We start from the raw sequence: 57,671 nt of genomic DNA, 5'->3' as shown, positions 1-57,671 counted from the left end.
AGAACGTAAAACGGAATACAGGTGGAGAATGCAGAACTTTAAGATCATTATTTTTATATTGGCTATTTTAATCAGTTTATCGACTGTTATTGATAAACTAAAACTACCTAATCCTGTATTTCTGGTACTGGTGGGGCTGATCATTGGCTTCGTACCTGTGTTACCCGGTCTGGTAATGGATCCGAATGTTGTTTTTCTTGTTTTTTTACCACCCTTGCTGTATGATGCAGCTTTCCGCACCTCGTGGCATGATTTTAAATCCAATATAAGACCCATATCGGCATTGGGCATTAGCCTGGTTTTTTTTACTACAGTCGCTATAGCTGTTACAGCCCATTATTTTATTCCAATGTTTACCTGGCCCCTGGCTTTTTTGATGGGCGCCATCATTTCACCGCCTGATGCAGCGGCAGCCTCCGGCATCATCAAGGGGCTTGGTTTGAACAAACATGTTATCAGCATCCTGGAAGGCGAAAGCCTTGTTAACGATTCCTCAGCCTTAATTGCCTACCGGTTTGCGCTGGCAGCGGCTATTACAGGGAGTTTTCTGTTCTGGCAAGCCGGTTTGCAGTTTTTATTAGTAACCGGCGGTGGAATACTTATTGGCTTGCTGGTTGGGTATGTGTTAATAGTCATACATAAAAAAATTAACAACTACTCCATTGTTGAATCCAGTCTTACCCTGTTAACACCTTTTATATCGTATTTGGCTGCAGAACAGGTGCATACGTCTGGCATACTGGCTGTTGTAAGCACAGGCCTACTTCTCTCATGGCGTTCACAGGAAATATTTTCTTATCAAACAAGGATGCGTACAAAGGTAATTTGGGAAACCTTGCTGTTTTTGTTGAACGGGTTTATTTTTATTCTCATTGGCCTGCAATTGCCTGTCATTCTAAAGCAATTAACAAATTACAAACTGTCTTCGCTGATAGGATACGGATTAATTATTAGTTTGATTACAATTTTGGTACGTATGATATGGGTTTTCGCAGGAGCTTATTCATTCAGATTTTTTAACCGGCGTAAAAAGAGACACCAAGATGCGTTGCTAGATGACGACCAGTATGGCGATTGGAAAAATGTTTTAATTGTTGCCTGGACAGGAACAAGAGGGGTGATCTCTATGGCTTCGGCTCTTGCCTTGCCGCTTACGCTTTATAACGGGAATGCTTTTCCGCAAAGACACCTGATCATATTTGTTTGCTTTGTTGTGATCTTTGTAACGCTGGTGGTGCAGGGATTTTCCCTTCCCCTGTTGATCAGGCTTCTTAACGTAAAACCTTCGATCAATGAGGATAAAGAAGAAAAAGAACTTCAATTGTATGTAGTGAACAGCACACTACATTTTATTGACTATGAATTTTACCCACTGCCGGAAGAACGAATCAGAATCGAATTAATAAAGAAATACGAACTGATAGCCGTAAAATTAGTCAAAGAAATAAGTACTCATACCCGAAATGAAAAAGAGGAAGAACAGCTTCCTGTAAGAATGCTTACTGCTATGCAAAAAGCCCAGATAGAGATTAGCCGGTTTCAACGGAAATTGCTGCTGCAACTCCATAAAGACGGGCGGTTCAGCGATAATGCAATCAAACAGGTAGAAAGGGATATGGATATAGATGAGCTGAAATTAAATCAATTGCTTCCCAAAGAAGACCAATAGGAAGTTTTTACGTATATTTAAGTAAGGACAGTAATATCCTGCTACCATATTCCTTCTCATACAGGCATTTGTATGCTCATGTTAATTTAATATATAAACTTGTTTGAAACTATACATTAAAAATATGGTTTGTATCCGCTGCAAGATGGTAGTGAAAGAGGAGTTGACAAAATTGGGATTGCATTATATTACAGTGGAATTAGGGGAAGCAGAAATTTTGGAGAATATTTCAGCCAGGCAGCATGATCAGATCAGGACAGCGCTGTTAAAATGGGGCCTTGAATTAATGGACGACAAAAAGAGTGTATTAATACATAAGATAAAGAATGTTATTATTGAATTGGTGCATTATTCAGAGGAACCATTGGCTATAAATTTTTCCGAATTTCTAAGCCAGAAATTAAGCTACGATTACACCTATCTTGCCAATCTTTTTTCAGAAGTACAGGGCACTACAATTGAGCAATTCTTGATCGCTCACAAAATTGAACGGGTAAAGGAATTACTCGTATATGATGAATTGAATCTTACGGAAATCGCTTATAGGATGCATTACAGCAGTGTAGCGCATCTTTCGGCTCAGTTTAAGAAAGTAACAGGCCTTACTCCTTCGCATTTCAAACAGCTCAAGCACAAACGACGCTCCATGTTGGACGATCTATAATATGTTTAGGGGAGAAAATATTGTTTGCTTTTGCATTGCTTTCTGTTTTGCATTGATTCCTTATTGTTGTGCATATACTGGAATATATTGTTTGGCACAATAGAACTACGGTTCATGTATTTCCCCCGAAAATGACTGCAGCACAATGCTTTCAAACTGACCATTAATACAAACCTGCGTTTCAGGTAAATTGAGCTCTATCAAGGAAGGATATTCCGCGAATTAAGCCACCCTACTGATGTCAGCGTTCCTGATTTACTCATGGCTACACTGTACCTGAAAACATCCTAATCATGCAGGAATTGGTGTTGAATATGATGAAGCAATTTGTAATAGCCACGTCCATTCCTGAAGCTATAGTTGTTTGTCCTGGTCTGCCAGGGGGCCATGAAATAATCTTGGAATAGTCGTGTCTGCCTGGAAAATATTTATTTTGTTGCCATCAATATCTGTTATCATTGTCGAAAGCATGCTGTCGCCAGCCAGGTATAGGTTTTTCCATATGAACTGTACGCCTTTATCTTCTAACGTTTTCGTTGCCAAAGCTAAATCATCTACCTGAAATACAATAGCTTTGTTACCAATTGGAATCAGGTGCTCCGGCGCTGGTGCAAAAAGCGCGTCAATTCTTTGTTGTACAGGAAACTGTAGAAGCTCTAAAAACACACCGGCTCCTTCAATTATAGCAACTTTTGCCGAGCCAATGTCAATCGAAAACTCGGTCTTAGAGACAAGTTTAAAGTTCAGGATATTACTATACCAGTCAATAGATGCTTCAAGGTCAGTCACAGTGAAAGCGACGTCGTAAAGGGTAAGGCTGGCCAACCCCTTAGCTGCATTTGGAAGATTATTTGTTGTTTTCATTTTTTATTATGTTATAAGTTTATAAATTAAGTCAATTGGCCAAAAAAAGATTCCCGCCAGGAGTGATATGTTAACAGCCCTGCTATCAATACATCCCTGCATTGTTTCCATATATATTACGCATCCCGACAATTACGGTATGGCTGGCATTGGCTAATGAAATGGTAGTAAGCTTACCCAAACCGGTACTGGTGATAAAAATTGTCTTTGACAATGCTTGCAATTTTTTGTTATTGTGATGACACAAAATTGTTACAATCATGAAACGTGGTGAATGAGGTAACGCAAGAAATAAATTGATCTATGTCAAGCGGGGGAATACAGAATTGACTTATGTATGCTGCTAAAGGAGCTATTGTAGCGTTTCCTTAAAGACACCAGTGATGAACTGGAAATAATCATTTTTTTGTTATACCTTTTCTGATGCGGCTAAGTGTTTCAGGTTTAATGCCCAGGTAGGAAGCTATCATAGCCTGCGGAATACGCCTGGCGAAGTCAGCATACTTTTGGATAAAATCCTGGTATTTTTCTTCAGCGGATTTGCTAATGCTGGATAAAATACGGTTTTGCTTAACGTTAAAACTCTTCGAGATAATCGCATGGACCATATCCCTGAAAGCCGGAATTTTAGAACAGATCATTTCAAAGTTCGGGCCGGTAAATAATACCACTTCACAGTCTTCGATCGCATCTATATTCAACCGTGACGGCGTCTGGTTTAGCAGGCTTTCCCGGTCGCCGATCCACCAGTTTTCTATGCCGAAATAAATAATATGTTCGATGCCTTTATCATCTACCGCATACATACGCATGCAACCTTGGGTAATGAAGGCTTCATATTTCCACACATCCCCCTCTTGCAGTAAGTATTGTTTTTTGCGTAATTTTTTCAGAATTGAAACGGAGCGTATCAATTCTTTTTCGTCATCGGTCAATACGATTCTGCTGTCAAGGTATTGCTGGAAAATATCGTACACGTTTTTTTTATAAAAGTAAGTAAAGATTAAAGAACCAGGTATATACTGTTGCCGCTTAAAGATTATGTATGTAAGAAAACAGTAGCCATTTATTACAGGCAGGGTGGAAAGCTCGAAGACACAAAATTGGAAGATTTCGCTGGAAAAGCTATTGTATTATTTAAGAATTACTCCTATCCCGGATTAAAAATAGACTCCGGCACAATGGTCAGCAGTTCGAAGGCTTTTATCAATTATCGTAGGGAATATGCCGCTACTAATGATCTTGACGGGCTTTTAGTAGCGCAGCAGGCATTCTTTAAAGGGCTTCAAGGCGATGTAAAAGATAATGACCTTATCCGGCTGGACTGGCAACTGACCGAAACCGGTAGTGAAGCGGCCATGATCTGTAATGAAGTTCAGTCTGAAGAAGCAAATCCATTAGCAGATGGGGCTTTATTGCTGACCAATGTGATAAAGCACCACAAAAGCATTATCGATCTTTCCCTGATTGGCAATAGATATCTCGTTCCTAAAGTAATGGAATGGATAGCGGATGGTACTATCGATAAAGAGAATAAACCTAACATACTGTATGTGGATGTAGCAGGTAATTGGATCACCGATTTTTGTATTGACCTGAACAATATGCCACTGTATAATAAGTAACACTGGCTTGTTCCGGTTTAATCTTTTGAATAAATTTGCCAAAAGCCGTCCGACATGTTTGATTTTTTTGCTAAATACCTTGTTGAAAAGGGGGCACTCACGGAAAGTGAACTGGAACTTATCAGGCAAGTCTCGGTTTCAAAAAAAGTTCGAAAAAATAACTACCTGCTTGAAGAAGGTAAGGTGAGTAACTTTATTGGCTTTGTTACAAAAGGAAGTTTCCGTTTGCTTCGCAAAGGCGAGGATGGGCAGGAATACACCATGAAATTTGCTATAGAGAACTGGTGGATATCTGATTTTACCAGTTTCATGTCTGGGGAGCCTAGTAATTGTTACATCGAAGCCCTTGAGAATAGTGAGTTGATCTGGTTTTCCAGGGAAACATGGGATCAACTTATTGCGACTATTCCCAACTTTCATCGAATGATCGATAAACTGACTGCAAGAAACTTTGAAGCACATCAGAACAGGATTTTCAGCAACATCAGCGAACCAGCGGAAACCCGATATGATAACTTTGTGAACAAATACCCTACACTCTATAATCGTATACCCTTGTACATGATTGCCTCGTTTTTGGGCATCACAAGGGAAACACTCAGCCGTATTAGAAAACAGGCAGCCCAAAGAAACACTACAAGCTGATAACCGTTATCAGAGAAAGCTAACTGATGTATGTAATCGTGTTTATACATGCCCATCTAATTGGATGTTCCTACCGTAGATCTCAATACTAACTATATTGACAATTATCACATTTTGTTTTTATCAAATGTCATTTCTGCTTACAGATGGGCGATCTAATTTTGACATAAACATAAACGTTAAAAATGAAAAGAATAGTTTTGATGTCAGGATTAGCTTTAATGGCAATAGCTTCTTTAAGTAACCATGTAAAAGCTGCTAACCTAACCGGTAAAGCAGGAAATCACCACTCAAACAATACACTTTCCGACGCGGCTGCACAAATTGTTGTTCAGGACTCAACAGCCTTAAAGATTGTGACTGCATTTTTTGAAAAATTCAAATCAGGTGCATCCCCTGAAGAACTTGCCAAGAGTTTCGATGAAAAAGCGGAACTGTTCATTCCCGGCGATACAAGGAACGTACCCTGGATCGGTAAAAGGGTAGGACGTGCAGCGATCACAGAGCATTTCAAACTCCTGAGGGAAAACATCAAGCCGGAAAAGCTGGAGTTCACAGATATATTAAGCAAAGATAATAGAGTAGTCATCCTGGGTTATCTTGAATCCCGCATGAAAAAAAATAACAAAGTAATGAAGTCGGAGTTCAGTATCGATATCGTTGTCGAAAACGGCCTGCTTACCCGCTATCATTTGCTGGAAGACTCTTTTGAGGTTTCTGGAAAAGCCAGACTTTGATGAATGTCATTCCATAGTCGGCAATTTATGAGCCCCTTTAAGTCCCTGGATTTGAAGGGGCTTTTTCTCCGTTATCATTCCTTGGTCATACTATAGTGCAAGTAAATGGCAGGACGCGGATGGAGAAGAACGGCCGCATCGCAATCCTGAACCGAAATGGCTTTAATAATTCGGAAACCCCAGACACTAAAATGATAAGCCCCCTGGTATGGTTACGTCCTTTGTTCGGTATTGATATACTACTTATGGCTTGTTGTAAACTTACTAAAAGGACACAAAAAGGGTATTAAAAGGATACAAAAAGGGCATTTATATATCAATTCGATATTGAAGTGACCTTTAAATACTATTTTAGTGTCTATTTAGTAAGTTATCTGTATATTAGATGTAACGAAACAGTAAACTTGTAACTTATAACCTCAAAAAACCTTTTTTATGGCCATTGTTAAAGACAATATCCTCCTGAAACTTGTACGAGGTACCCTCGGCAAACAACTCACGATCTACGAACGGAATGGGCAGATTATTATGGCGACGAAACGCGGCCCTTCAAAGAAAAAGCCTACACAAAAGCAGTTAGAAGCAAGGCTCAAGATGAGCATCGCTTCGGCACGTGCACAGCGGGCGCTGGCCGATCCGGAGGTAAAAGCCTACTATGCATCGCTGGCAGGGCCAGGACAAAATGCCTATAATATAGCCGTGAAAGATGCCTACCGCAGTCCTGAAATCCAAAGTATCAGATTAGAAGAAGAGGAAGTTGTGGTGACTGCCAAAAATGAGTTCCGTGTAGCAGAAGTGGAGGTAACGGTAGTAGACGCTGACGGTGTTGTTAAGGAGCGCGGACGGGCTATTCTGGGCTGGAATGGAGTAGATTGGCATTATAAAGCAACTGCGCTGCCCGCAGGCGGTAAAGTCATCGTGGATGTGGTAAGTCTGCCAGAGAGGCAAACGGTGAAGGAATTACTGCTTACGTAAAAACATCTTCACGTTTACGAATGGCTTGTTTCTGGCGGGTTTTTCCTGCATAGCTGAAATATTCTCCCATTTGTGCGCCTGCGCGAATTATTTTGATAGGTTTTGTTTCTCCATTAAAAGTGGGTAGGCGTAGCCTTGCCCCAAGGTTTTCAATTGATCCAGGAAAATTATAAATTGGCGGTCTTATTCATCTTGGCTGTTCAAGATTGTGTTATCGCCAGCATCATTTACATTTTTTACATGGATCGTTCATTAATTACACAGTATAGCTTCAGGAAGAATCTTCCTTTGGAATTCGAATTGATAGACCTAAGTTTATTGTACGAACAGCATGGTGATAAACTTACCTCACCTCACAGAACGTCTTTTTATCATATCATTTGGTATCAGGACAAGAGCACCAATCTGATGATTGACTTTGAACCTATTCGTGTCCATTCCAACTCCCTGCTATTTTTGAAGAAAGGAATTGTACAGCAATTTAGTAGCGTAAAAGCAAAAGGGAAAGTGCTTTTGTTCACGGAGGAGTTTGTCGCACGGCATTCAGAAGCCTTCACTTTTCTTAAAAGCACCATTCTTTTTAATGACCTGCTGGAAACGGCCCAACTTCAACTTACAGCGGGCGATCTTACAATTCCACGGATATTTGAGTCCATTAAAGGTGAATTCGCACCTGATCCGGATCGTTTTCAACCAGGCATCCTGCTTAATTACCTGCATATTCTATTGCAGGTTTCCGAACGGATGTACAGACAAGGAGGTTTTCGGGAGATAAAGAAGAGTGCAGACCTTGATTATACCTTACTCTTCCGGGACGAACTGGAGTCTCATTACAAATCTGTCCGACAGGTTAGTCATTATGCGGGATTGCTCAATGTTACAGAAAAGAGGTTAAGCGCCGCAACTAATAAGGTACTTGGCAAGACCCCAAAGGAAATTATTGATGAGCGGGTCATGTTGGAAGGGAAACGCCTGTTGGCCCACACATGGCTTAGTGTGAAGGAAATTGGCTATAGCCTTGGCTTTGACGAGCCTACCAATTTTATAAAGTATTTTCGTAAGCATAGTAGCAAAACCCCCATAGAATTCCGGGAACAGTTTACAAAATAGAAGGGCGCAAAAGTATCATCTTTTGGAGGATTCTAACCTTTTAGATGGGGTATTTGCGAAGGATCTTTGCATTGTTAAACAGAACAATCACAAACAATGAAAAAGATCTTTACTGCGGTGGCTGTCATGGCCTCTGTTACGCTCTTATCCGCTCAGTCTAAAATTGAATCTAAAAGACAACTTATGCAGAAGAAAGAAGTAGTGGCACTACTCAAAGCCATAGAAACAGGCGCGGCTGAACCCGTAGCTTCAATTAATGCAAAACAGTATAAACAACATAATCTGGCCGTTGCTGATGGTCTCGCCGGTTTCGGTGCATTACTGCAGCAATTGCCCAAAGGTTCAGCTAAGGTCAATACCGTTCGCGTATTCCAGGATGGCAATTACGTTTTTGCGCATACTGACTACAATTTCTTTGGACCCAAGATTGGTTTCGACATCTTCCGTTTTGAAGACGGCAAAATTGTTGAGCATTGGGACAATCTCCAGGAGACTGCTCAACCTAATCCAAGCGGTCATACCATGACTGATGGTCCAACGGAAACAAAAGATATTGACAAGACGGAAACCAATAAGAAACTCGTTCGTCAGTTTGTAGAAGACATCCTGGTAAATGGCAGGATGGAGAAGCTCGCAGCTTACTTCGACGGCGATAATTACATTCAGCACAACCCAATGATCCCCGATCAGCTATCCGGTCTTGGAAAGGCCCTGGAAGCCATGGCAAAACAAGGCATTACCATGAAGTATGATAAAATCCATATGGTACTCGGTGAAGGCAACTTCGTGCTCGTTGTAAGCGAAGGCCATCTCGGTGGAAAGCATAGTTCTTTCTATGACCTTTTCCGGGTGGAAAATGGAAAGATCGCAGAACATTGGGATACTATTGAAGAAATTCCGGCCAGAGAAACCTGGAAGAACGAAAATGGTAAATTCTAATGGGATCACAGCGGTAAGCGTTCAATAGGAGATCCTATTCAGGAAGAATGGACACGCAAATAGAAAATTGATAACAATAATGAGGGCTGCTTCAAAAATGAAGCGGCCCTTTTTAACTAACACAGACAAAAACTATTTAATACCCAGCTTCTGTTTGGCTGCTGATAGCAGGTCTTCACAGGTAGCTGTTACAACAATATCTTTGGAGCTATCCAATACGCAAACAATCCCTTTCTCTGCTGCCAGATCGGATACCACCTTTTTCGCTTTGGCAAGAATAGGTGCACTGAGTTCCTGTTCACGGGCTGACAACTTCTGTTCCATGCGTCCTCTGTATTCATCAATATTTGCTTTGGCCGTTTCCAGCTGTTTCAGCCTGATTTCTTTCATGTCGGCTTTTAAGGTCGGTTCATCCGCCTGATACTTTGCCGCCATTTGCTGAAATTCATTGACGAGCGCCTGACCGTCTTTACCCAGTTCCTCCTGGTATACCTGCAGTGTATCATATGCGCGTTTAGCTTCCGGCATGCTGGTAACCAGTTGCTGCATATTGATATAGGCAATCTTTGCCTGGGCTTGACTGCGTGTAGTGGAGAAGGTGGCGAAAGCGGACAGGAACAATGCGATAGTACAGTTCTTTAGCATAGATAGTTGATTTAATTGATGCCGTAAATTGTACAATCATATTCTAATAAAAAGTTAAGGGAACCATAAAGGAAAGTTAAGCAGGCTCCGGTATAAATAGGGCAAGAGTATTCAGGCACGATCTGCCGGTCGGGAGAAGGGGATAAACGCTGTCGGCAGTATTGGGATCATCATGAAGAAAGGCGTAAAATGACGCCTTTCTTCATGATGCATAAAACACTATTTCTTCTGGTCCGCATCAATCTTCTGCAGTATTGCATTCAGCGGTTTTATCTTGCCGAAAACATGGCTTAGGGCTGCAGGTTGTAATGAATTGTTGCTGTGACAGGTAAAGCAGGTGAAGGTGGTAGACTGGAAATAAGTTTCCATTGTACTATTAGCTAACACGCTCGTACCGATAGCGCCACCGGAAGTGGAATCTGCCGGATAGATACTGCCTGTTGGCGCTGAGCCGCCAAATGTCCATACCGCACCGACAAACACGTAATTTTTCCTGATATCCTTACCCGGTATCATGCTCATGATCGCGTTGTTGATAGAGATAAGCTCAGTATTGGAAGCAGAGGCGCTGGTGTCCTGCTGATTAGGAACAGTACCAAAAGCTGTCCCAAACGGGAACAGTCGCTGCGTATTGCTGGGGGCTATGATGTTGCCGGGGCTTGCCACCAGGTTGCTGGCTGAGTCGACATTGATATAAGCGATATTGTTGGAATCACCAGGAGCTTTGTTGTTAAAGAGCCAGGAACCCTTATCTGCGGGAACAGTTTGTACATGACCTTTGGTGTTGATGTACTGATATGCTGCATTAGGTGTATTGCTCTGATGTTCGAATGTTGCCCAGATCATTTCAGGATGGCCGGCTACACTGCCGACAATATGTATACCGACTAAGGCCAGTTTCGCTTTTTGTTGTCCTGCAGGTTTCCAGAGTGTAGTCGAAGAAGCTGCATATTTTGGGATCATGGCGTCCATCAGGAAATAGTCCTGCGGATTAGCCAGGCTGTCGGCTATTACCCAGGAGGTTTTCAGCTCCATGGTCAGGGCATTTGAATCTGTAGGAATAAGATAGCCATGTGCCTTTGCGTAGTTAACGATACAGGTCCTTTCTGCTGCGGTTGTTGGGAAATGCTGGCTCGTAATGCTATCGTTCTTGAATTTCGGATCATTGATCGCCGTGAGGTAATAGGCATACATATCATTCACCATGGTGATATAGTATACCAGTGAGTTATTTTGTGCGATCAGCGCATTTGATGTAGCCTGATCTATTCCTGCATCTACTTCGTTGCCGTTGATGTCCAGGATGACTGTGCCTGTGCTGCTGGGAAATGAATGGAGTACGTTTTCAGCATGAACCAGCTTGGTGGCGATCAAGGGCTGTTCGATTTTATTACCGCCTTTATCTTTTAACAGCGCGGGACCATTGGCGGTCTTTTCTACGTTGCCCAATTCTATCAGTTTGCCTGCCTTATTTTTTATCAACACTTTTTCTCCTGCTTTATGGACCATTAATTCAAACAGGCGCCCTTTTTTGTCTCTGAAGACCGGCAATCTGTTAGGACCGTTTTTCTCTACACTGGCAGTGGCTGGTGGAATGATGCCCGATGTATGTTTCTCCAGCATTAATCCACCCTTCGGGTCTGCTACCACATTGTAGAATACCGGAGAGGCCATTACAGAGCCACCATACTGCTCTGAAGAAGAAGTGATCCAGAGGAACATACGTTCTGACCACTGATAGAAATCACAGTTGTTCTGATGACCAAAGGTGACACTGTTCGCAGCAGTTACAGCGCCGTTTTCAGTAGCTGTGCCACCTTTAAACCAGGTGTTAAATGTGTCTTTTGACACCGTGCAGGTAGCCATTGCATCCTGAGGTAACTGAATGCGGGAATAGGGGCTGACCCCAACTGCGCTTTCTGAGGTTTTGTTGTTACTGTTGTTGTTGCAGGCGCCCAGCCATATAAGGGTGACTGCTGCCATGAGGGAAATGCCGACAATTACGTTTTTTTTCATGTTGCTTGTGCGTTTTTTTAACGTGAGTGTATACAGGGAATCAGATGAAGCAACAGCCACTGCTAATGATACTAGAGGTTTAGTATTTGGAAAAATAGGGGTGGTGATGTTACTGGTACTTTTGGGTTTTGTGTTTTCAGGAAGTAGAAAAGAAGTCTTCTTTAGTTGAGTTGTCGTAATAGAGGTAAATATAGTATATATTAAATTAAAGGACCAATAATTTTTTTTATTGGTCCTTTACGCTTTTATAGACAAACTGTTATAAGCATTTTACATGAAAAAAGGCGTACCACATTGTGATACGCCCTGAGTATAAGACAGTTATTGCTTACGCGCTGATCTTGAATGCTGCACTGTATTTCAGGCCGCTTTTCTCCTGCATGTTCTTCGGGATCTTAATAGTCAGCTGACCATCTTTCAATGTCCATTGCAGTTTCGCCTTTGTACCTAACAGTGAAATGTGATTGATCTTTTTGAGATCCTGTACGGCAAAGCTAACTTCTGCAGGCAGCTTCACATCATCACTGTCAGAAAGGAAATACGCATAGATGGAATGCTGGTCTTTCGACTGTGTGAAGTAGACATTCTTATCGGAATAAGGCGCCACTGGTCTTGATCCATGAATACCTTCTCCGTTGATGTCCATCCATTTGCCCATATCTTCCAGGCGCTTATACGCTTCAGGCGCCCAGTCTCCTTTGTCGCTGGGACCGATATTTAAAAGGAAGTTACCGCCTCTTGACACGATCTTCACCAGCAGGGAAATCAGCTGACGGGAAGGCTTGTATTCATCCCGCGGACTATAACTCCAGGAGTACCCCATTGTCATACAGGTTTCCCATGGATAAGGCAATGGCTTATCAGGGATGGATTGTTCTGGTGTGGTATAGTTCTCAAATTCACCGGGAACGGTCCTGTCTACAATGATCAGTCCTGGTTGATGACTGCGGGCCATGTTGGCAATGCGTGGCATATCGATGCTTTGTTTGCCATCAGGTCTTACCCAACCGCCATCCAACCAAAGGATGTCGATAGGGCCATAACCCGTCATCAGTTCCTGGATCTGGTTATAGGTAAAGTCGTTGAATTGCTGCCAGCGTTCAGGGAACTTCTTGATATCGTAGTTTGCATGTTCGTCTTTAGGCGGATAATATTTCCACCAGAAATACTGGCTATGCCAGTCTGGTTTAGAGAAGTAAGCACCGATCATGAAACTGTCCTTCCGGAATGCATCAAAGATCTCTTTGGCCACATTGGCACGCGGATTCTTTGAGAAAGGCGTATTGGGACTGGTGATCTTATAATCGGTTTCTTTCGTGTCGAACATGCAAAATCCGTCATGGTGTTTGGTCGTGAAAACCACATAACGCATACCCGCAGCTTTGGCTGCTTTCTCCCATTTCTCCGGGTTGAAATCTACAGGGTTGAAATCATACTGCAGATGTTCATACGCGTTCCTGTAGGTGTTATAATCATCGCTGTACGGACCTTTCCTTACCACCCAGTCAACAGGGCAGATACTCCAGCTTTCCACCTCTCCCCAGAGGGTATAGGTCCCCCAGTGCATGAACAGCCCGAAGCGCTGGTCCTGCCATTTGGAGAGTTTCCTGATCACTAAAGGATCCTTGGGAGCCTGGTAGTCTTTCGACATTTCATGTACCCCTTCTTTTTCCTGTGCGGATGCGTATTTTCCCGGCATGATGCCTGCTAATAACAGCGGGAAAATGACCAATAATTTCCTCATGTATAGACCTGTTTAAAATAAAATTGTGATGCAGCTGTAAGATCCCGGAAATGGCTTGTACAGGATGTGCGTATTTTACCGGATGCTGATGACCTTTTATCCTTTTAAGACAGGTATACAGGGAAAGGGTCGTTTTAATGCCTGAAGGTCAGGTTAAAGGTAATGGTAACATTTTCGCCGGTGGTGAACTGGCCGAAGAGGAAAGTGGGCGGATCGATCTCGAAGTCGCGCATGTCGATCTGCTTGGTTCCTTTGATGGTGATGCTTTTGTCTGCATTGACCTGTGCGGCGCCAACGATGCTGATACTTTGTGTAACACCGGCTACGGTCAGGTTGCCCGTACAGGAGATAACAGTTCCTTGTTTGGATACAGCGGCGGATATAAGATTGAAGGTAATAGTGGGATACTGTTTTGTTTTCAGCGCCCTATAGGCAACAGCATCAAGTCCCGTTCGTTCACTCTTTAAACTTTCTGCCGGCATGGTGAAATTAAGTAAGGTCAATCCTCCGAGTTCTCCATCTTCATAGAAGGTAAAGGTGGCGTTGCACGCGATCTTGGAGGTCTTCATCTCCCAGTCGTGCATAGTGGATGTACCGTTGATAGTGAGTGTAAAATCGTTCTTCTGCTGATACTGTACCTGAGCGATTGTGGTTGTTGTCAACTGATTAGCAAGAAACAACAGTGTCATTGCTTTCATGAGTGCTTTCATAGTGCGAATTCCTGATTTGATACCGCAAGTTACTGGGGCGGGCAGGAGTGGGGCATGACGGTCATCAGGCTGAAAGCTGATTGATGCTTCCTGTAAAGCTGATCAACCGCAGGATGAGACCCATTGACAGATTTCCCGCGGGAGTGGACGAAAATTGTTATAATTTGTCATATTAATCAACCAAAATCTGTTATTGCTTATGAAACCCGGAATTATCGCATTCCTGACATTTGTACCCATGCTGGGAATGGCTCAGCTAAAAGAACTGGATAAGAACGTTGCCAGTGTTAAAGATTCTGTGGTATCCTGGAGAAGGTATCTCCATCAGCACCCGGAGCTGTCCAACCGTGAGTATAAGACCAGTGCTTACATCGCGGCCCGTTTAAGGGCTTTAGGCCTGGATGTGCAGACCGGTATAGGCAAGACGGGGGTAGTGGGATTACTGAAAGGTGGTAAGCCCGGACCGGTGGTTGCACTACGTGCTGATATGGACGCATTGCCGGTATATGAAAGGGCTAATCTCCCTTTTAAATCCGTAGACAGCGCCGAATACCTTGGACAACAGGTGCCTGTGATGCATGCCTGTGGTCATGATAGCCATGTGGCCATGTTACTTGGTACCGCCGCTGTTTTGGCTGGCATGAAAAAGGACGTACCGGGAACAGTAAAGTTCATCTTCCAACCGGCAGAGGAAGGCGCGCCTGGTGACGAGGAAGGCGGTGCGCCACTGATGATCAAAGAAGGAGTGATGGATAATCCGAAGGTAGACGCCATCTTTGGTCTGCATATTAATTCACAGACGCCTATTGGTACGGTGAAGTATAAGTCAGGTGCTGAAATGGCTTCCAGCGACTGGTTTGTTGTAAAGGTAAAGGGTAAACAGTCGCATGGTTCCCAACCCTGGAATGGTATTGATCCTATAGTGGTAGCAGCGCAGATTATACAAGGCTTTCAGACGATTGTAAGCCGTCAGGCAGAACTTACTAAAGCGCCCGTAGTGATCACCGTCGGTAAGATACACAGTGGTGTACGCAGTAATATCATGCCGGAAGAACTGGTCATGGAAGGAACTATCCGCACATTAGACAGCAAAATGCAGGAACAGGTACATGAGAAGATGAAACTGACTGCTACGAAGATTGCTGAAGCTTCTGGTGCTACAGCAGAAGTGACCATCGATACCAAGACGAAAGTAACGTATAATGATCCGGCACTGGTCAAACAAATGGCGCCTTCAATAGCAGCTGCAATAGGAGCGGAGAATGTAAAAGAAGGTGAATGGACAACAGGTGCGGAAGACTTTTCTTTTTATGGGGAGAAAGCGCCTGCCTTCTTCTTTTTCCTGGGGGGCCTGCCTGCCGGAAAAGATCCTGCTACAGCAGCAGCGCATCATACACCCGATTTTTATATTGATGACTCGCGACTGGATGCAGGTGTAAAGATATTCTGCCAGCTTGTATTTGATTATGGGAAGAGGAAATAAAAGTAAGAGGCTGTTCGTCCCGCGGTGGACGTACAGCCTCTCTGCTGATATGAATAATGACCTTAGTAACTAACCGCTTTTCCTGCATTCACCTGTCCGTTACCGAAGAAGGCATCTTTACCCTTGTGCCCATAGTCGTCGGATGATTTACGCAGTATAAGATCGACAAGTATAGGATTCATCTTTGGATGTTTACCATACAGTAATGCAATCACTGCACTGGCATGAGGAGCTGCCATACTGGTGCCGGCAGACCAGCCATAGGAAAACTGACCTGATGCCTCATCCCAGAAGCCGATATTGAAGACGAAATCAAATACATATTCATAGTATACAACACCGCCTACATTGACGATCGTTGTGTTCAATGGAATTGCCCAGTTACCGCCTGGTGCGCCATATGAAATGAACTGTTTACCATAGTTCGTATAGATAGCTGGTACATACAAAGTAGTATCCTGGTTAATACCCCAGCCCAGCGGACCATTGGCAGCGATAGACAATACGCCTAGTGCAGCGGCAGGATAAGTAATGAATCTCTTTTCCACATCATAGTTATACGCATCATTACCAGCAGCAGCCACCAAGGTTGTACCATTTAAGGTAGCGTACAGGGTAGCCCTGTTGATCGCTTTGACCAGGTCTTTGATGTCCCTGTTATATTCCACTACATAGTCATCTGATGGATCGTCGGGAGTGCCGTTATCATCTGTGTAAGTCTTGCGGGGAAGTTCGCCGCCAAGGCTCATGTTGATCACATCTGCGCCATGGTTGGATGCATAGAAAATACCGTCAATGAGGGCACTGAATGGGCCATTACCGGCGTCAGACAATACCTTCACAAGGATCAGTTTTACTTCGGGGGCAACGCCTACTACGCCAACGGCATCGTCCAGTGCAGCAATAGTACCGGCAACATGGGAGCCATGGCTGAAGCCTTCTGCGCCATGATACTGTACTTCTTCACCATCAATAAAGTTATGAGTGAGGATGATGTTCGGCGCTATCTCAGGGTTGTTCAACAGGAAACCGCCATCAAGTACGGCTACTTTAGCGCCCCTGCCTTTGTAGCCTTTAGCCCAGGCCTCTGGCGCTTTTACAGATTGCAGGCCCCACTGGAGGAAACTGTAAGGATTGCTGGCAAGTGATTTGGATTTTGCACTGGCTGCAGGTGATGAGATGGGTTTGTCTGAACGGAATACTTTACCTGGGAGTCTCCAGTTCAATACAACATCTACTACTACTGATTCTACATCAGCAATTTGCCTTGCTTTTTCGGGAAAGGTAGGATCTGGCGTCTGTACACGAATCAATCCCAGCTCCTGGTTGGCGGTTCTCAGTTTGAAATTTCTTACATGTAATTTGCTCAGGTTTTCTGAAATAGCTTCAAGTTTAGCGCCTTCTTTGGCAATAATGATAAAGCCCCTGTCCTGATGTTTGCTGTCGAGAACACTATTACGTACACGGAGAACTTTATCATCCTTAGTACAAGAGGCAATGGTCATCAGCATCATGATAGGAATTGCTAGGGCAAGGAGTTGATTTCTTTTCATAGAGAGTTTTTTAAGTGATTAACAGAATGTTTCTTTTAAATGCTTAAAGAATGGTTTAGAAATGCTCAACAGCGCGTTTTTACCGCTGCCTGGCACGTGGTTCAACTGATTAAGAAAATTGTTTTTTTACGCTGCTTACGAATGGTTTTAAAATGCTAACAGACTTTGTTTTTGAGATGCGTACAGAACGATTTTAAAAAATGAATAACAGAATAAAACTTGATTGGAAACGGACAGATCGTGTACGTTTGGTTGAATAAAAAAGGGTTAAGTGAATGTAGATAAATTATTTATAAAAATCAACAAGCTCTTTCATACTATTTTGAAATAATGCTAATGCAATATTTGATTTGCAGATAATGTATGATTAACTGACATATACTTTTTTATTTTATTGTTGCTGCAGCAATGCTGCCGTTGCTGTCACATAATATCAGCAGACTGCCATCTACCTGCAATAATAAATTGTGCCCGCCGGAGGAGGCCGGGAAGGGCGTTTTTTGAGAAATGCAGGGATTAAGGTATTTTATAAAGTGATGAAAATCAATCAATATTTGGCGTCCTCAGAGTATAATGCCGCAGATCGGTATCTATTAGCTATATTTGGCGATTATTTAGTAGCATATTAGTTGGTATAATAATCAATATAAGAGAGTACATGTACGATATTTGTTGCGTAGGGCATATCACGTTGGATAAGGTAGTAACCACAAAATCTGTGGTGCATATGGCAGGAGGCACTTCCTTTTACTTTTCCAATGCAGTCCGTCAAATGGATGTTAAGTATAGACTGGTAACAGGGCTTGCGGAAAGTGAAATGAGTTCAGTAGAAGAATTGCGTGCGAAGGGCATTGAGGTAGACGTGGTACCGAGCAGGCATACTGTTTATTTTGAGAATATTTATTCTGAAAACCAGGATCATCGTACACAGCGGGTACTGCAGAAAGCAGATCCGTTTTCCATTGAGGCATTATCACATACAGATGCCCGTTTCTTTCACTTAGGCCCTTTACTGGCTGATGATATTCCGGTAGAATTAATTAAATCACTGTCTGAGCGTGGCAAGGTAGCACTCGATGTACAGGGTTATTTGCGTAAGGTAGAAAACCACAATGTACATGCGATTGACTGGCCTGCCAAACAGGAGGCATTGAAGTATATACATACGCTGAAGGCAAATGAGCATGAAATGGAAGTGCTGACGGGTCTGAAAGACGTGCGTAAAGGTGCGCAGGTACTGGCCGACTGGGGGGTAAAGGAAGTGGTGATCACATTGGGCAGCATGGGTTCTGTTATCTATGCAAATGGTGTATTTCATCATATTCCGGCATATGTACCTACTGTGGTGATTGATGCTACTGGTTGTGGCGATACTTATATGGCTGGATATTTATCTCAGCGTATTAAAGGCGCTACGCTGCAGGCGGCAGGTGAATTTGCTGCTGCAATGGCTACGCTCAAGATTGAGTCTTCCGGGCCATTTACCGGTACAAAACAAGATGTACTGGACTTGCTCGCTGCGAGCAGGGAGAAAGTGTTTGCGGAGTTATAATATTAGTAGCCGTCCTGGCTTGGAAATTCCTTCTTTTACGCTAAGTAGCGCCGGTTCCAGTATGGGATGGCGGTCGGCGCCTCTCCGGAATGCTATTTAGCGTTGTCAAGCGAATAGGGGATGGATTTCTATTTGGCAGCACCAGTCGTATCACCGGAGAGCCGAAGGCCCGCCATTCCCATCTGGAACCGGGTGCTACTTCCGCTGTTCCTCTTACTGATTCGAGCGTCACTAGTTGCGTTGCGTAGGTTTTGTTAAACTAAATTTATTAGGTGTTGTTAAATGCCTGTTCTCTGAATGCTTTTGGTGTTTGCTGAGCTCTGGCTTTGAAGACCGTTGAAAAATAAGCGGGAGAGGAGAAGCCACAGGTGTAGGCTATGTCTGAAATGGAAGACTGTGAATGCACCAGTAAGTACTTCGCTTTCTTTATCCTTGCATCCAATATAAAATCATTGACATTGCAGTCCAGCAGTTGCTTTACTTTGCGGTATAGCTGCATTTTTGAGATGGACATTTGTGTACAGATATCTTCCACATTGAACTGATCGTTCCCCAGGTTTTCTTCTACTATTGCGGTGAAATCATTGACAAACTTTCTGTCCGGTTTATTGGATTGAACGGAATGCACCCTCGTTTCCGGCTCCGTGATATAATGATCTTTTAGTAGTGCGCGGTTGCTGAGCGTACTCGCAATACTCTCCTTCAGGTACTGCATGTTGAACGGTTTACTGATATACGCATCCGCTTTATACTGCATACCCCTGATCCGTTGTTCTTCGCTGTTATTCGCGCTTAACAGGATGACGGGAATATGGGAGGTCCTGATGTCATGCTTGATTGTTTCCAATACCTTGATACCATCTATACCAGGCAGCATAATATCACAAATAATGATGTCCGGGATGTGGCGGAATGCCAGTCGCAAGCCTTCTTCACCATCGCTGGCGTGGAATATTTCATAGCTTTCGCTGAGATAACCTGCCAGGAAGCTGTTCAGGTCAGGATGATCTTCTATGATGAGCAGAGAGTGAGACTGGTCCTGGCGGGATGTTGGAACTACGGCCACTGGGCCCATATTTTCCAGTTCTTCTACATAGTTGTGCAATGATTCATTGATCACATTGATATGTTCTTCTTCGTGCTGAATTTCCTCCGGTGCAAATGGTGCACTGGTAGCAGGTAAGGTGATGGTAAACGTTGTACCGGCGCCCTTTTTACTTTTTACCGCAATATTGCCATGATGCAGCTGGATGATCTCACGGCTGAGGGCCAGTCCGATACCGGTGCCTTTGTGTTCGCTTTCCCTGCTTTGATAGAATAATTCGAAGGCATGCATCAGTGTATTCTCATCCATGCCGGCGCCATCGTCTTCAATGCGTAGGATGGCTTCTTCACTGTTGCCGGACAGCTCCAGGTATATATGCACCTTGCCGTAATCTGACGTGAATTTAAAGGCGTTGGACAGCAGGTTATACAGCACGCGGTCGAACAGGCGCTGGTCCAGCCATGCCTTGATACCTGGCTGACGGCTAATCAACCGGAAGTCTATATGTTTCTTGACGGCGATACCTTTGAAGGCTTCCATGATCTCGGTCACAAAAGCGGATAGCTCATTTTCAGAAACCTTCAATTGCAGTTTGCCGCTTTCTATTCTGCGGAATTCCAGCAGCTGGTTTACGAGTCGCATGAGGCGGACAACGTTCCTGCGCATCAGTTCCAGTTGTTGTTTCTGGACGGCCGATAGCTGTCTGCCTGCCATCAGGTTTTCAAGGGGCGCCTGTATAAGAGTGAGTGGTGTCCGGAATTCGTGGGAGAGGTTGGTGAAGAAGACAAACTTTGCTTCAGTGGCCTTTTCCGCTTTGCTGGTCATTTCTACCAGCTGATCGCGTTGCAGGAGTATTTCGTCCCGTTGTTGTTTCAGCTGGTGATTGATACGCCGGTTGGTGCGCAGGATGAAGAACAATACGATCCCTAAGAGGAAAGCCACACAAAGGGAGGTAGCCACAATACGGAGCAGGTGTTGCTGGTCCTGGTACAGGCGGCGTTGTTCCTGCAGGAGAGACTGTTGCTGTTCGATTTCCTGGTGTTGCACCTGTATCTTATCGATCTGGAGGCGCATCAGTTTTACGTTGGTACTGTCGATCAATACGGTCTGCAGCAGCGTATTCCGGGCAGGCTTTTTACCGGCGAGGATATTGGCGGCCATACTGATGGCTTCCTTACCACCACTTGGATACAGGAGGGAGGCGCTGAGTACACCACGAAATACCAGGTCAATACCGGCATCGGGGTAAGGGGATGCATCTACCCCTATGATCCTGATATTAGGAATCCCCTTGTCCCTGCAATATTTATACATGGCGTAGGCCATGACGTCGTTCTGTGCGAAGATGATATTGGCCTGGCGGATGGCCGCATCATTCCTGGCGGCAGCTTCCTTTGTTTTATCGGCTACCCAGCTTCCTTCCAGGGTGGCTGTCAGCTGTAAGCCGGGGTATTTTGCCAGTGCGGCACGGAATCCTTCATGCCTTTCCACGGTAGGAGAGGATCCCCGTAGCCCGGTCACTTCTATTACGCGTCCTTTGCCGTGTAACTGGGCTGCAATATACTCAGCGGCCAGTTTACCGATATTCCGGTTGTCGCCTCCTATATAGGCTGTAAATGAGTCAGTAGCGGCTTTACGGTCAAGGATGATCACCGGGATTCCCTTAGCATATACTTCCGCAATAACAGGCGCCAGGGGTGTTGCTTCATTCGGCGATACCAGCAGGATGTCGATCTTCTCTTTTAGCAGTTCCCTGATCTGTGCCACCTGCCGGGGACTGCTGCTCTCTGCATCCTTATATAATAGTTTCATTTCAGGATGGTAGAACAGCTCCCTTTTCATTTCGGTGAGCATATTCCGTCGCCAGTCATCATTGCCGGTACACTGAGAGAACCCGATACGGTATTTCGGTTCCGCCTGGCGGCGGCAACCCAGACTGCATAAAATGACTGACAGCAGAAAAATATAGATATGTCTTGTAAAGTTGGCTGACAACGTGGACTGTTTTTTAACGGTGGAATGTTTCAAAATCTAAAAACAATGATACAAAAATGAAATCATCTTGTATTGATCTTTATTGTTGAATTATTTAAATGGCTGATAATTATATGATTATACTTTTTTAGAGAAGTTACAAATTTGATAGTAATGGAGACACAGTCATAAGGGCCGGTAGGGGTGAATGAGTAGGTTTGGGTCATAAACGATTCTGCGTTATGACTAATAAAACGGTGTTTTTCTGGGCTTTTGTAGTAGCCCTGGGTGGTTTCCTCTTCGGTTTTGATACCGCTGTTATTTCGGGAGCTGAGCAGTCTATTCAGCAATATTGGGGTTTATCGGAAGTGCAACATGGGTTTACAGTCTCTATTGCTTTAATAGGTACAGTATTCGGTGCCCTGGGAGGTAGTATCCCCTCGGATAGATTGGGAAGGAAGTCTACGCTCGTATTGGTAGCAGCCGTTTACCTTTTTTCTGCCATTGGAACTGCCATGGCGACCAACTGGTATCTTTTCCTGTTATGCCGTTTTATTGGAGGACTGGGTGTAGGGGCATCTTCGGTGACCGCTCCGATTTATATCTCTGAGGTATCGCCGGCGAAGTACCGGGGACGTATGGTAGCCCTGTTCCAGTTCAATGTGGTGTTGGGTATCCTGATATCCTACCTGTCCAATTACCTGATCGGCATGGGGGGCGACAGTTCCTGGCGATTAATGCTGGGCGTACAGGCAGTACCTGCGGGCTTATTCCTGGTGTTACTGAAGTGGGTGCCTGAAAGTCCCCGCTGGTTGTTGATCAAGGGGCTCCGGGAGCCGGCGGCTATTGCCACGCTGAAGGTTATCAACCCGGAGGGTTATCAGGCTGATATTGATACTATCCGGCAATCACAACAAGCGCCCGCCAGTACGGTACAAAGTGAAAAGCTGTTCAAAGCCAAGTACAACACGCCGGTCATGCTGGCAGTATTGTTTGCCATGTTCAACCAGGTGTCCGGTATTAATGCTATCATCTATTACGCGCCCCGTATTTTCGAAATGTCTGGTCTGGGCGCTGGTTCTTCACTGCTTTCTACGGTAGGTATCGGTATCGTCAATTTCATTTTCACCTTAACAGCTATCCGCTTTATAGACAGGATCGGCAGGCGTCAGCTGATGCTGATAGGCACCGTTGGGCTGATCGCTACACTGGGACTGGTAGCAGTGTCCTTTTACATGCATACCGGCGGTATTGCCGTGGTGTCTTATCTCCTTATTTATATCGCCTTTTTTGCCTTCTCCCAGGGAGCGGTGATCTGGGTATTTATCTCGGAGATCTTCCCTAACCAGGTACGTGCTAAAGGACAGACACTGGGCAGCTTTACACACTGGATCATGGCAGCAGTCATTGCCTTCACTTTTCCTTATCTGGCCAGCCGTATCGGGGGCGGACATATCTTCCTTTTCTTCTGTGTGATGATGGTCTTACAGCTGGTGTTCGTATTACGTTGGATGCCTGAAACAAAAGGCAGGACACTGGAAGAGATTGAGATGACGATGGTCGTACACTAAATGATTTTTTCACATCCTGATTACAACTATGACAAACTATAACATCGTGAGCCTGGGGGAGATCCTGTGGGATATATTACCAGCGCAGGAATTGCCGGGAGGTGCACCGCTGAATGTTGCCTATCATCTGCACAAGCAATCGCAGCGTGTGGTCCTGGTATCGAGAATAGGGAATGACAACCACGGACAGCGTTTGCTGGATATTATGCAGCAGCGGGGATTGGCTACTGATCTTATTCAGCGTGACAACAGATACGATACAGGTAAGGTGTATGCCCGTATGGATGAGCAACTGGATATGCAATACGATATCGTGTACCCGGTAGCCTGGGATCATATCAGCTGGGATGATGCGCTGGAAGAGATGCTCCGGAATGATGACCTGCAATACCTCGTGTATGGCAGTCTGCTGGCGCGAAACGCCATATCCCGCAATACACTGGAAAAGGCTTTGCAGTCGCGCGCCACCAAGGTGCTGGACATCAACCTGCGTGCTCCTTATTACACAAAAGAAACACTGGAATGGTTGCTGTTCAGCTGCGACCTGTTGAAGCTGAATATCGGTGAGCTGGAACTGATTTCATCCTGGTATGGCAGTTACGCAACACCGGAAGATCGTATACAAGCATTATCTGAACGATTCAACATTGCTACTATCGTCGTCACACTGGGCAGTAAAGGATGTATGGGCTATATACAGGGACAGTTTTATTACCACGAAGGGCAGCCGGTGAAAGTAGCAGATACTATCGGCAGTGGAGACGCTTTCCTGGCGGGATTTCTCACAGCACAGATAAGAGGTTATACACCAGATTACAGCCTCGCCTACGCTAATGCACTGGGAGCACTGATAGCATCGAAACCGGGCGGTTGCCCGGATTATCATCCGCAGGAAATAACAGACATGATACAAAAGAAAGCATACATCAGCACGGGACAATAACGTATACAACCTAATTCCACCATCAGCTAAAATTCCAATTATGAAAAGAGTATTTTACCTCTTACCTATGCTGCTGTTTAGCATGCTGACAGTAGCACAGCAAAAGCTTTATCAGGGTACTGTAACAAGTCGCCAGGGCAAAACACCTCTACCAGGTGTGACCGTACAGGCAGGCAAGTCAAATGCTATTACTGATAATACCGGCCATTTCTCCATTAACGCGGCGCCCGGCGAGAAGCTCACGTTTACCTACCTGGGTATGAAACCAATGACGCAGGAAGTGCCTGCGAATGAATCTGTACTATCCATCGAACTGGAAGAGAATGCTACTGACTTAAACCAGATTGTCGTAACCGGTTATCAGACCCAGAAAAAAGCAGATCTGACGGGCGCTGTGGCCGTTGTGAATGTAGCCGAGATCAAAGACATCCCATTGGGTAATCCGCTTAAAGCCCTGCAGGGAAGAGTGCCGGGTGTAATGATCACTACGGATGGTTCGCCCAACAGTGCCGCTACCGTGAGGATCAGGGGCATTGGTACATTGGGGAACAACGATCCTTTGTATGTGATAGATGGTATTCCTACCAAACGCGGATTACAAGAGCTGAACCAGAATGATATTGAATCAATCCAGGTATTGAAAGATGCCTCTTCTGCTACGATCTATGGTTCGCGTGCGGCAAACGGCGTCATCATCGTGACGACGAAAAAGGCAAAGAAAGGGTTTAGTAAGATCAATGTAGATGCTTCATCGTCGTTACAGCATTACAGTACAAAACTTAAGACACTGAATACCGCCGGCCGTGGCCGTGCCTACTGGCAGGCGGCTGTCAATGATCATGCAGATCCGAATAATAACCAGATCTATCAGTATGAATGGAATGGCGATTATAACAATCCTGTACTGAACAAGATCGTACTGCCGGAGTATATCGATGCAGCGAAGACCATGAAGCCTGCGGATACCTACTGGTATGATGAGATTGCGCAGACATCCTTGTTGCAGAGCTATAATATTTCACTGACCAATGGTGGTGAGAAAGGCAATTCCTTCTTTTCTGTAGGGATGTATAACAATAAGGGCATCGTCAAAGATACGCGTCAGCAGAAGCTTACGGCTCGTTTTAATACAGACTATTCCTTCTTTAAGGGCCGGTTAAAGATAGGAGAGAACCTGTCGGCCACCTATATCAAAGACGCGCTGGTGCCGGCAACGGATATCCTTTTTGCAGCGTTGGTACAACAGCCTGTGGTACCTGTACATAGTGTGAGCGGCGGCTGGGGCGGTCCTGCGCCCGGTATGACGGACAGGCAGAATCCGGTACGTCTTATTGAAGATAATAAACAGAATAAAAGTCAGTTCGTAAGATTGTTCGGTAATGCTTATGCGGATGTAGAGATCATTCCACGACTGCATTTCAGGTCAAATTTGGGTATTGATTACAATGGCACCTTCCAGCGTGTATTGCGTAAATCATATACTTCCGGATTCCTTTCTGATAAGACCAACCAGGTGAATACCTCACAGGATTATAATGGGAACTGGGTGTGGCAGAATACCCTCTCTTACAATGTTGCCTTAAAGAAACACCGTGTAGATGTCCTGCTGGGAGAGGAACAGATCAAATACATGGCGCAGAACTTCTTTGCCAGCCGGCAGGGATATGCGCTGGAAAATATAGACTACGCGTACCTCGATGCCGGCACCACACAAAAGGATAATGGTGGCAGTGGCAGTGGATATACCTTGTTGTCTTATTTCGGTAAGGTGAATTATGCATATGACAACAAGTACCTGGCGTCTGTAACCTTGCGTAGAGATGGTTCTTCCCGCTTTGGGAAGGAGAACCGCTTTGGTACTTTCCCCGCCTTCTCATTGGGATGGCGTGTCAGTGAAGAAGGCGCGGTGAAGTCTGCCCTGCCATTTATCTCCGATCTGAAACTACGTGCAGGCTGGGGTAGAAGCGGTAACCAGGAGATTGTCAACAATGCGACCTATACACTGTATTCTGCCATCTATGGCATTGATCCTACCTGGGACTTTGACAGTGGCAGCGCTTATGATCTGAATGGTAGTGGTACTGGTCAGCTTCCATCTGGATACACATTGATCAGGCAGGGGAATACCGCTTTAAAATGGGAGAGCACCAAAGAGATGAACCTCGGTGTTGACTTCGGTGTACTGGATAACCACATCTCCGGATCGGTGGATTATTTCATCAAGAAGACTTCTGATATCCTGATCAATCCTGCTTACCTGGCGGTGATCGGCGAAGGCGGTTCCCGGTATGCGAATGGCGCTTCTATGGAGAACAAAGGGCTGGAAGCGTTTGTGACCTATTCCGGTGACATCGCTCCAGGACTTACGTTGACGATGACAGGCAATGTGGCTACTTACCGTAACAGGATCACTTACCTGCCTGACGAAGTGTTGACTTCTTATCCCGGTAATGGTCAGGATAAAACCATCCTGGGGCGTTCTATTAATTCCACCTTCGGATATGTGGCAGATGGTATTTTCCAGTCGCAGCAGGAAGTGGATGATCATGCCAACCAGATCGGAAAAGGCGTAGGCCGTATTCGTTACAAAGACCTGAACGGCGACAAACAGATCAATGATAAGGACAGGGATTATATTGGTAAAGGAGATCCTGATTTTACTTATGGTTTGAATGTCGCACTGGAGTATAAACACTTTGATCTGTCTTTCTTCCTGCAGGGTGTCCAGGGCATACAGGTGTACAACACTTACAAGACCTATACTGACTTCGCCTCCCTCTGGACGGGTACTAACTGGGGCCAACGCACTTTGGATGCATGGACGCCGCAACATACCAATACGTCCATTCCTGCACTGACACTGGTAGATCGTAACAATGAGAACCGTACGTCTACTTACTTCCTGGAGCCAGGGTCTTATCTGAAGTTGAGGAATATACAGCTGGGGTATAGCTTCAGGCATTTGTTCAGCGGACAGTTCCAGACGGCCAGGGTATATTTGCAGGGTAGTAATCTCTTCACTGTAAAGAGCAAAAGCTTTACTGCCACTGATCCGGAGAACCCTAACAATGCTTATCCTATTCCTGTTATCGGCACAGTGGGATTGAACCTGTCATTCTAGTACCTGTTAAAATTGATCACAATGAAACGCTTAATATATCTGTTGATATGCAGTAGCCTGTTATTGGGTAGCTGCAGTAAATTTCTCGATCAGACGCCACAGGCGGTGGTGTCCGGCGATGATCTGAATACGCCTGAGAACGTAGATAAGATGGTAACTGCCGCTTATGCTGCTTTAGGTAATGACCACTATACAGCGCCTTATTCCAGTATGTGGCCTTATGGTAACCTGCGTAGTGGCGATGCCTACAAAGGCGGTGATGGTGCCGGTGATATCAGTGAATACCACTTTTATGAAACCTTTGCGTTGAACAGAATAGATAATGGTCTGACTGATCTGTTATGGTTCAGATTGTATGTATGCATCGGTCGTACGAATGATGCATTGGCGCGACTGAATGCCATCAGTGAAGATGCATTCCCTGAAAAGACTGTCAGGCAGGCGGAAGTACGTTTCCTCCGTGCGCATTATTATTTCCTGCTGAAGATCCTTTTCAAGTATATGCCCTATATTGATGAAACGGTAGCGAAGGAAAACTATCCGACTATTTCCAATAAAGCGCTGAGTAATGATGAGCTATGGACGAAGATTGCAGATGATTTCCGTTTTGCGGCTGAGCACCTGCCTGCTACACAACCACAGATCGGCAGGGTGAATAAATTTGCGGCGAAGGCTTACCTGGCTAAGACACTGTTGTACCAGGCATATAAGCAGGATGAGAGCAATGCGGTCACTTCCATTGATGCGGCTACTTTGCAACAGGTCAATACCCTGTGTGATGAGGTGATCGGCTCAGGGCATTATCAGCTGAATGGTGACTTTGCAAATAACTTTAAAGCAGCTACTGAGAACAGCATGGAATCAGTCTTTGCGATCCAGTATTCAAGAGAAGACGGAACGCCTAAAGGCAGACTGGATTATGGACATACGCTGGATTATCCGATGAACACAGATTACGGTTGCTGCGGATTTCATTCTCCCAGTTATAACCTGATCAATGCGTTTAAAACGGATGCTTCCGGATTGCCGATGTTCAATACCTTCAATGATAAGAACATCACTGGTGGCAGCGATTTTCAAACCAATACTTTTGATCCGCGGCTGGACCACACTGTGGCCATACCCGGACATCCTTACAAGTATGATCCTGGTTTTATCTACCAACGCTCCTGGGCGCGGGCACCTGATGTATATGGCAGTTACCTGAGCCTGAAGGAAGCGGTATTGCCTAATGATGCTGCGTTTCAGAAGATACCTCCGTTTATGTCGAGCTCCAAGAACTGGGATATTATCCGTTATGATGAGGTGCTGCTGTTTAAAGCGGAAGCATTGGTAGAGCTGGGCCGGCAGGATGAGGCGCTGGCACTGGTGAACAGTATCAGGACGAGAGCGGCGAATAGTACAGGGTTGCTGAAGCAGGCAGATGGTTCCTTCACATCTAACTACAAAGTAGCTATTTACAAACCCGGCGTCAATTGCACCTGGACGCAGGACTTCGCCAGACAGGCGGTACGCTGGGAGCGCAGGCTGGAGTTTGCCATGGAAGGGTATCGTTTTTTCGATCTGGTACGTTGGGGCATTGCGGCCGAATATCTGAATGCTTATTTTGCAGTGGAGAAAACACGGAGTCCGCATCTGGCAGATGCTGCCTTTCAGAAGGGAAGGGATGAATATCTGCCGGTACCTTTGAACCAGATGAACTATAGTAAAGGATTATATAAACAAAATGCTGGTTGGTGATGTACTAACCCATTAAAACATTGTCCATTTTATGAATAAGCAACTGTTTACTTTCTGGCTGATATGCCTGTTACCATTCACTTTGCTGGCCCAGCAACAGGAGGTGCCTACTCCACAGTGGCGTCCTGTGTATCATTTTACTCCGCCGAAAAACTGGACGAATGATCCTAATGGATTGATCTACCTCAATGGGGTATATCATCTCTACTATCAGCACAACCCTTATGAGAATAAATGGGGGCATATGAGCTGGGGGCATGCTACCAGCACAGATCTGCTGCACTGGAAACACCTGCCGGTAGCTATTCCGGAGATAGAAACCAAAGACACCACTACCTGGATCTTCTCCGGCTGTGCGGTGCTGGATGCGCATAATACGAGTGGTTTTGGCAGCAATGGCAAGGCGCCGTTAGTGGCTATCTATACGGCAGATCAGCCGAAGCAGGAGAAGGAGTCGCAGTTTGTGGCGTATAGCAATGATGGCGGTATGAGCTTCACTAATTTTGCGGGCAATCCGGTAGTGGATATTCATAAAAAGGATTTCCGTGATCCCAGTGTCATCTGGATGGAGGAGCAGCAGCAATGGGTGATGACAGTGGCTGTTCCGCAGGAGCATAAGTTACAGTTCTACGCTTCAAAAAACCTTAAGAAATGGGACTTGCTGAGTGAGTTTGGTAACCAGGGTGATACGCGTAAGATCTGGGAATGCCCGTCTTTGACGCCGCTGTATGTTGACGGCGACCCGTCAAAGAAGAAATGGCTGATCATGATCTCTTCCGGGAATCCTGATGCGGCTACGGGGATGCAGTATTTCACAGGCGATTTTGATGGGAAGACGTTTACGAATGATAATCCGGGGGAGCATCAGCAGTTCGTGGATTATGGGAGGACGTTCTATGCGGCTATTCCTTACAACAACCTGCCCGATGGTAAGCATACGATGCTGGGCTGGCTGATGCCTTTTGAAACGCCGACTTATCCGTGGCGTGGGCAGATGTCTATTGCGAGAGACCTGCTGCTGAAGTCAACGCCGGAAGGGGTGCGGTTGTATCAGCAGCCGGCGTCAGTACTGAATGCATCGCTGGAGAAGCTGCCGGCGTCTAAGAGGCTGGTGAAACAGGGGGTAGAGATTGATAGTAGGGAAATGCCGTTAAACAAGGGTGGGCGGTTTGGTTCAAATGCTAATTGGATAGATGTCACTTTTACGCCGGGTTCAGGGGAGGAGTTTGGGCTTAAATTAGGGCAGAATAGTGTTAGCGGGGCCGAGACTGTCATTGGATATAATAAGGCCCGTAATGAGCTTTATATTGCGAATGCGGGGGGTACGGATAAAATGATGGTGAAGCCTTCTAATGGGAAGATCAGGTTGCAGGTGTTGTTTGACAAGTCTTCTGTGGAGGTGTTTGTGAATGGTGGGGAGCGGGTGTTGACGACGCTCGTGTTCCCTGATTCAAAAGCTACCGGATGTGCGGTGTTTTCTGCAAAAGGGAAGGTGATGATGGATACGCTGAAGGTGTGGGATTTATCCTTTTAACGCTTAGTAGCTTCGGTTTCAGTATGGGATGGCGGTCGGCGCCTCTCTGGATGTCGATTTGGCATTGTCAAGCGAATGGGGGCTGGATCTCTATTGGGCAACACCGGTCGTGTCACCGGAGAGCCGAAGGCCCGCCATTCCCATCTGAAACCGGTGCTACTAAAGCTGTCGCTCCTGTGGGTGATGTGTTCTCCTGATTAGCGGTAAAAATCCAACAACAATAAACCGGGAAACAAAACATCGATAGGCTCCTTTAGGAGCCTTGTTGTTTGTAGCCCGGGGTTTTAAACCCCGGGAACCGGCAACCCGGGAACACACAAATCTATTTTACGATGGCAATTCCTCCCGGGATTCGGAATCACGCGCGTTTGTGTTGTGATTCCCCCCGTATTTAGGGCCACGCGTGTTTGTTTATAATGGTAATCCCCCGGGGTAATTGTGTTTAGCCCCGGGGGATTGCATTCGTAACCGCTGACGGAAACGGACTGCTTCGTCGCGGTACAAAAAAGTTTATTGAACGATGATCTTCTTTACTTCACGATTGCCTTTCTGATCGATCACTTCCAACATGTAATAGCCTGCTGGCAATGTGTGCTGCAATGACAGTGGGTAGGTGCTGGTTGTTTTGCTCACATTGCTTACGTTGCTCACGTTGATGGCTGTGGTGAATACTGGCTGGTTTAGTGAGTTGAACAGGATGACATGGTATTTGCCAGCTGTGTGGTTGATCAGTTGAAGGTTTAGCTGATTGCCGGTTACCGGGTTGGGGTAAGCGATGATATCAGCGTCAGCGGTGTTGTCAGCCAGTTTGGTGGTACTTGCGGTGCCGGTACGGGTCAGTGTCAGGTAGTCAAGGTTGAAGCCGTCTGTTTCCATCACGATGCGCAGTGTTTTAATACCGGTGGTGAGGGCGGGTGTGGTGGCCGTTAATGTCTGGAAGGTCTGCCAGCCATTTGTGTTGGGAACGTTGATCGTACCTGAGATGTTTACGCCGTCCAGTTCTACATGCAAACGCCTGCTGCCGTAAGGGGAAGCGATGCGGGTCTGCAAGGTGTAGGTACCGGGTGTGGTGATGTTCACTGTGTAGTTCAGCCATTCACCGGCAGCGATATAACCTACGTCATAGCCGCCGTCGCTGCAGGCTTCTACGTCAACGCCTTCTGATCTGTATAAGCCGCCACTGTTTGTGGGATCAGCGTCTGAGTAAGCGAGGCCTTGTCCGCCGTTGTCGAAGTTCTCTGCTTCGATTTTGCCAGGGATGGCAGCAGGTGTGCCGCCATAGGCGTTGTTAGATGCTTTTACCGTGTCGATGCAGCTGGCCGTTTTATTGCCATCTACGGTAGTGACGGTGATGGTAACGATGCCCGGTGCGATGGTGGTTACTTTACCACTGGTATCAACAGTAGCGATGGCTGGGTTGGAGGAAGTCCAGTTCTTTGCTTTGTTGGTAGCATTGGCAGGGAGGATGGTAGCTGTTAATTTTTGGGTGCTGCCGATGTTGAGACTTCCTGAGGACGGTGTTACGCTTACACTGGCCACGTTCACTCTGCCGAATACATAGAATTCGTGGATAGACCAGTAGTTACCCTTGGCGCCTGTCTGTACGATGCGGATATAGCGACCTACTTTTTCCGGGAAGGTGATGAGTGTCATACCCTGCGGGCCGGTACCTGATGCGATAGGGCTGCCCCAGTTGGTACCATCGTTGGAGATGTAAGCGCTATAACCGGCAGGCGAATCAGAAGGACTGTCGGTGGCATCCAGGACAATCCTGTTGATGGTATTGACAGTTTTCATATCGACGGTGAAGGTTTGTCCGTTCACCTGGCTACCCTGGGTATCCCAGCGGGTAACGGTGTTGCTGTCGAGTGCATTCTTAGCGTTGTTGGTATTGACAGAGGCGGAGGCTGTCCAGCCTTGTCTATCCATCGCGCCAGCTACGGAAACGCCCCATATATTACCCAGGTTGTTTTTCCATAGGGTGGCTTTATATGCGTCGATATTGGCGCTGTCGACGATGGAGGAATGTGCGGAGAACTTCGGTTCAGCACCGGCGTTCAGCAAAGTACCTACGGGCCAGATGGTGGAGTTGTGTATGTTCAGCGAACCATTGCGGATGAGGCCCCAGTTCTGGAAACCTGGTTCTGCAAAGTTGGCGGTCTGCATATTGATAGCGCCATTGTCAGATACAACAGATCTGGCAGGATTACCCCAGTAGTCGGAGTTGTACAGGTTGATCTGACCATTGAAGCTGCCGGTCGTATTGAGATAGCTGGTAGAGGTGTCCTGGTTGTTGTTCAGGGCTACGATCTGGCTGTTGATGAAATCAAATCCACCGGCGCCCAGTTTCTCAAAGCTGATCGCGTTCTTAGTGCCATCCAATCCGAGGCCCATACTGATGCCTGAAGCGCCGCTGCCTTCATTGGCGAGGATCAGTCCATGGTGAGCACCATATACGAAGTCGTTGTACAGGATCTCGTTTTGTGCGTTACCCAGGATGATGAAATCCATGTTGTTCAGCTGATAAGAATAGATGGCAGCGTTATCTCCTTGTGGCGAGTTGGGCCAGCTGCCGAATTTTGATTCCGCACCTGCTGCGTATGCGATGGTATTGAATTGGGTGTTGGAGATTTGTCCGCCGCTGGTACCACCGCCTACTTTAATCGCATTATGGAATACATGCCCGGTGAGCCAGTCAACGTAGTGATTGTTACATTGGTAAGTGAACATATCTATACCGTTGTATACCGCGCGGAGGCCTACGTTGATAATATAGACATCGCTACCTGTCACCTGTATGGTGTAAGGGTATGCAGGGAAATTAGGGACCAGTGACGCCAGTTGCTCAGGGTAGTTGATAGTGATACCCTGCAGACCGCTACCGGCAGACAACTTGATAAAAGGTGTGCCGTTAGGATTGCCTTTATCCGCATAAGGTTCCAGTACTGCGCCGGGGCCTGTTGGAGTGGTGCTGTTGTCGGCCGCTCCTTTGAGTTCTACATTGGTAGGTACTGTCAGGTGACCGGTCACTTTATATTTTCCGGGAGGCAGGAACACGATACCGCCACCGTCGGTACTGGCTTTGGTCAGCGCATTCTGGATAGCGGTGGTGTTATCTGTTACGCCATCGGGTTTGGCATTGAAAGGCGCTGCTGTAGCGAGGTACAATACCTGGCGGGATGGCTTGTGGGTAGGTTGTGTGATGGTCGGGAAAGGAGGTAGTTTCTTCAGTGTCAGTGGCGTATGGTCGATGGCGTTAGTATAGAGCGAGTTGTTCTCGATGTTCACGCCATTTTTGAAACGGTTGCCGGTGATGATACCTCTTGCATTAGCGCCTAGTACTATCTGCGGCGCTTTGTTATTGAAGTCGCAGTCAGATGCTGCGAAGGTGCCACCACCGACGTTTACATTACCACCGGTAATGGTACACTGTTGCAGCATGATCCTGGCTACACAGGTAGGATCGGCCGTAATGGCGTCAATAGATCCGCCGAAAGTACAGGTATGCAGCTGTAAAGCGCCGTTGGTGGAAGCACCACCGCCAATAGCCAGACCGGTAGCACAGTTGACGGTGGTACAACGTGCAAACATGATACCTACATTGCTGACTACTTCTGCATATATCCCTGTTTTACAGTTGGTGAAGGTCATGGCGTAGTTCTGTCCGTTCGGGATAGCTGGTGCACTTGGGATAGAAGTCGTGGCATGGAAGCCGATAGCATACCCTTCGATATCCACGAATGCGGTGTATGACCAGTCGTTCCTGCGCATCACGATACCGGTACCATTCTGATAGATCCAGTTAGCGTAACCACCGCCGGCGGCAGGTGCATTCGGTAAACCGGAGCCCGCCCAGTAAGCGGGAGAGAGATTAATGTTCTCAATCCTTCCTACGTCAACGATATTGTCTATCTCTACACCTCTTGATAAGGGTGTACCGTAAATGCCATTGATAACAGGACAGGTACCGCCGTTTGTTCTTGAGAAGAGAATACCCGTGTAGGCATTAACGAAAGTAAGGTTCTTCGCGTTACAGAATTCATTACCGAAATAGTTAGGCGCTCCGAATATGATAGCTGGCGGATAGGGCGTAATGTTATCCGGTAGCTGTTCGGGGTACCAGATGGCCAGGTCGCGTACCGCGGCGGAGGTCTGCATGGTGATGAAAGGCGTTGCATTTTCGTCGCCACGGCCGGCATAAGCCATCAGGATGGTGCCGTTGATGGGCTGACCTTTCGTAGGTTTCTGCCATTCGCCGCGGAGGGTAATACCTTTCGGAATGAGCAGTGTACCACGGATAACGTATTTGCCGGCAGGCACATACAAAGTACCGCCACCTAAAGTGCCTAAGGCATTGAGGCGGTCCTGGAAGATGCTGGTGACATCGGTTACACCATCACCGGTAGCGCCGTAATCGGCAACGGAGTAGGTGATGACAAAAGCATCGGTAGTTGGGTACGAGGGTTGGGCCAATCTCCAGTTCTGGGAGAAAGCGGGTGTACCCATCATACCAGTCATGATAATGGAGAGGACAAGCGCGAAGAGAAGTGTCATACTCCTGCGTGTCCCGTTGTGAGCCGAGAAGGCACGGGTGCTGTTCATATGGTTTTATTTAAGGGAATTGGATTGCATGGTCTTTCAATAGGTACAACAGATGGGTGTTGTACAGTAAAATGGTTTTCTAAAGGATATTTTGTAATGGATCAACAGCTACAGGTTTTCAAACTTCAGGAGCCGTGTTATGGCGCGAAGATAATAGATAAAATCGAAAGTGATCGATATGCCCGGATCAGCAGAGTAGCAAAAAGAGATGATTGTATAATACGGCATAAAGAGAGAAGCCTGATACTTGAATAAGTATCAGGCTTCTCTCTTTATAGGCAATTATTTCGCTGCAGTCGCAACAGCTGGTGCTTTTGCGCTGCGGAATCTTTTCAGGTAATGTTTTGCCAGTGATCTTCTGATCTTCCAGGTGCGGTGTAATTTCGCCCCTGTGAGCTTTTTATATTGGGCATCCCAGAAGTTGGTATCATAGTCTGTCCAGATGGTGTATCCGGAGTGAACTACTTTGCCGAAGAAATCCCATGGTTTAGGAGATCCCGCAAAGTGGAAGATGACGTTACTTGTTTCAGTAGCGGGTTGTTGTTCTGGTGTCCAGATATTGTTAAAGCGGCCGTCCAGGTGATGGAAAGTACCTGCACAAATAGCGTTCAGCACTGTCTGATCGGCTGACTGGAATTCCATCGGATGTTCTTTACAGATGCGCTCTACTTCTGCGTGAATATTCTTTTCTCTCCACACTTTCAGGTTCAGCAGCAGTACGCCTGCGTTAAAACATCTTGCTTCTCCGTCGAGGCCTAATTTATCGACCAGGAACTTTCTTTCCAGTGCATTTTTGAATGGTCCTCTTGGCGCTGCTGCCAGGAAGTGGTCATTGAAGCGGATGTCCTGCAGCTTCAACACGTCGGTCAGGATGAGCAGATCGGTGTCAAGATAGAGGACGTATTCGGCTTTAACCACATCAGGGATAAGGAACTTGCCGTATGTGGTCCAGTTGCCATGCAGGGAGATCAGATGACCAAATGTTTTCGGTGCATCGAAGTCATGAAATTCCGTGTTGCCGCGGTATGCTTCTTCCTCCAGCAGTCGGAGGATGTTATTTTTATGCTTAGGAGTTACGTCTGAACAGAGAAAGTGAAGCGTCAATTTTTCTGTGTCACCGCAGTTTCTGACGAGTGAAGTGAGTGTAGTACCCAATCCTTCAAAGGCAAGGAGATCGATTACAAATGCAATATGCATGTTGAATTAGGTTGTAAATGAATAAAGATGGTGTTGGTATAGGATTATAATTGAATACTTTAGTTATAATGATACAAATATATGAATGAAATTTGTAATTCCTATGTTTTTGTTGTTTGGTGGTGAGTGGGGGATTGGACTTACGCGATCCGGTTTGAGGTGGGACCACTGGCTGGGTTCTTTGAAGTTTCCTGCTATGGAGCTTTTTGAGGTGATTGGGCTTGGGAATGCTATTAAACCCCTGGTGCAGCACTTCGGCAACTTCAAACAACCTAGGCCAGTGATCTCCACCTCAAACCGTCCGCAGTTCGTGTCGTCCAATTATTGGAGAGGGGAGAGGGAGGGACGTATGATGGGGGATCTTGTTGGATTTAGCCGGCTTAATATAAGTGGGATTACAATGAAAGATGGGATCACGATGTAAGGGGGATGGGGGAGTAGGATGAGATGAGATGTATGTGAGATGAGATGTATGTGGGATTAGATGTATGTGGGATGAGATGTATGTGGGATAAGATGTATGTGGGATGAGATGTAGGATGAGATGAGATGTGTGTGGGATGAGATGTGGGTATGTGGGAGGGGATGGGATCATAGTGAGGGGGAAATACAAGTGAAGAATGATCCGGGAATGGACATTATAGTGTTACGAAAGCGGACAACATACTGCAGTTTTAATAGTGTAAGTGCTTGACAGTCATGGTTGGTGTTAATTGGCATACTTTCGGTGCGCAGTGATTCTTACAACCCATACCATTATGATCAGGAACCATTTCCGTATTGCCTGGCGCAATCTTTTGAAAAGTAAAGGATATTCCCTTATTAATATTGGCGGACTGGCTGCCGGCATGGCGGTGGCTATGCTGATCGGTTTGTGGATCTGGGACGAACTTTCCTTTGACAAGTACAACAAAAATTATGGTCGCATTGCCCAGTTGATGCAGACACAGGACTTTGGCGGACAGCTGGATACCTGGCAAACGATGCCTCCTCCTGTGGGTGATGAGTTGCGGGAGAAGTATGGGAGTAATTTTAAACAGGTGGTGATGGCTTCCTGGGATTTTTATAAGGTGCTTTCTGTTGGTGATAAGAAGTTGCGGAAGATCGGGAAATTCATGGAGCCTAATGGGCCGGCACTGATGGATGTTGAGATGTTACGTGGTGCACAGGATGCGCTGAAAGATCCTTCTTCTATTTTGTTATCTGCCTCTACGGCGGCTGCTTATTTTGGGAAGGATGATCCTATGGGTAAAGTCATGCGGCTGGATAACAAAGCGGACCTGATCGTAAAGGGCGTGTACAAAGACCTGCCAAATAATTCCACCTTTAGTAAGGTGGGTTTTATTGCGCCGTGGAATGTTTATGTCGAGAATGACGTACCCTGGGTGAAAATGAATAAAGATAACTGGGGTTCTAATTCGTTCCTGGCATATGTGGAACTGGCAGACAATGTTGATATGGCCAGCGCTTCTGCGAAGATTGCGCAGTTAAGAGCTGTGCATCTCAGCGAAGAGGATAAGCGTTTTAAACCGGTTGTTTTCCTGCATCCGATGAGCAAATGGCATTTGCATGAGGAGTTTAAAAATGGTGTCAATACGGGTGGCCGTATACAGTTTGTCTGGCTGTTTAGTATTATCGGGGTGTTTGTACTATTGCTGGCCTGTATCAATTTCATGAACCTCAGTACGGCCCGTTCTGAGAAACGTGCGCGGGAAGTAGGAATCCGTAAGGCTATAGGCTCTTTGCGCACGCAACTGATAGGTCAGTTCTTCAGTGAGTCTTTACTGGTAGTGGCGCTGGCGTTTGTGTTGTGTATCGCTATCACACAATTAACACTGCCTTTTTTCAATAATGTGGCTGATAAGAAGATCGCTATCCTCTGGACAAATCCTGTCTTCTGGTTAACCGGTGTCGTTGTAATTCTGCTGACAGGACTAGTGGCTGGTAGTTATCCGGCTTTTTACCTTTCCTCTTTTCAACCTGTTAAAGTGTTGAAGGGCACTTTTCGTGCGGGGCGAAATGCTGCTTTGCCGCGGAAGATTTTGGTGGTGCTGCAGTTCACTGTTTCATTAATATTAATCATCGGGACGATCGTTGTATTCCGGCAGGTGCAGTATGCTATGACACGACCGGTAGGATACTCCCGCGAGGGGCTGATCACTATGGAACTGACCGTACCGGATATCCATGACCATTTTGACGCGGTACGTAGTGAGCTGATAAATAATGGGGCAATTGTTGAGATGTCAGAAACAAGCAGTCCGACGACGACTGTCTGGCAGACGAATGGGGATATTTCCTGGAAGGGGAAAGATCCTACGCTTACGGTAGATGTGCCGAGTGTTGGGGTGACGTCGGGATACGGGAAAGCTGTTGGCTGGCAGTTTAAGGCGGGCCGCGACTTTTCGAGAGAGTTTGTGTCGGATTCTTCTGCGTTTGTGGTGAATGAGACGGCGGTGAAGTTTATGGGACTGAAAGATCCTGTGGGCGAGATCCTGCAATGGGGGGACAAGTCCTTTACAATCATTGGCGTTGTTAAAGATATGATCATGGAATCGCCGTATCAGCCAGTGAGGCCGGCAGTCTTTCATATGGGCAGGGGGAACCTGGGTATTATACTTATGCGTATTAACCCGACGCTCGATGCGCAGACAGCACTGGCGAAGATTGAAGCGGTGTTTAAGCGGTATAGCCCTGGACAGCCGTTTGAATACAAGTTTGTTGACGTGGAGTATGCGAAGAAATTCGATACAGAAGTGAGGGTTGGGAAGCTGACGGGGTTCTTCTCCCTGCTGGCGATCTTTATTAGTTGTCTTGGCTTGTTTGGTATGGCGTCGTTTATGGCAGAGCGGCGGACGAAAGAGATTGGTGTGCGGAAGGTGTTGGGGGCGTCAGTGTTTAATCTGTGGACGATGCTGTCGAAGGACTTTGTGCTATTAGTGGTGGTGGCGTTCCTGATTGCCATGCCAATGGCGTACTTTTTTATGCATGGGTGGTTGCAGCATTATTCGTACCGGTCGGAGATATCGTGGTGGATTTTTGTTGTGGCGGGGTTGGGGATACTGCTAGTGACGCTGCTGACGGTGAGTTTTCAGAGTGTGAGGGCGGCGTTGATGAATCCTGTGAAGAGTCTGAAGGCAGAGTGATATTCTTTTGTTTTTTTGGTGAGGCCGCGTCTTAGGATGCGGCTTTTGTTTTTGTATTGTTTTTTGTGTTGTTTTTTTTGTGGTAGTGGGAGGAGGATTCTACTTGCGCGATCCGGTTTGAGGTGGGACCACTGGCTGAGTTCTTTGAAGTTCCTTGCTATAGGGCGTTTTCTGACGGTTGGGCTGGGGAATGCTATTAAACCCCTGGCGGGGCGCATCAGCAACTTCAAACAACTTAGGCCAGTGATCTCCACCTCAAACCGTCCGCAGTAGTTGTCGTCCAATTAAGTGAGGAGGTAAGAGATAAGAGCGAATAGCGAATATAGGATAGCGAATAGCAAAGAGCAAAGAGGGAAGGGACATAACTGGGGGACTATTCTAAACTTTGGATATTATTTTGAATGTTATTATGGATGTTATTATGGAATTAGGGCGCTTACGCATCTGATTGATATGAAGAAAGCTTATTTCCAATATAGATTAGTTTTCATTACAGGATTAGTCATTTTCATGAGCTGTCAAAATGATAGCAATTCCATATTGCCCTTTATCCGGAGGGTTACAAAGATTTCCCTTCCCAATAACATCTCCATTATATCAGAGTTTGACCAGGGAGAGCTGGAAGCCGGTGGTAAATACCGGTTGCAACAAAAGGATATAAGGAGCTTCTTATCAAAGAACAATTTCCATCCCATTGATCAACAGTGTCGCGATATGTCTCATTTCAATCTTATGGGCAAGGCCGGCCTGTTTCCGCCAGCGGACACGATCCCTCTCTCAGACACATCTCATTTAGAATATTTATACGGTTGCAAAGAAGGTAACTCCTGGCTTTTCACGCTAAATGAAAAAAGTGGAGAACTTTGGATTGAAGTTCAATATCCTGATTTTCAAGGTCAAGGTCCTGCACGTAATTTTTAATCGTTAGATGAATAGTATAAATGGTTAGGCCAATAGATTAACATGCGTGGTTGATCTATTGGCCTAACCTATTGGGCTAAAGACTATTACTTATCTCATCATTCATTGCTCACCGTTTATTGCTCATTTCTCTTTATCCATTACTATTCCGATTTCAACGACTGTACCGGGTTCACTAATGCAGCTCTTAATGACTGATAAGAGACGGTTAGTAGTGCGATGACTACTGCTATGAAGCCGGCGAGGATGAAGACCCACCATTCGATGTCGATGTGGAAAGCAAAGTTCTCCAGCCAGCGGTCCATGGCATACCAGGCGAGGGGAGTGGCGATGATGATAGCGAGTATTACCAGTTTGAGGAAGTCTTTTGAGAGGAGTATCAGCAGGTTGCTGATGCTGGCGCCCAATACTTTTCGGACACCTATTTCCTTGGTGCGCTGTTCTGCCATGAAAGCGGAGAGTCCCAACAGTCCGAGGCAGGCCACGATGATGGCGAGTACGGCGAAGCTGGTGAAGATCTGGCCAGTTCGTTGTACGTCGGTGTACATACGGGCAAAACGTTGATCGAGGAAGGTGTAGCGGATTGGTTGATGAGGCGCAAAGTCTTTCCATACTGTCGTGATCGATCCGATCAGATCGTGCATGTTGGCAGTACTTGCTTTGACTGATATGATAGAGGGGCTATTGTCTATGATGAGGCAGAGTGGTCTGATGGTTTGACGGAGGGATTCAAAATGGAAGTCCTCCACTACGCCGATAACAGTCCAGGTGGCGCCGTTGTTGGTGATACGCTTGCCGATAGGATCCTTCAGGTTGAGTTGCTTAGCCATTGTCTGGTTGATGATGACGGCCTGTGAGTCGGTGCGCATGTCGATGGAAAAGTCTCTTCCCTGCACGATGTTCATGCTGAGTGTTTTGACATAGTCATGATCTACCGCCCATAGCTGCCCGGAGACGCGGCCGTCTATCTGGGATCGGCCTTCAATTGAAAATAAGTTGTCGTTCCGTTTCGTGCCGCTGACAGGGAGGTAGTCGCTGACAGAAGCGCTTTTTACGCCTGAGACTTGCAGTAACGCATTTTTAAAGGCGGGTATTCTGTTACCTAGTGTATTCGTACCCTGGATGAGGACGACGTGTTCTTTATCGAAGCCGACTTTTTTGTCGAGGATGTATCTCATCTGACGGTAGATGATGAAGGTCCCGATGATCAGTGCAACGGATGTGGTGAACTGGAATACCACCAGTGCGCTTCTCATACGGGTAGGTTTGTGTCCCTGGCTGATCTTTCCTTTGAGTGCATGGATGGGCTGAAAGGAAGACAGATAAAAGGAGGGGTACAGGCCTGCCAGTATACCGATCACTGTTGCAGATAAGAGCAGTGTTGGAACGAACCACCAGGTGGCCCAGGGAATGCTCAGGGATTTTCCTGACAGCGTATTGAAATAAGGCAGGAGGATCCAGGCCAGTGCCAGTCCCAGTACGAGGGAAAGGAAGCTAAATAAAAGAGATTCACTGAGGAACTGCCTGATCAGGCTGACGCGATCAGAACCTACTGCTTTTCTGAGGCCCACTTCTTTCGCCCTGTTGGCTGATCTGGCAGTGGACAGGTTGATGAAATTGATACCTGCTATGATGAGTATAAAGCTGGCAATAGCGCCGAAAAGCCATACCAGTCTTATGTCGCCATGGCCTAAACCGTCGTTTATTCCATCAGATCTCAGATGAATATCTTTTAGTGGTTGTACAGAGAGGCTGACTTTCTTTACGATATCGATAATCGCTTTATCTCCGCTTTTCTCTGCGCTTGCAAGAAGGTATTTGTCCTTTAACGCAGACACCTTTGACTGGAATTTTGCCATATCAGTTCCGGGACGCAGCAATACATAGGTTTGATAGTTGTTGGCCAGCCAGTATGTTTGTTCGCCGGGCCAGAGCTCGATGCCTTTCAGGGTACGCAGGAAATCGAACTGCAGATGAGAGGTGGCAGGAAGGTCTTGTACCACACCGCCTATCTGGTAAGGTTTGCTGACATCGTCATTGATGATGAGCGTTTTACCGATGGGATTTTGATGAGGAAAGTATTTGTCGGCTTTACGTTTTGTGATCACGATGGTATTAGGCTCGCTCAGGGCATGGGCAGGGTCGCCATAGACAAAAGGGATCTGCAATATATCCAGCAGGTCCTGGTCAGCAAACAGGACGCCCTCTTCATAAGTGTTCTCCTGTTTGTCTGAGGTCCTTACCTGGCCGTGGCCTGCTCCGAAAAGTTCTTCATCTAAGAAGCGACCTGCTTTTTCTACTTCAGGGAGGTCTTTTCTTAGTGCGTCGGCGAAGGGAGCGGGAAAGTAACTATTTTTAGTATTAGGCTTACCCCAGTCTATGATTGCCCTGCAAATGCGGTCAGCGTTTGGATTGTTGTGGTCATAGCTAAGCTCCTGCCCGATATATAAAGCTATCAGCAAACAGGCGGCTATACCGAGGGAAAATCCTCCGATCTTGATGGCTGAAAACATTTTTTGTTTGGCTATACTCCGCCATGCAATCTTGAAATGGTTGCTTAACATACCTATCGTTTCTTCCCATGACACAAGAATACTGCCACTCCGTTAAACCCTTGTGTATAGCGCTTTTGCCTGCTTTGATGCGCCTGTTGGCTGTCCGGATTTGAACATCTTTGTCAGGAAGCGAACAGTTAAGTGCTACTATCAGACGGATCATCCTTACTTTTTACGGAACCGGAAGGTATCCCGGAAATCCGAAGATGATATAGCCTGGCAGGGGATGTAATCATCCTTACTTCCGCTGGAACTGGAATGTACCCCAGAGATCCGGAGATAACATGGCTTCGGAAGGGACATCGGCAGTGATGCCCGTAGCCTTGTTGCTCCAATAGAGGCGGGAGGTGGTCTCGCCCTTATCACCCCGTAAAATGCCTATATCGCCCTTTATTTTAAGTCCGTCGGTAGGTTGGATGCCCAATGCCGACAGCGGGACAGAAAGCTCGTAATTGCCCTCGGAGGTGGCAAATTGAAGCTGCCCGGTGATGTTGTCGACCCTGTCGAAGGTGATGGTCCGGGAGGGAGAGGAGAACGGTACTTTATCTTCTGTGTGGGTACCCGGTACTACGGCGCGGTAGAGCAGTGCCTGTGGTTTACCGTTGATAACGCTGATAAGCAGGCGGCAGTCGCCGGCTACAGGTACGCGACGATCGGGATCCGCTTTGGTGTTGGCGCTGCCGATCATGATGTCAAGTGCGCCACCGGTTTTGAAAGGCGCCTGCGGCATTTCGCCGGAGTTGTCTGCCAGGTGAGGATTGCCGGTACGGAAGGCGGCGTATAATCTTCCACCGGAAACCATGAGGGCGCCGCTAACATCATATGGTTGTGCGCTGGAATTGAAGTATCCTTTTACGCCTCTCTTATCGATATCGGCCCAGGCGGCGGATGACCAGTCGTCCAGTTTACCGTCTATGACAGGCTTTTGAGAAAGGATGTTGACCTGCAGTGTTTTCGGACCAGTAGCCAGTTGACGGGCGGCCTGTGTAGCTGCTATCGCGGAAAGACTTCTGTTGAGAGAAGATTGATTGACGTTGATGGTCATGTCAGGCAGTCGGCTGATGTTGTCCATGCCGTCCAGTCTTACGATGGCACTGCGCGCGCCGTCTACGAGGTACACCTTACCGTCTTGTGTGGCAGTGATGCTGGGCCAGAAGTTTTCTTCACCCAGGGTGATGCTGTCCAGCGGCATGTTCCTTTGTGCAGAGGGCATGCGCCAGATCCGGCCACTTCTCATATTCTGGAAGAGGGAGGCAACGAACAGACCATCCGCAGTAAAGATATAGACGTTACCGTGATTGCCATTGACAGCCCATAAAGGGCCTATGTCGCTGCCTTTCACACTGAAGAAACCACCCAGCAGGCGGGTGGTACCGGTGAGTTGTCCGGCGAGGTCGGCGACAGGTGCATTGTGAGAGGCATGCAATCCGGGCCAGAGGTTGGGATAACTCCATACGGGTGTACCGTTCTTTGTGCCGCTGACGGAGAGCGGAGAGAATGGTTTCGTGCCCAGCGTGAGTACGCTCCAGCCATCGGGGCCTTCGAGCAGCTGATCGCCGCCGGAAGAAGCAGGCGATTGTACTCCTTCTGCGAGTATTTTTCCTTTGGTGATATCGTAGAGGGGCACGCCCTGTTTGGTAGTGCCGGTAACGGCGAAGCGGAGAGCTTTGTCGTTGATCCTCGCGATGCAGAAAGAGAGGTCGGGCATGATGGTCACACCACCTGTGGTACCTTGCTGGTACTTTACTTCGCCGGGTTGTACGTGGCCATCACCGTTCTGGTCCTGCCACATGAAGAAGGCCTGGCTGGAACCTCCGGAGGCATTGAGGTTGACACCCTGGGGCCAGGAGGATCTGAAGGCGTCTCCTTTCAGGAGATCCCATTGCGATGCTTGTCCCATAGCGGCTACCGGGTATACTATACCCTCCCTTCTGATGAAGAGGAAGGCAGTAGCGGCGCCGCTGGTAGGATTGTTATTGTAGCAGTTGGTGAAGTATTGTTGTCCGTTGTAATAGAGTGGTGTTTCCGGTGCTGCATTACGGGATGCCAGTGGCAGGTCGTCAGCGTCGGGACGATAGTAGACCTGCTTCAGGGTGGAAGTACCTGTCTGCCAGTTCAGGGAGAATTCCATGGCGCCATGGGTTTCTTCGGAGTAGTAGAAGCGGGACTTGTCCTGCGGATCGAGGGTACCGCCGCCACCGTATTTCGGAGGGCCATAATAGGCGTGCAGCAGTTTACCATCCAGCGACCATACGCTGACTCTTTTCGGCAGGTAATCGGCTTCTGTTACCCATAGCTGTTGCTGGGCGTCGATAGTGATGCCTGCAGGATTGTTCATGTGCTGCGGATTATAAGGGCCGGCAGCAGGAGCGCCGGGCGTACCGATCTGCCGGAGGTATTTGCCGGAAGGCGAGAATATCTTGACGGTGTGGCTTTTGCCACGATCACTGACGTAGATGTTACCTGTTTTATCAAGTGTGAGTGCGTAGGGGGCTTCCAGGCCATTGTCAATTAATTTCTCGGGCCTGGTGCTTTGGATGGGCCCTGTGTAACGCAACAAATCATCCCCTGAAAGCAATAACAAACGCCCTGCTGCGTCGTAGTACATACCGGCAGGCGCGGAGATCTGTATGCTGTCGGTCACTTTGCCCCGGTTCACATCGATCATTAAAATGCGGTTCTTATTACGGAGGCTGATCAGGAGAATACCGTTGTTGACTGCCATGCCGGAGATAGCATCGGGTACATCGTCCAATGCGATGGCGCCCAGGGAATATTTGAGGACCTGTTTAACGTCGTAGTCGTTCTTTTTATTGGCGCTTAAAGCGTTGAGCCGGAGTTCTGCGATGCCGGATTGTTTGTTGGTTTCCCAGGCGGATGCTACGTAGAGATCCGTGCCGGGAATGGCTTTAGGACCGTTGTCCATGGCCATGAAAGGGGCTGCTGTCCAGACGCCGCCTACCCAGGTACGACCTCCCCGTTTGCGGCCGTTCATGTCTACCCAGGCCATGCCATCGGGGCCTTCGGTGATGTAACAACCTAAGAGTATGGCGGCTTGTCCGGTAGGGGAAGCGGTGGCAGGGACGAATAAAGCTGCTTGTGGTGGTGTATGGTTGGCCAGCCAGGCGCCGGTATGATCTTCTGTTCTCCAGGGAGGCGTCCCCGTTGAATAAGTGGCTAGCTCGTAGTGCGCATTGATGGCGCCTCTTACCAGTCCGCGGACCTTATATTGCCCCGGCGTGACCATCTTACCCGGAACGTTATACACGCCATGTCTTGCCGCATCAGCATCCCTTCCCAGATCATCAAGGCCGTCCCATTGTACGGTGTTCTTACCGGCAGGGAACCAGGTTTCGGAAACCAGGTTTCGGACCCTTGTTCCCTCACTGTTTTCAACAACAAGGGTAACGTAGGCGGCTTGTTTTAAAGTGAATTGAATCGGGATGGCGGCAGGTGATTGTTGTGCGAAGGCGGTGTATGTTACTGATAAAAGTAGTAGTGTAATAAACAGCAGGTGTTTCTTTGACATGGCTGGCATGGATTAGCATTATGGGTAGTGTAAGGCAAAGATAATGCCGGGGACTTGTACATGCAATCCCACTGGTATAATCCTTCCCTATAAGGTAGCTGGCGGGGAACACAGACGGCTTTACCCCGAAGTAACAGTGAAGCTATAGTGGATCTGAGGTGGACTTACAGAAAAGTATCATCATCCCCTCTTGTGTATAGTGCTAAAAAATAATTATTGGGGAAATAGTCTGGTTTTTCAGTGTATTGATGTTGGTGTTTGGGATTCGCCGGCGTGTTGTATGTTCGAAAACGATGTGAAAACGTCAAAATGTTTGTTGGTGGACATGAGGATTTAAGCGGCGTTAATCCGTCAGATAAAAGAGTCGCTATTTATTCATTTGTGAGATGGTGGTGTTGTTATTCCTTCAGCGGATATAGCGAAGTAATTTGTCTGCGTTGATGGTTGCTTACTGGTTGGCAGCAGGTAGGAACGATGTATAACTGAGGTGTTCTATTCCTGTATATTTTGCCGATCTTTTCAGGTTTTACTGCAGGCAGTACGGCAATGATGTCGATCGCCGCAGTTTGTTTATCCGCAGAGATTTCTATGCTGTTGTTTATTTCATAGCCACATTGTATTTCGAGGAGGATGAGTGTTTGTTCTTTGCTGGCAGGCAGCGTTAATGTGATAGCCTGATGTATGTCGCTGCGTTTGATAGTAATAGTTTCACTGACAAGAGGGGTAACAGTGTTTTGTCTGTAATCGAATGGCAATGCAATCGCTTTTACGGTAACATGTGTAACGCCCTTGTTGGTTGTAGTATTGCGGAGATGAATACCGGGCAGCAGAATGGCCGTCGTGTTGTCCTGATCACTGGTAATAATCGGAGCGCCGGTTAAGTATTCGTGTATTATTTTGCTGCTGTTGAAGTTAAATCCGCAGAGGGATTGCATGTGGTGATGCGTCGGAACTTTGAAGCCGGTGTTATGATCTTTATCTGCTTTTATGACGTTGATAAAAGCTTTGTTAAGCCGGTTGTGATCAAAGTGGTAACCATAGTATTGCAACCATGGGCGCAGGGCATGGCGAACCATGCGACTGCATTTGCTGGCAGTGCCAAAGTCGGTGGCTGCTCTTTTTGTAGCAGCAGTCCGCTGTACATTTTCTGGAGCCCGGCGCCACCACCATTCCTTCTTTCCTTTTTTATTTCTCCTGTAATAGCCTACTCTGTCTTTCCATTTGCCACTTAACAGGATGATACCGGTTTGTTTACTCATTGTGATTGATTATGAAGGTATTAAGATACGCAAAAGATCGGGTTTATGAGGAGATGTGTATAGTTTGTGCGTATAAATGTGGTGATGCCGGTTTAAGGCAGCCGTGCCAACACAGTCGGCGGGTTTGCTGGCATAATATTAGACTATACTAAGTAGTCGTGTTAGAACCAGGCTATTGACGCTGATGAATAAAATTACCCTGATCATATTATTGTTTTTAGCCCTTCCCTGCTGTCTGATAGCGCAACGCAGGGACGATGACCCGGATGAGGATACTGTACCGCGCAGGGACGTAATAGACCTGTTAAAGGGGGCCATCCATTACAAACCGAAACCACCGAAGAAAGTGGGCAGGCGGAGGATCTATTATTCATTGCTGCCGGCGCCATCGTCTATACCGGGAGGTGGTGTAGCATTGATCACTTCTACGAATGCGGCCTTTTATATGGGGCCACGAAGGACAACGAACCTGTCGAACGTATCGTTTACCCCGTCTTTTTCCTTCAGGGGACGCTTTTCCTCTGCGCTGCGGTCCAATATATGGCTGGAGGGTAATATGTACAACATGGTGGGGGATATGCGCTTTATCATCAATCCGCAGTATACCTGGGGAATGGGCGACGGCGTACCCGAGGAACAGAAGCAGCTGCTGGGGAATAATTACTTCCGGTTTTACGAGACCTTTTACCGTAAGGTAAGACCGCAATGGCTGGTGGGGGTGGGATATCATATGGACTGGCATTCCAATATCGGCATCCGGGACAATGATAGTCTGGCGCTGTCGAAGTTCGTGAGTTATAAGTATGGAACAGATAAGGGACAGACGGTATCTTCAGGGATCTCTCTCAACCTCCTGAAAGATTCCAGGCAGAACTCCATCAATCCGCAGGAAGGGCATTATTTTAATGCGGCTTTCAGGATCAATCCTACGTTCCTGGGGAGTAATGACAACTGGGAGTCTCTGTACGTGGATTACAGGAAATACATTCACTTCGGTGATGAAAGGCAGCAGAATGTACTGGCTTTCTGGGGATTTTATTGGACAACGCTGAGCGGCAAGACACCTTACCTGGACCTGCCGAGCATTGGATGGGACCCGAATACGCGCAGCGGCAGGGGCATGGATCAGAACCGTTTCAGGGGAAAAGGGCTGATAGACCTGGAGGCAGAATACAGGAGGGATATAACGAAGAACGGGTTGCTTGGGTTTGTTGTATTTGCGAATGCGAATACGGTAACAAGGCCGGATAATTACAGGTTTACAGGATTGCATCCTGCTGTGGGTACGGGGTTGAGAGTGAAATTCAATAAGAAGTCGGGCACTAACATTGCGTTTGATTATGGCATCAGTAAGTACGGCAGTACGTTTAATATAAATCTTGGAGAGGCGTTCTAACGCCGTTCAGCGTGCATAAATAACACGAAGAAAAAGTATAACCGGTAGCCGATGGTTACCGGTTATCTTTTTATATTGCAGATTATGAAGAATGTTGTTTTAGCCAGTACATCCACATTACACGGGGAAACCTACCTATCGTATCTGCTGCCGGTGATCAGCGAGCTTTTTGCCGGCGTTCCTGAAGTGATCTTCATTCCATATGCCCGTCCGGGAGGCATCTCACATGATGAATATACGGAAAAGGTAAGCGCCGTATTTGCGACCGCCGGACTGAAAGTGCGGGGATTACATACGTTTGATGATCCTGCGGAGGCCATCAGGAATGGCGTCGGATTTTTTACAGGAGGAGGGAATACATTCTTACTGGTGAAACAACTGCATGAACAGGAATTGATGGATGTGCTGCGCTGGGAAGTAGAGAAAGGAAAACCTTACCTGGGCACCAGCGCCGGCAGTAATATCGGCGGGGTGAATATGCAGACAACGAATGATATGCCGATTGTTTATCCGCCCAGTTTCCAGACTATGGGACTGGTACCTTTTAACCTGAATCCGCATTATCTGGATCCTATTCCGGATCTGCCGCATATGGGAGAAACGCGGGAAACGAGGATAAGGGAATTCCAGGAGCAACAGGACTTAACAGTGGTAGGATTACGCGAAGGCAGTTGGATCAGGGTGAAGGAAGCGAAGATCACGCTGGAAGGAAGTGTGTCGGCGAGGATATTCCAAAGAGGGAAAGCGGCGTATGAACTGGAGATTGGCGAGGAGATTATATTTTGAATGTGAGGGTGGATATTCCTTGTGTTCTATTATAAAGGCCGCATCATACGAGTGATGCAGCCTCTCTGGTAATGGTTATTCTTCTTTATCTTCATCGTGCACTTTTAATACGATCTTTCCGCGAACGTGGTGGCCCTCGATCATTTCCTGTGCCGTAGCTGCCTGTGCCAGTGGCAATACTTTCGCTATGACCGGCCTTACTTTTCCTTCGTCTACCAGTTTGGCAATGGCGGTCAGGTCTTCCGGTCTGGTTTGCGTATACATGCCTGTCAGCCGAATACCTTTTTCTTCAAAAGGCTCATTGTCTTCCGGTTTGAGGGTCGTTACCAGCGTGCCTCCGGGCATTATAAATTTAAGGGAGCGTTTTTGGGTATCGCCACCAATCGTATCGAGTACGAGATTAACGCTGGAAATCGTATCCTCATAGCCGGGGGTATGATAATCTATCACTTCATCTGCGCCTAATTCCTTCAGGAAGTTATGATTACTCTGGGATGCGGTAGTTATTACATAAGCGCCTTTCCATTTGGCAAACTGTATGGCAAACGTACCTACTCCGCCAGAACCGCCGTGTATCAATACTTTCTGACCCGCCCTCAGGTGTCCGTATTCAAACAGGCATTGCCATGCGGTCAGGCCTGCGAGGGGAATGGCAGCAGCAGTTACATGATCCACAGAAGACGGTTTATAGGCCAGCTCATTCGCCTTTACAGCGACATATTCTGCATAGGTGCCATCGCGCTTTACATCTGGTCTTGTGTAGACGGCATCGCCCTTTTTGAAGTTGCGGACGTTTGCACCGGTTTCTTCAATGACGCCCGAAAGATCCCATCCCGGAATAAAGGGAAGGGGACGTTTTGATGCGCCTTCTCTTAATTTGTAATCTACCGGATTCACACCACTTGCATAGACCCTGACAAGGGCTTCATCCGCAGCTATCTGTGGAATGGGGATCTCTTCCAGTTGCAGTACTTCGGGACCACCGAAAGAATGGATTTCAATTGCTTTCATATCCTGCGTTTTATCGGGTATATGAAGAGGGTCTAAAACTATGCCATGGATAAGGCAGGCACTGGCGTAAGGTGCTGCTTTAATAAGACAAGCCGGGTGTTTTCCGGAGATACGTATCTGTGGCCAATTGTTTGAGCATGAAGTCGGCAACGTCTGCTCTTGAGATTTTCATTTTCAACTTTTTCTCTGTTACCGGAAACCCCTGTTTGTAGACACCTGTGTAGGCCTCATCTGTAAGATTGGCGGGACGTGCAATGATCCAGTCCAGCTGGCTTTGTTTGATGTATTCTTCCTGCAGGGCATGGTCTGCGAAAGCCTTCTTTAACACAAACGGCACGATGATGTGTTTGAAGATGAAGGGCGTCTGATCGAGGATTTTCTTACTGTCGCCATAACCCAGGGAGGTCTGGCAGATGAGGCGTTTCACACCGGTTGTTTTCATGGCCTGGATGATATTTCTGGTGCCTTCAGACCTGATCCTGCCGGTTTTATTGGCAGGAGCACCGATGGCGCAAAGCACCGCATCTTGTCCCTGCATAGCGGGGATAATGGAAGAAGGGTTCATGATATCGCCTTTTGCGATAGAGAGATTGGAATGCATGATACCTAGTTTTGAGGGATCGCGCACGAAAGCGGTAACAAGATGTCCCTGTTCGAGGGCCTGTTCTACGATGCATTTGCCGGTTGCGCCTGTAGCGCCAAAGATGATGAGTTTCATTATAGTTTGTTTTTGTTCATCCAAAGCTATAATGTCTGCATAACGAAAAATAGAACGAAACCGTCAGGGGACTATTTGGTGAGAATAGATAAGTTTTCTATGAGCTCTTTAGATCTTTTCTGAAACTGGAAAGGAGAGAAGCCTGCAAATTCTTTAAAGGCCCTGATGAAGTGGGATTGGTCTGCATATTCATTTTCAAAGGCGATATCAGACAGTTTGTTATAGTCGCTTTGCCTGAGTAGATGCATAGATGCCTGAAAGCGGGAGATGCGGGTGAATAGTTTTGGTGTGATACCGATGTGTTGTTTGAACCGGCGTTCAAAACTTCTTTCTGATAACTGTAATTCTTCTCTTAATTCTTTGACAGAGATATTGCCGTTTGCCTGTTTGATACGATCCAGGACGTGTTGCATTGCCTTATCGGTGAACTGTGTGTTGCTGTTGATCTGCGCCAGCAGGTAAGTGCAGAGGGTGTCTATCTGCGCCTGGCTGGTAGACAGGTTGGATAATTGTTCGGAAAGACGAAAGCCCTGTTTATCGGCCATCCCGTCGAGATCAATACAGGTGTCGGTGAGTTCGTCGGCGTTTAGTCCGAAGATAGATTTCAATGCATGCGGGTAGAAGAAAATGCCGATTGTATTGAATCTGCCGTTTATCCGCAGTTCTGCATGCCGGGTGGCTTGTCCGTAGAGGATGGTGCCGGGCAGTTGTTTATCGTTCTGGAATAAAATGCCTTTGTCGGGGTGCTGGAAAATGAGTCCCGGGCAGCCGTCAGCAACGGTCCTGAAGGAGGCCGCGGAGATGTCAGTATCATTGCTTTCCATTACCCAGAAAAACCTGATGTAATCTTTCAGGTATTCCGGCGGGGGTATTTGTCTGAATTGCATACCCTTTGAGTTTTCCCGTTAAAGTTAAGATGTATTGCCAGATCTGCAAGGGACAAAGCGGGTGAACTTATCATGGCGATAGTTTTTGTTTACGGGGATATGTTTATAATTTGGCCGGATGGAATTACAGGTCTTAAAAACATTGCTGATAAGGTTCCTGGAAGGGGACCAGCTAACAGCCGAAGAAGGGGAACAGTTACTGGCGGGATTGGAGCAGTTGATAGAACAACGCGAAGAGCACCAGCTGGTGGGGATGAGGTATTATATTGAAGAAGAGAAGGTATTGTCCGAAGGGGATCTGAGGGAGGTGTATTGGGAAGTGGATATGTTTTACGGTCATCATGAGGAAGATGATCATCATCATGAAACGTTGGTGCCAGGGGAGGAAGATGCGGTGCATGGGTGGGGATGGTTGTATGCGTTGTTAGTGGGATTGGTGGTGGCGGTGGTGTATTGGTTGGTAGCGGCACGGGTTTGAAACCCCGGGCTACAAACAAGGTGACCCCTACGGGGTCCTGGTATCAATAGTCCCAAAATTATTTTCAGTTTTTTTATACCTGCGCAAAAAGAGTTCGCATGTTGTGTAGACCTTTGACCAATCAATTTTTTATAACGAATGTTACTGACTATTACGACGAGACATACGCCTGCTACGGACCTGGGATATTTATTGCATAAGCATCCGGCGAAGGTGCAGGAGGTTGAATTTGGAAAGGGGAAGGCACATATTTTTTATCCTGTTGCCAATGAAAATGAGTGTACCTGCGCGCTACTGCTGGATGTGGATCCGGTGGGATTGGTGCGGGGCAATGGTAACCAGTTTGCGCTGGAACAGTATGTGAATGACAGGCCCTATGTGGCATCTTCCCTGATGAGTACTGCTATTGTGAAGGCATTTAGTTCGGCGATAAACGGCAAGTGTAAAGACAAGCCTGAGCTGGTGGATGTGCCTTTGCCTCTGGAGGTGAAGCTGTCCGTGCTGCCGGTAAGTGGGGGGGAGACGATGTTGTACAGGATGTTTGATCCCCTGGGATACATGGTTAGCGCTACACAGCATCCGCTGGATAAGCAATTTCCCGAATGGGGCAACAGCCGATATTTTACGGTTACACTGCAGCAGACTATTACACTGAAGACTTTACTATCACATCTTTTTATACTGATCCCGGTGCTGGATAATGACAAGCATTATTGGGTAAACAAGGAGGAAGTAGAGAAGCTACTGGTGAAGGGAAAGGGATGGCTGGAAACGCATCCTGAACGGGAGTTGATCACACGGCGTTACCTGCGTCATCAGGCATCACTGGCGAATGATGCGCTGGCAGTGTTGATGAAGGATGATATGCCGGAGGAGCTGCTGCCGACAGATGGTGTTACAGAGAAGCCTACACCCCGATTGCATGAGGCCCGGTTACAAAGTGTCTGTGATGAGCTGCTCAGTACTCCGGTGAAATCTGTTATAGACCTGGGGTGTGGTGAGGGAAAATTGCTGAAGCTGTTAGTGCCTCATCAACAGCTGACACATATAACGGGAATGGATGTAGCCTCTCAACGACTGGAAATAGCTTACCGGAGGCTGAAGATCGACCGCCTGCCGGATAATCAGCGGAAAAGACTGAAGCTCATACAAGGATCGCTTACTTACCGGGATCGGAGGATCGAGGGGTTTGAAGCAGCCGCACTGGTGGAAGTGATTGAACATCTTGATCCTGACAGGTTGAAGGCGCTGGAGAAATGTGTATTTGGATATGCGATGCCAGGAAAGGTAGTGGTGACTACGCCTAATAAGGAATGGAATGTGAGTTTTACTGAAGATGCAAGGCAGATGCGTCATAGTGATCACCGCTTTGAGTGGACGCGGGCGGAGTTTCAGGAATGGTGTGAGAAAGTGAGTGCTGCTTATGGATATGCATATGTTATAAAGCCGCTGGGAGAGGAAGTAGGAGCAGTAGGTGCACCTACGCAAATGGCGGTGTTTACAAGGTAATGAGGTCGTTGTGTTGTAATGCCAATGGAAGAGGATGTTGCGCTATGCCTATACGGATGTTAGTGGTGCAGCTATTTATCAGATAATATTAAATGAATTTTATGAAGATACAGATGCCTGAGCTGTCACTTGTAGTGATGGTAGGCGCGAGCGGATCTGGCAAGAGTACTTTTGCCAGGCGATGGTTTAATAAAGCGGAAGTGGTAAGCAGTGATGCGTGCCGGGAGATGGTGAGTAATGACGAGAATAACCTGGATGCATCTGACGATGCTTTCGACCTGTTGCATTATATGGTTGGCAAGCGACTGAAGCGGGGATTGCTGACGGTAGTGGATGCTACGAATGTACGTCCGGAGGACAGGAAGAAGCTGGTGGCGCTGGCCAGAGAGTATCATGTGCTGCCCACTGCCATTGTGCTGAATATGCCTGAGAAGGTTTGCCTGGAGAGGAATCAGCAAAGAACGGACAGGAACCTGGCACCGCATATGGTGACATCTCACGTCAGTCTTTTGAGAAGGAATATCAGTAAGCTGCGGGAAGAAGGTTTCAGGAAAATATTTGAGTTGCGTGACCCGCAGCATGTAGCTGCTGTTACTGCGATAGAAAGGGAGCCATTGTGGAATAACAGGCATAGTGAAGAAGGGCCATTCGACATTATTGGCGATGTACATGGTTGCTATGAAGAGCTGTGTAAGCTGCTGACCTTATTGGGGCATACTGTAGATGCAGCCGCTTATCAAGTACAGGTGAATGATGGCAGGAAGCTGGTATTCCTGGGGGATCTGGCGGATAGAGGTCCGGCGACACCAGCGGTATACAAGCTGGTGATGAATGCAGTGAATGATGGTGGAGCCCTGTGTGTGCCGGGCAATCATGATATGAAGTTGCTGAAGTTCCTGCAGGGAAAGAATGTGCAATTGGTACATGGGCTGGAAAAGTCAGTCGCCCAACTGGAAGGAGAAGATGCGGCTTTCAGGGAGCAATTGCGGCTTTTCCTGGATGGGTTGATCAGTCACTATGTGCTGGATAACGGTAAGCTGGTAGTGGCGCATGCCGGATTGAAGGAAGAGATGCAGGGAAGGGCTTCCGGAGGTGTACGTGAATTCTGTTTGTACGGCGAGACGACGGGAGAGACGGATGAATTCGGGCTGCCTGTACGGTATAACTGGGCCGCCAATTACCGGGGCAAGGCGATGGTGGTGTATGGGCATACGCCGGTATATGAGCCACAGTGGTTTAATAATACGATCGATATAGATACAGGGTGTGTATTTGGCGGTAAGCTGACGGCACTGCGTTACCCGGAAAGAGAGCTATACAGCGTCCCGGCACTGGCCACTTATGTGGAACCTACCCGGCCTTTGCGGATACCAGGGGAGGGTAATAGCCTGCAGCATGATCATGATGATGTGCTGGACATAGAAGATCTGACCGGTAAGCAACTGATCCCGACACGTTTGCTTAACCTGGTGACTATCCGGGAAGAGCATACAGCTGCGGCGCTGGAATCTATGAGCCGGTTCAGTATTCATCCGAAGTGGCTGATATACCTGCCGCCGACCATGTCTCCTTCAGAGACAAGTACCCTGCCTGAATACCTGGAGCATCCTACCGGGGCGTTCAGCTACTACCAGAAGAATGGGATCAAACAGGTGATCTGTGAAGAGAAGCATATGGGTTCCAGGGCGGTGGTAATTGTATGTAAGGATAGTACGGTGGTAAAACGCCGTTTTGGTATAGAGGAGGATAGTATAGGGACTTGTTATACGCGTACCGGCAGGGTGTTTTTCAGTGATAAACCGACAGAACAGGCTTTCCTGGGAATGGTGCATGCGGCATTGACCGCGCGTAATTTCTGGGAGGAGATGGAGACGGACTGGGTATGCCTGGATAGTGAGCTGATGCCCTGGAATGCGAAAGCGCAGGCATTGCTGCAACAGCAGTATGCTGCGACAGGTGCCGCCGCTGTCAATGCCATGACGGAGACGATTGCGGCATTGACAACTGGGGCTGACAATCCGGCGATAGCTGCGCTGCTGAAGAATTATGAAGCACGTGCGGAGATGTGTCATCAGTTTACAGACGCTTACCGGCAATATTGCTGGGAGGTGAAGTCCCTGCATGACTATAAACTGGCGCCGTTCCACCTGCTGGCTACAGAAGGGAAGACTTACTTCGATAAGGATCATGTGTGGCATATGGAGCAACTGGGACGGTATTGCGGCGGAGAAGGGAATCCGCTGGTAGCTACCAGCTGGAAAGTGGTGAACCTGGAAGATGCGGAGAGTGTGGCGGAGGCTATCGGCTGGTATACAGTGCTGACAGCAAAAGGAGGGGAAGGCATGGTGGTGAAGTCCCTGTCATTCATAGAAAGAGGCGAGCGCGGGTTGTTGCAACCTGCTATTAAGATCAGGGGCAGGGAGTATCTGCGGATCATCTACGGGCCGGAATATACGCTGGAGAGTAATCTGACGCGGTTGAAGCAAAGAGGGTTGGGGGCTAAACGAGCATTGGCGCTGAAAGAGTTTGCCCTTGGGGTACAGGCGATAGAGCATTTCGTGGCGAAGGAGCCGTTGAGGAAAGTGCATCAATGTGTGTTTGGGTTGCTGGCGCTGGAGAGCGAGCCTGTGGATCCAAGGTTGTAGGGGATACGGGTTCCCGGGAATACGGCCCCCGGGGAATACGGGGCCCCGGGGTTGAAAACCCCGGGCTACAAACAAGGTGAGGCTGACCAAAAAGGTCAGGATCGAAGAAATTAGGGCTGATCTCAAAAAGATCGGCCCTTTTCTTTGCAGAAAGAGGGCCGAGTAGTAATTTA

Annotated in this window: 38 protein-coding genes; 22 read left to right on the top strand and 16 right to left on the bottom strand. The window is 47.0% G+C overall.

Annotated elements, in window-relative coordinates:
* Window positions 1–28 precede the first annotated feature (28 nt).
* Both CLV42_RS28980 and CLV42_RS28975 read left to right on the top strand, forming a co-directional pair.
* Complete coding sequence (locus CLV42_RS28980; RefSeq protein ID WP_106605440.1) at window positions 29–1,669, top strand: Na+/H+ antiporter; 1,641 nt, start codon at window positions 29–31, stop codon at window positions 1,667–1,669.
* 145 nt (window positions 1,670–1,814) lie between these two features.
* Entirely contained in the window at window positions 1,815–2,333 is a 519-nt protein-coding gene (locus CLV42_RS28975) for a helix-turn-helix domain-containing protein (RefSeq protein ID WP_245901762.1), read from the top strand.
* A 354-nt stretch (window positions 2,334–2,687) separates the two neighbouring features.
* Here the strand turns inward: CLV42_RS28975 and CLV42_RS28970 are convergent, their stop codons facing one another.
* Window positions 2,688–3,197, bottom strand: a complete 510-nt coding sequence (locus tag CLV42_RS28970; protein ID WP_106605438.1) for a VOC family protein — start codon at window positions 3,195–3,197, stop codon at window positions 2,688–2,690.
* A gap of 398 nt (window positions 3,198–3,595) precedes the next feature.
* Window positions 3,596–4,174, bottom strand: coding sequence for a Crp/Fnr family transcriptional regulator (locus CLV42_RS28960; RefSeq protein WP_106605437.1), 579 nt, complete (start codon window positions 4,172–4,174; stop codon window positions 3,596–3,598).
* Window positions 4,175–4,222: 48 nt separating this feature from the next.
* Between CLV42_RS28960 and CLV42_RS28955 the strand changes: the two genes are divergently transcribed.
* From CLV42_RS28955 to CLV42_RS28930, 6 genes are all read left to right on the top strand, one after another.
* Window positions 4,223–4,822, top strand: coding sequence for a hypothetical protein (locus CLV42_RS28955; RefSeq protein ID WP_106605436.1), 600 nt, complete (start codon window positions 4,223–4,225; stop codon window positions 4,820–4,822).
* A gap of 54 nt (window positions 4,823–4,876) precedes the next feature.
* Complete coding sequence (locus tag CLV42_RS28950; RefSeq protein ID WP_106605435.1) at window positions 4,877–5,467, top strand: Crp/Fnr family transcriptional regulator; 591 nt, start codon at window positions 4,877–4,879, stop codon at window positions 5,465–5,467.
* A gap of 185 nt (window positions 5,468–5,652) precedes the next feature.
* Complete coding sequence (locus CLV42_RS28945; RefSeq protein ID WP_146154516.1) at window positions 5,653–6,204, top strand: nuclear transport factor 2 family protein; 552 nt, start codon at window positions 5,653–5,655, stop codon at window positions 6,202–6,204.
* Between the two features lie 435 nt (window positions 6,205–6,639).
* The gene (locus CLV42_RS28940; RefSeq protein WP_106605433.1) at window positions 6,640–7,179 is read left to right on the top strand and encodes a hypothetical protein; all 540 of its coding nucleotides are present in this window, start codon (window positions 6,640–6,642) and stop codon (window positions 7,177–7,179) included.
* Between the two features lie 240 nt (window positions 7,180–7,419).
* Window positions 7,420–8,289, top strand: coding sequence for a helix-turn-helix domain-containing protein (locus tag CLV42_RS28935; RefSeq protein WP_106605543.1), 870 nt, complete (start codon window positions 7,420–7,422; stop codon window positions 8,287–8,289).
* A 96-nt stretch (window positions 8,290–8,385) separates the two neighbouring features.
* Window positions 8,386–9,228, top strand: a complete 843-nt coding sequence (locus CLV42_RS28930; RefSeq protein WP_170117694.1) for a nuclear transport factor 2 family protein — start codon at window positions 8,386–8,388, stop codon at window positions 9,226–9,228.
* Between the two features lie 132 nt (window positions 9,229–9,360).
* On the opposite strand, the gene CLV42_RS28925 is transcribed toward CLV42_RS28930, so the two are convergent.
* The 4 genes from CLV42_RS28925 to CLV42_RS28910 all read right to left on the bottom strand — a co-directional run bounded on the left by CLV42_RS28925 (window position 9,361) and on the right by CLV42_RS28910 (window position 14,343).
* The gene (locus CLV42_RS28925) at window positions 9,361–9,873 is read right to left on the bottom strand and encodes an OmpH family outer membrane protein (protein ID WP_106605432.1); all 513 of its coding nucleotides are present in this window, start codon (window positions 9,871–9,873) and stop codon (window positions 9,361–9,363) included.
* A 219-nt stretch (window positions 9,874–10,092) separates the two neighbouring features.
* Window positions 10,093–11,889 (bottom strand): hypothetical protein, encoded by a 1,797-nt coding sequence (locus tag CLV42_RS28920; protein ID WP_106605431.1) that lies wholly within the window; start codon window positions 11,887–11,889, stop codon window positions 10,093–10,095.
* Window positions 11,890–12,217: 328 nt separating this feature from the next.
* Window positions 12,218–13,633, bottom strand: a complete 1,416-nt coding sequence (locus CLV42_RS28915) for an alpha-L-fucosidase (RefSeq protein WP_106605430.1) — start codon at window positions 13,631–13,633, stop codon at window positions 12,218–12,220.
* Window positions 13,634–13,767: 134 nt separating this feature from the next.
* Entirely contained in the window at window positions 13,768–14,343 is a 576-nt protein-coding gene (locus CLV42_RS28910; protein ID WP_106605429.1) for a YceI family protein, read from the bottom strand.
* Between the two features lie 199 nt (window positions 14,344–14,542).
* Here CLV42_RS28910 and CLV42_RS28905 point away from each other — a divergent pair, with 199 nt between their 5' ends.
* Window positions 14,543–15,826, top strand: a complete 1,284-nt coding sequence (locus CLV42_RS28905) for an amidohydrolase (RefSeq protein WP_106605428.1) — start codon at window positions 14,543–14,545, stop codon at window positions 15,824–15,826.
* Window positions 15,827–15,888: 62 nt separating this feature from the next.
* Here CLV42_RS28905 and CLV42_RS28900 read toward each other — a convergent pair whose 3' ends face one another.
* Window positions 15,889–17,379 carry a S8 family peptidase gene (locus tag CLV42_RS28900; protein ID WP_106605427.1) on the bottom strand — a complete coding sequence of 497 codons (1,491 nt, stop codon included), beginning with the start codon at window positions 17,377–17,379 and terminating at the stop codon, window positions 15,889–15,891.
* Window positions 17,380–18,037: 658 nt separating this feature from the next.
* Here CLV42_RS28900 and CLV42_RS28895 point away from each other — a divergent pair.
* Complete coding sequence (locus CLV42_RS28895; RefSeq protein WP_106605426.1) at window positions 18,038–18,931, top strand: PfkB family carbohydrate kinase; 894 nt, start codon at window positions 18,038–18,040, stop codon at window positions 18,929–18,931.
* A 268-nt stretch (window positions 18,932–19,199) separates the two neighbouring features.
* On the opposite strand, the gene CLV42_RS28890 is transcribed toward CLV42_RS28895, so the two are convergent.
* Window positions 19,200–21,971, bottom strand: a complete 2,772-nt coding sequence (locus CLV42_RS28890) for a hybrid sensor histidine kinase/response regulator transcription factor (protein WP_106605425.1) — start codon at window positions 21,969–21,971, stop codon at window positions 19,200–19,202.
* A gap of 221 nt (window positions 21,972–22,192) precedes the next feature.
* On the opposite strand from CLV42_RS28890, the gene CLV42_RS28885 reads away from it, so the two are divergent.
* The 5 genes from CLV42_RS28885 to CLV42_RS28865 are packed head-to-tail and all read left to right on the top strand — an operon-like array spanning window position 22,193 to window position 30,859.
* Window positions 22,193–23,521 (top strand): sugar porter family MFS transporter, encoded by a 1,329-nt coding sequence (locus CLV42_RS28885; protein ID WP_106605424.1) that lies wholly within the window; start codon window positions 22,193–22,195, stop codon window positions 23,519–23,521.
* A 28-nt stretch (window positions 23,522–23,549) separates the two neighbouring features.
* Entirely contained in the window at window positions 23,550–24,464 is a 915-nt protein-coding gene (locus CLV42_RS28880) for a carbohydrate kinase family protein (RefSeq protein ID WP_106605423.1), read from the top strand.
* Window positions 24,465–24,504: 40 nt separating this feature from the next.
* Window positions 24,505–27,585 (top strand): SusC/RagA family TonB-linked outer membrane protein, encoded by a 3,081-nt coding sequence (locus CLV42_RS28875; protein ID WP_106605422.1) that lies wholly within the window; start codon window positions 24,505–24,507, stop codon window positions 27,583–27,585.
* Window positions 27,586–27,606: 21 nt separating this feature from the next.
* Complete coding sequence (locus CLV42_RS28870) at window positions 27,607–29,325, top strand: RagB/SusD family nutrient uptake outer membrane protein (RefSeq protein ID WP_106605421.1); 1,719 nt, start codon at window positions 27,607–27,609, stop codon at window positions 29,323–29,325.
* 31 nt (window positions 29,326–29,356) lie between these two features.
* Window positions 29,357–30,859, top strand: a complete 1,503-nt coding sequence (locus CLV42_RS28865) for a glycoside hydrolase family 32 protein (RefSeq protein WP_106605420.1) — start codon at window positions 29,357–29,359, stop codon at window positions 30,857–30,859.
* Between the two features lie 510 nt (window positions 30,860–31,369).
* Here the strand turns inward: CLV42_RS28865 and CLV42_RS28860 are convergent.
* Both CLV42_RS28860 and CLV42_RS28855 read right to left on the bottom strand, forming a co-directional pair.
* On the bottom strand, window positions 31,370–35,461 hold the full coding sequence (locus CLV42_RS28860) for a carbohydrate-binding protein (RefSeq protein WP_106605419.1): 4,092 nt from the start codon (window positions 35,459–35,461) through the stop codon (window positions 31,370–31,372).
* A 282-nt stretch (window positions 35,462–35,743) separates the two neighbouring features.
* Window positions 35,744–36,658, bottom strand: coding sequence for a glycosyltransferase family 8 protein (locus CLV42_RS28855; RefSeq protein ID WP_106605418.1), 915 nt, complete (start codon window positions 36,656–36,658; stop codon window positions 35,744–35,746).
* A 758-nt stretch (window positions 36,659–37,416) separates the two neighbouring features.
* Here CLV42_RS28855 and CLV42_RS28845 point away from each other — a divergent pair.
* Both CLV42_RS28845 and CLV42_RS28840 read left to right on the top strand, forming a co-directional pair.
* Window positions 37,417–39,804 (top strand): ABC transporter permease, encoded by a 2,388-nt coding sequence (locus CLV42_RS28845; RefSeq protein WP_106605416.1) that lies wholly within the window; start codon window positions 37,417–37,419, stop codon window positions 39,802–39,804.
* A 453-nt stretch (window positions 39,805–40,257) separates the two neighbouring features.
* Entirely contained in the window at window positions 40,258–40,725 is a 468-nt protein-coding gene (locus CLV42_RS28840) for a hypothetical protein (protein WP_106605415.1), read from the top strand.
* A 143-nt stretch (window positions 40,726–40,868) separates the two neighbouring features.
* Here the strand turns inward: CLV42_RS28840 and CLV42_RS28835 are convergent, their stop codons facing one another.
* The 3 genes from CLV42_RS28835 to CLV42_RS28825 form a co-directional block, all read right to left on the bottom strand.
* The gene (locus CLV42_RS28835) at window positions 40,869–43,289 is read right to left on the bottom strand and encodes an ABC transporter permease (RefSeq protein ID WP_106605414.1); all 2,421 of its coding nucleotides are present in this window, start codon (window positions 43,287–43,289) and stop codon (window positions 40,869–40,871) included.
* A gap of 229 nt (window positions 43,290–43,518) precedes the next feature.
* Window positions 43,519–46,809 (bottom strand): hypothetical protein, encoded by a 3,291-nt coding sequence (locus CLV42_RS28830; RefSeq protein WP_106605541.1) that lies wholly within the window; start codon window positions 46,807–46,809, stop codon window positions 43,519–43,521.
* Between the two features lie 398 nt (window positions 46,810–47,207).
* Window positions 47,208–48,068, bottom strand: coding sequence for a hypothetical protein (locus tag CLV42_RS28825; protein ID WP_106605413.1), 861 nt, complete (start codon window positions 48,066–48,068; stop codon window positions 47,208–47,210).
* Window positions 48,069–48,252: 184 nt separating this feature from the next.
* Between CLV42_RS28825 and CLV42_RS28820 the strand changes: the two genes are divergently transcribed.
* Window positions 48,253–49,464 (top strand): BamA/TamA family outer membrane protein, encoded by a 1,212-nt coding sequence (locus CLV42_RS28820; RefSeq protein WP_106605412.1) that lies wholly within the window; start codon window positions 48,253–48,255, stop codon window positions 49,462–49,464.
* Window positions 49,465–49,548: 84 nt separating this feature from the next.
* On the top strand, window positions 49,549–50,250 hold the full coding sequence (pepE, locus tag CLV42_RS28815; RefSeq protein WP_106605540.1) for a dipeptidase PepE: 702 nt from the start codon (window positions 49,549–49,551) through the stop codon (window positions 50,248–50,250).
* Window positions 50,251–50,325: 75 nt separating this feature from the next.
* Here pepE and CLV42_RS28810 read toward each other — a convergent pair whose 3' ends face one another.
* The 3 genes from CLV42_RS28810 to CLV42_RS28800 all read right to left on the bottom strand — a co-directional run bounded on the left by CLV42_RS28810 (window position 50,326) and on the right by CLV42_RS28800 (window position 52,866).
* The gene (locus CLV42_RS28810; protein WP_106605411.1) at window positions 50,326–51,261 is read right to left on the bottom strand and encodes an NADP-dependent oxidoreductase; all 936 of its coding nucleotides are present in this window, start codon (window positions 51,259–51,261) and stop codon (window positions 50,326–50,328) included.
* 79 nt (window positions 51,262–51,340) lie between these two features.
* Window positions 51,341–51,979 carry an NAD(P)-dependent oxidoreductase gene (locus CLV42_RS28805; protein ID WP_106605410.1) on the bottom strand — a complete coding sequence of 213 codons (639 nt, stop codon included), beginning with the start codon at window positions 51,977–51,979 and terminating at the stop codon, window positions 51,341–51,343.
* Window positions 51,980–52,050: 71 nt separating this feature from the next.
* Window positions 52,051–52,866: a helix-turn-helix domain-containing protein gene (locus CLV42_RS28800; RefSeq protein ID WP_106605409.1), complete on the bottom strand. Its 816-nt coding sequence runs from the start codon at window positions 52,864–52,866 to the stop codon at window positions 52,051–52,053.
* A gap of 118 nt (window positions 52,867–52,984) precedes the next feature.
* Here CLV42_RS28800 and CLV42_RS28795 point away from each other — a divergent pair, with 118 nt between their 5' ends.
* The 3 genes from CLV42_RS28795 (at window position 52,985) to CLV42_RS28785 (ending at window position 57,498) form a co-directional block, all read left to right on the top strand.
* The gene (locus tag CLV42_RS28795) at window positions 52,985–53,344 is read left to right on the top strand and encodes a hypothetical protein (protein ID WP_106605408.1); all 360 of its coding nucleotides are present in this window, start codon (window positions 52,985–52,987) and stop codon (window positions 53,342–53,344) included.
* A 138-nt stretch (window positions 53,345–53,482) separates the two neighbouring features.
* Window positions 53,483–54,853 (top strand): 3' terminal RNA ribose 2'-O-methyltransferase Hen1, encoded by a 1,371-nt coding sequence (locus CLV42_RS28790; protein ID WP_106605407.1) that lies wholly within the window; start codon window positions 53,483–53,485, stop codon window positions 54,851–54,853.
* A 101-nt stretch (window positions 54,854–54,954) separates the two neighbouring features.
* On the top strand, window positions 54,955–57,498 hold the full coding sequence (locus CLV42_RS28785; RefSeq protein ID WP_106605406.1) for a polynucleotide kinase-phosphatase: 2,544 nt from the start codon (window positions 54,955–54,957) through the stop codon (window positions 57,496–57,498).
* Window positions 57,499–57,671: the final 173 nt, after the last annotated feature.

It is taken from the genome of Chitinophaga ginsengisoli (assembly GCF_003014595.1).
In the GTDB taxonomy this organism is placed as follows: Bacteria; Bacteroidota; Bacteroidia; order Chitinophagales; family Chitinophagaceae; genus Chitinophaga; species Chitinophaga ginsengisoli.
The sequence above is the reverse complement of the archived record's forward strand: the minus strand, read 5'-3'. Positions and strand labels throughout refer to the sequence as shown.

Excerpts from the sequence above, each read along its gene's own strand:
- CLV42_RS28980 (WP_106605440.1), top strand. The coding sequence starts at position 29 with ATGCAGAACTTTAAGATCATTATTTTTATATTGGCTATTTTAATCAGT.
- CLV42_RS28975 (WP_245901762.1), top strand. The coding sequence starts at position 1,815 with ATGGTAGTGAAAGAGGAGTTGACAAAATTGGGATTGCATTATATTACA.
- CLV42_RS28970 (WP_106605438.1), bottom strand. The coding sequence starts at position 3,197 with ATGAAAACAACAAATAATCTTCCAAATGCAGCTAAGGGGTTGGCCAGC.
- CLV42_RS28950 (WP_106605435.1), top strand. The coding sequence starts at position 4,877 with ATGTTTGATTTTTTTGCTAAATACCTTGTTGAAAAGGGGGCACTCACG.
- CLV42_RS28945 (WP_146154516.1), top strand. The coding sequence starts at position 5,653 with ATGAAAAGAATAGTTTTGATGTCAGGATTAGCTTTAATGGCAATAGCT.
- CLV42_RS28940 (WP_106605433.1), top strand. The coding sequence starts at position 6,640 with ATGGCCATTGTTAAAGACAATATCCTCCTGAAACTTGTACGAGGTACC.
- CLV42_RS28935 (WP_106605543.1), top strand. The coding sequence starts at position 7,420 with ATGGATCGTTCATTAATTACACAGTATAGCTTCAGGAAGAATCTTCCT.
- CLV42_RS28930 (WP_170117694.1), top strand. The coding sequence starts at position 8,386 with ATGAAAAAGATCTTTACTGCGGTGGCTGTCATGGCCTCTGTTACGCTC.
- CLV42_RS28925 (WP_106605432.1), bottom strand. The coding sequence starts at position 9,873 with ATGCTAAAGAACTGTACTATCGCATTGTTCCTGTCCGCTTTCGCCACC.
- CLV42_RS28920 (WP_106605431.1), bottom strand. The coding sequence starts at position 11,889 with ATGAAAAAAAACGTAATTGTCGGCATTTCCCTCATGGCAGCAGTCACC.
- CLV42_RS28915 (WP_106605430.1), bottom strand. The coding sequence starts at position 13,633 with ATGAGGAAATTATTGGTCATTTTCCCGCTGTTATTAGCAGGCATCATG.
- CLV42_RS28910 (WP_106605429.1), bottom strand. The coding sequence starts at position 14,343 with ATGAAAGCACTCATGAAAGCAATGACACTGTTGTTTCTTGCTAATCAG.
- CLV42_RS28905 (WP_106605428.1), top strand. The coding sequence starts at position 14,543 with ATGAAACCCGGAATTATCGCATTCCTGACATTTGTACCCATGCTGGGA.
- CLV42_RS28900 (WP_106605427.1), bottom strand. The coding sequence starts at position 17,379 with ATGAAAAGAAATCAACTCCTTGCCCTAGCAATTCCTATCATGATGCTG.
- CLV42_RS28895 (WP_106605426.1), top strand. The coding sequence starts at position 18,038 with ATGTACGATATTTGTTGCGTAGGGCATATCACGTTGGATAAGGTAGTA.
- CLV42_RS28885 (WP_106605424.1), top strand. The coding sequence starts at position 22,193 with ATGACTAATAAAACGGTGTTTTTCTGGGCTTTTGTAGTAGCCCTGGGT.
- CLV42_RS28880 (WP_106605423.1), top strand. The coding sequence starts at position 23,550 with ATGACAAACTATAACATCGTGAGCCTGGGGGAGATCCTGTGGGATATA.
- CLV42_RS28875 (WP_106605422.1), top strand. The coding sequence starts at position 24,505 with ATGAAAAGAGTATTTTACCTCTTACCTATGCTGCTGTTTAGCATGCTG.
- CLV42_RS28870 (WP_106605421.1), top strand. The coding sequence starts at position 27,607 with ATGAAACGCTTAATATATCTGTTGATATGCAGTAGCCTGTTATTGGGT.
- CLV42_RS28865 (WP_106605420.1), top strand. The coding sequence starts at position 29,357 with ATGAATAAGCAACTGTTTACTTTCTGGCTGATATGCCTGTTACCATTC.
- CLV42_RS28860 (WP_106605419.1), bottom strand. The coding sequence starts at position 35,461 with ATGAACAGCACCCGTGCCTTCTCGGCTCACAACGGGACACGCAGGAGT.
- CLV42_RS28855 (WP_106605418.1), bottom strand. The coding sequence starts at position 36,658 with ATGCATATTGCATTTGTAATCGATCTCCTTGCCTTTGAAGGATTGGGT.
- CLV42_RS28845 (WP_106605416.1), top strand. The coding sequence starts at position 37,417 with ATGATCAGGAACCATTTCCGTATTGCCTGGCGCAATCTTTTGAAAAGT.
- CLV42_RS28840 (WP_106605415.1), top strand. The coding sequence starts at position 40,258 with ATGAAGAAAGCTTATTTCCAATATAGATTAGTTTTCATTACAGGATTA.
- CLV42_RS28835 (WP_106605414.1), bottom strand. The coding sequence starts at position 43,289 with ATGTTAAGCAACCATTTCAAGATTGCATGGCGGAGTATAGCCAAACAA.
- CLV42_RS28830 (WP_106605541.1), bottom strand. The coding sequence starts at position 46,809 with ATGTCAAAGAAACACCTGCTGTTTATTACACTACTACTTTTATCAGTA.
- CLV42_RS28825 (WP_106605413.1), bottom strand. The coding sequence starts at position 48,068 with ATGAGTAAACAAACCGGTATCATCCTGTTAAGTGGCAAATGGAAAGAC.
- CLV42_RS28820 (WP_106605412.1), top strand. The coding sequence starts at position 48,253 with ATGAATAAAATTACCCTGATCATATTATTGTTTTTAGCCCTTCCCTGC.
- pepE (WP_106605540.1), top strand. The coding sequence starts at position 49,549 with ATGAAGAATGTTGTTTTAGCCAGTACATCCACATTACACGGGGAAACC.
- CLV42_RS28810 (WP_106605411.1), bottom strand. The coding sequence starts at position 51,261 with ATGAAAGCAATTGAAATCCATTCTTTCGGTGGTCCCGAAGTACTGCAA.
- CLV42_RS28805 (WP_106605410.1), bottom strand. The coding sequence starts at position 51,979 with ATGAAACTCATCATCTTTGGCGCTACAGGCGCAACCGGCAAATGCATC.
- CLV42_RS28800 (WP_106605409.1), bottom strand. The coding sequence starts at position 52,866 with ATGCAATTCAGACAAATACCCCCGCCGGAATACCTGAAAGATTACATC.
- CLV42_RS28795 (WP_106605408.1), top strand. The coding sequence starts at position 52,985 with ATGGAATTACAGGTCTTAAAAACATTGCTGATAAGGTTCCTGGAAGGG.
- CLV42_RS28790 (WP_106605407.1), top strand. The coding sequence starts at position 53,483 with ATGTTACTGACTATTACGACGAGACATACGCCTGCTACGGACCTGGGA.
- CLV42_RS28785 (WP_106605406.1), top strand. The coding sequence starts at position 54,955 with ATGAAGATACAGATGCCTGAGCTGTCACTTGTAGTGATGGTAGGCGCG.